Source organism: Pseudarthrobacter sp. HLT1-3, from assembly GCF_059383535.1.
On sequence record NZ_JBWZCJ010000008.1, the window covers coordinates 115,344 to 171,562 of the forward strand.

Below are 56,219 nucleotides of genomic sequence, written 5' to 3' on the forward strand. Positions count from 1 at the left end.
TCTTCGGCAGTCAGGGCACCCAGCCGGTGTCCTGACTGCGAGGCGATCACGACGCCGGCGCCGCCGCGGGCGATCACGTTGCCGAACTCCTCGAGCAGCACGGCCGTCCCGTACAGGCCCACCGCCAGGATGGTCGACGGCGACGCCTGGCTCGGTGAGACGCCGGCGGCGTGGATGACGCCGGTGACGTTGCCGAAGGCCGTGGCGGCCTCGACCAGGGCGTGAACGGACGCCCGGGAGGACACGTCGACGGTCCGGGTGCTGACCTCGAACCCGGCGTCGCCCAGCACCTGGGCCGCGGCGGCGGCGTTTCCCTGGTCCAGGTCCGCCACCACAAGCTGCGCGCCCGCGCTGACGCGCCGGGCGATGGCCTGGCCGATCGACCCGGCTCCGATAAGAACGATGATCTCGCCCATGATGATCTCCTGTTCGGTGGCACTGGACTGCCCGCGGTCCACTGCGCGGTGAAGGTCTGTTCCTCCACTGCCAGCCTAGGAGCCGTCAACCGTGGGCGGGAGGAACTGGCAGTACCTGTATCAGCAGTCCCTTCCACCCGGGGATTGACTCCTGTTGGATGGAGCTCAACCGAAGGTCCCTGTCCTCCCACAGCGCGGAGCACCCGCGAAAGGAAGCTTCTTATGGCCACCTGGCTCATCACAGGATGCTCGACCGGATTGGGCCGCGCCCTCGCCCGGGCCGTGCTCGCCGACGGCCACCACGCCGTCGTCACCGCCCGGAACGTCACCACGGTGCAGGACCTCGCGGCCGGGTACCCCGACACGGCCCTGGCCCTGCCCCTCGACGTCACCGACAAGGAACAGATCAGCTCAGTGGTGCAGCAGGCCCGGTCCCGCTTCGGCGGCATCGACGTGCTGGTCAACAGCACCGGCTACGGCTACCGCGCCGCGGTCGAGGAAGCGGACGACACCGACGTCCGGTCGCTGTTCGACACCAACTTTTTCGGCGCCGTCGACATGATCAAAGCAGTCCTGCCGGAGATGCGCGAGAAAAGGGCCGGCTCCATCCTGAACGTCTCCTCCATCGGAGCGCGCATGTCACCGGCCGGATCCGGCTACTACTCGGCCAGCAAAGCGGCTCTGGAGGGCCTGTCCGGATCCCTTGCCAAGGAACTGCGGCCGCTCGGCATCAACGTCACCGTCATCGAGCCCGGCGCGTTCCGCACCGACTTCGCCGGCCGCTCCCTCACCCAGTCCGCGACGGCGATGCCCGCCTACGCCGAGACAGCCGGAAAGCGGCGCAAGGAGAACGACACGGTCCACGGCACCCAGCCCGGCGACCCGGCCAAGGCCGCTGCCGCCATCCTGGCGGTCGCCGAAAGTGCGGAGCCGCCGGCGCTGCTGGTGCTCGGCCGGGACGCTGCTGACGCCTTTGCCGCCGTCGCCCAGGCTGAGCGCGCGGATCTGGACCGCTGGCGGGACCTCAGCCTGGGCACGGGCATGGACGGTTCCGCTTAGGCCGTCCGGCACCCTTGGCGGCGCGTTGCCCTTAGACCGTCCGCAGGGACTCGAGCGTCCGTTGGGCGGCGTCCCGCAGCCCCTGGAGCCCCGGTCCGGCGCCGAGGATGTCCCTGCTGGAGGTGCCCAGCACCTGGCCGTAGGCGCTGCCAAAGGTGCGGCGCAGGTCTGCTGCCGTGGCGCCCTGCGCCCCGAGGCCCGGGGCGAGGATGGGGCCGCGCACCGCGGCTAGGTCCAGGCCAAGGTCCGTGAGCGCCGAGCCGACGGTGGCGCCGACGACGAGTCCGGCGGACCCCAGCTCCCCGGCGTACCGCCGGTTCTCCGCGGCTGCCGCCTGGACTATCCGCCGGGCGACGGAGTCCGCCCCGCCGACGTGCTGGACAGAGGCGCCCTCCGGGTTCGAGGTGAGCGCCAGGACGAAGACGCCGCGGCCGGTCTCGGCCGCGAGGTCCAGGGCCGGCCGGAGCGACTCGAAGCCCAGGTACGGGCTCAGGGTGACCGAATCGGCAGCCAGGGCAGACCCGTCCCGCAGCCAGGCGTCGGCGTAGGCGGCCATGGTGGAGCCAATGTCACCGCGCTTCGCGTCGGCAATGCTCAGCACCGAGGCCTCCGCCGCCGCAGCGAGGGTGCGTTCCAGCACGGCCAGGCCGGCCGAGCCGTGCCGCTCATACAGTGCCACCTGCGGTTTGACCGCGGCAGCGAGCGAAGCCACCGCCTCCAGGACGGTGAGCGAGAAGCGCTCCAGCCCGGCGACGTCGTCGTTCAGGCCCCAGCTGTGCAGCAGCGCCGGGTGCGGATCAATCCCTACGCACAGCGGACCCAGGTCCGCCATGGCCCGGCCCAGCCGGGAGCCGAAGGACTCCCGGCCGGCGGGCGGCGTGACAGCCTCAGGCATGTGAGGCTGTTTTCTGCGCGGCTGTGTTCTGCGCCTCCGCTGCCTGGGAGACGCGTTCCTGCGAGGCAAACAGTGCAGCGGCGTGCTCCTGCAGGCTGGTGACCGACCACTCGTAAGTGCGCTGCGCCTCGATCGCCTGGACTGCGGCGTTGAACTCGGCCACGGTCGTGATGCAGGGGATGCCGATCGACGTCGCCGCGGCGCGCAGTGCGTAGCCGTCGCTGCGGGCTTCGCCGCCCGAGGGGGTGTTGAAGACCATGTCAATTTCACCGGCAACGATCAGGTCCGCGATAGTGCCCTCGCCCTCGGCGCTGGAGCCCTCGGCGACCTTCCGGACCGGCGTGGCCTGGATGCCGTTGCGGCGCAGCACATCGGCGGTGCCGCCGGTGGAGACGATCTCGAAGCCGAGGTCGACGAGCCGCTTGACGCCCATGATGACCGAGCGCTTGTCCCGGTTGGCCACGGACACGAAGATCTTGCCCTCGGTGGGCAGCGCGTTGTTCGCGGCGGCCTGGCTCTTGGCGAAGGCGGTGTCGAAGTGCTTGTCGATGCCCATGACCTCGCCGGTGGAGCGCATTTCCGGCCCGAGCAGCGAGTCCACCACCTTGCCTTCGGGGGTGCGGAAGCGGCTGAACGGCAGCACCGCTTCCTTGACCGAGACCGGGGCGTCCAGCGGCAGCGTGGAGCCGTCACCGGTCTCCGGCAGCATCTTGTAGGCGGTGCGGAGCTGGTGGATCGTGACGCCGGTGCCGATCAGGGCTGCCGCCTTCGCCATCTGAACGCCGGTGGCCTTGGAGACGAATGGGACGGTGCGTGAGGCCCGCGGGTTGGCTTCCAGGACGTAGAGCACGTCGGAGGCGAGGGCGAACTGGATGTTGATCAGCCCGCGGACCCCCACCCCCTCGGCGATCGCCAGCGTGCCGGCCCGGACCCGGTCCAGCACGTCGTTTCCCAGCGTGATCGGCGGCAGCACACACGCCGAGTCGCCGGAGTGGATACCGGCCTCCTCGATGTGCTCCATGATGCCGCCGAGGTACATCTCGGTGCCGTCGTACAGGGCGTCGACGTCGATTTCGACGGCGTCCTCGAGGAACCGGTCGATCAGCACCGGGTGGTCCGGCGTGATTTCGGTGGCGTTGGCGATGTAGCGGGAGAGGTTGGGCTCGTCGTAGACGATCTCCATGCCGCGGCCGCCGAGCACGTAGGACGGGCGGACCAGGACCGGGTAGCCGATCTCGTCGGCGATCTTCTTGGCGTCCTCGAAGGACACCGCGGTGCCGTTCTTCGGCGAGATCAGGCCGGCCCGGTCGAGCACCTGGGAGAAGGCGCCGCGGTGCTCGGCGAGGTCGATCGCTTCCGGGGAGGTGCCAAGGATCGGCACGCCGGCGTCGGCGAGCTGCTGGGCAAGCTTAAGCGGGGTCTGGCCGCCGAGCTGGACGAAGACGCCCATCACGCCGCCGGTGCGTTCCTCGGCCGCGATGACCTCGAGGACATCCTCCAGGGTGAGCGGCTCGAAGTACAGCCGGGTGGAGACGTCGTAGTCCGTGGAGACAGTCTCGGGGTTGCAGTTGACCATCACGGTCTCGTAGCCGGCCTTGCGCAGCGCCATCGAGGCGTGGACGCAGGAGTAGTCGAACTCGATGCCCTGGCCGATCCGGTTGGGCCCGGAGCCGAGGATGATGATGGACGGCTTCGCGTGCAGCGCCACTTCATCCTCCTCGTCGTAGGAGGAGTAGTGGTAGGGCGTGTATGCGGCGAACTCGGCGGCGCAGGTGTCCACGGTCTTGTAGACCGGGCGGATGCCGAGGGCCTGCCGGACGCCGCGGACGACGGCCTCGGAGTTGTGCGTCAGGGCGCCGATCTGTTCGTCGGAGAAGCCGTGGCGTTTGGCGCGGGTCAGCATCTCCGGGGTCAGGGCCGCGGCCTTGCGGATCTCGACGGAGATCTCGTTGAGCAGCTGGAGCTGGTCCAGGTACCAGGGGTCGATCTTCGTCGCTTCGAAGAGCTGCTCCACGGTGGCGCCGCCAAGCAGGGCGCGCTGGACCTGGTGCAGCCGGTCCGTGGTGGGCCGCTTGGACTTCTCGATCAGCTGCGGGACTTCCCATTCCGGGACGTGGCTGAAGTCCAGCTGGGAGCCCTTCTGTTCGAGGGAACGCAGCGCCTTCTGCAGTGCCTCGGTGAAGTTCCGGCCCATGGCCATGGCCTCACCCACCGACTTCATGGTGGTGGTCAGCGTGGGGTCGGCGGCCGGGAACTTCTCGAAGGCGAAGCGCGGGACCTTCACCACAACGTAGTCCAGGGTCGGTTCGAAGGAGGCCGGGGTCTTCTGCGTGATGTCGTTCGGGATCTCGTCCAGGGTGTAGCCGAGCGAGAGTTTGGTGGCGATCTTGGCGATCGCGAAGCCGGTGGCCTTGGAGGCCAGGGCGGAGGAGCGGGAGACGCGCGGGTTCATCTCGATCACGATGACGCGGCCCGTGTCGGGCTCGACGGCGAACTGGATGTTGCAGCCGCCGGTGTCGACGCCGACTTCGCGGATGACGGCGATGGAGATGTCGCGCAGGCGCTGGTATTCGCGGTCGGTCAGGGTCAGGGCGGGGGCGACGGTGATGGAGTCGCCGGTGTGCACGCCGACCGGGTCGAAGTTCTCGATGGAGCAGACGACGACGACATTGTCGTTCTTGTCGCGCATCATCTCGAGCTCGTATTCCTTCCAGCCCAGGATGCTTTCTTCGAGCAGCACTTCGGACGTGGGGCTGTACTGCAGGCCCTGGCCGACGATCCGGCGGAGGTCGTTCTCGTCGTAGGCGAGTCCGGACCCGAGTCCGCCCATGGTGAAGGAGGGCCGGACCACCATCGGGTAGCCGAGGTCCCCGGCGGCGGTGATGGCCTCGTCGATGGTGTGGATGATGTGGCTGCGGGCCGATTCGGCGCCGCAGCGTTCCACGACGCCCTTGAACTTTTCGCGGTCCTCGCCCAGCTCGATGGCGGCGATGTTGGCGCCGATCAGTTCGACGTTGTACTTCTCCAGCACGCCGTTCTTGTCCAGGGCGATGGCCGTGTTCAGGGCGGTCTGCCCGCCCAGCGTGGGCAGGAGCGCGTCCGGGCGTTCCTTGGCGATGATCTTCTCGACCACCTCGGGCGTGATCGGTTCGATGTAGGTGGCGTCGGCGAACTCGGGGTCGGTCATGATGGTGGCCGGGTTGGAGTTGACGAGGATGACGCGGAGGCCTTCCTCCTTGAGGACGCGCAGTGCCTGGGTGCCGGAGTAGTCGAATTCGGCGGCCTGGCCGATCACGATCGGGCCGGAACCGATGACCAGGACGCTCTTAAGGTCAGTTCTCTTGGGCATTACTTCGTGTCCTCAGTCTTGGAGTCGGTGGCAGTCTTTGTCTTGGAGGCAGTGTCCGCCATCAGCTCGATGAAGCGGTCGAAGAGGTACGCGGCGTCGTGCGGGCCGGCGGCGGCCTCCGGGTGGTACTGGACCGAGAAGGCCGGGATGTCCAGGCAGGACAGGCCCTCGACGACGTCGTCGTTCAGGCTCACATGGCTGACCTCGACGCGGCCGAAGCGTTCCTCGGGGGCCTGCGTGGCGCCCTCGAGCGGGGCGTCGACGGCAAAGCCGTGGTTCTGCGAGGTGATCTCCACCTTGCCGGTGCGGCGGTCCATCACGGGCTGGTTGATGCCGCGGTGGCCGTAGCGCAGCTTGTAGGTCCCGAAGCCCAGGGCCCGGCCCAGGATCTGGTTGCCGAAGCAGATGCCGAAGTAGGGGATCTTCTCGTCCAGGACCGAGCGGAGCAGCTTGACCTGGTTGTCGGCGGTCGCCGGGTCGCCCGGGCCGTTGGACATAAAGAAGCCGTCGGGGTTGACGGCCTGGACATCGGCCAGGGTCGCGGTGGCCGGCAGCACGTGCACCCGGACGCCGCGCTCGGCAAACCGGATGGGGGTCATCCGCTTGATGCCCAGGTCGATCGCGGCGATGCTGAACCGCGGTTCGCCGTCCCAGCCCCAGTCCCCGGGTTCCACGGTGTAGGCCTCGTCGACACTGACTTCCTCGGCCAGGCGGGAGCCTTCCATCGGGGCACTCGCCAGGACGGTGTCCACGAGTTCCTGGTCGGTGGCGCGGACGGCGTCGCCGGAGAAGATGCCGGCGCGCATGGTCTTGTGCTCGCGCAGGTGGCGGGTGATCGCGCGGGTGTCCACGCCCTGGATGCCGACGATGCCCTGTTCGAGAAGCTCATCGTCCAGGGACCGTTCGGAGCGCCAGTTGGAGGGGCGGCGGGCCGCGTCGCGGACGATGTAGCCGGCCACCCAGATCCGCCGGGATTCGGCGTCGTGCTTGTTCACACCGGTGTTGCCGATGTGCGGGGCGGTCTGGACCACGAGCTGGCGGGCGTAGGAGGGGTCCGTGATGGTTTCCTGGTAGCCGGTCATGCCGGTCGCGAACACGGCCTCGCCGAGGGCGGTTCCGGTGGCGCCGTAGCTGGTGCCGCGGAAGATCCGGCCGTCCTCGAGCACGAGGGCTGCCGGCGTGGATGCTGCTGCTGTCACTTCTGTCTTCACTGCTGAAACTGCTGTTGCTGAAACTTCGTTGGTTTCCGTCACGTCGTTACTTTCCACTATCGGCATCGGCCTGGGGGGCCGCGGGGATCAAATTTTGCAGGGCGTTGAGGAGGAGGGTTTTGTCGTCGGCGTTCCGGGTGCGGAATCCGGAATCCAGTTCGCGGCTGCCGAGCATCCAGCTGAGCACCAGCAGTCCGTCCTTTTCGACGAACTTCCCGGCCATGCCGCTTTCCTGCCGGACGCCGGTGAGCCGGTCCGCGGGGATGAAGACCGGACCGGCGCCGGCGCGGTCGAAGAGCACACCCTCCGGGTGGACGCTCAGTTCGGCGTTGGTGCGGATGCCCAGATTGTGCACGGCGATCCGGTCCAGCCAGTCACCGGCGGTGGTGGACGCGACGTACTGCCCGTCGGCGACTGCCAGCGCCGCGCCCAGCTCGGCCGGGATTTCCGGCAGCGGGTCGACGTCGGCCTGGCGGCGCAGCCGGCTCCGCCAGCCCAGCCAGATCAGGGCCAGCGCGACACCGACCAGGACCAGGACCAGGAGCAACGACAGTTCCTTGACCATCAGTTGCTGCCTGCCGACGGCGTGCCGGGCAACGCTGTTGCCTCCGGGAGCCAGCGGTACGGGGTGTTGAGTTTGCCGTCCAGGACGGTGGGGTGGCCCTTGAAGAATGTCGCCACCACCTTGCCGGGAAGTTCCCGGCCGGCAAACGGAGAATTACGGCCCATGGTTGCCATCTTAGAAGGGTCCACGGTCCACCGCGCAGCCGGGTCCACCAGTGTGACGTTGGCGGGTTCGCCGGCGTCGAGCGGGCGGCCCTGGTCAGCGACCCGGCCGATCGCCGCGGGAGCGGTGGAGGTGACCCGGGCGAAATCGGCCCAGCCCATCAGCCCGGTTTCGATCATGGTGTGCTGCACGACCGACAGCGCGGTTTCCAGCCCGGTCATGCCCATGGCGGCCTGGGCCCACTCGCATTCCTTGTGCTCGCTCGGGTGCGGGGCGTGGTCGGTGCCCACGACGTCGATCGTGCCGTCGGCCAGGGCGGCGCGCAGGGCCTGGACATCGGCGTCGGTGCGCAGCGGCGGGTTGACCTTGTAGACCGGGTCGTAGCTGCGGGCGAGTTCGTCCGTGAGCCAGAGGTGGTGCGGGGTGACCTCGGCCGTGACGTTGACGCCGCGGGACTTGGCCCAGCGGATGATCTCGACGGACCCGGCTGTGGAGACGTGGCAGACGTGCAGCCGGGAGCCGACGTGCTGGGCGAGCAGGACGTCCCGGGCGATGATGCTTTCCTCGGCGACGGCGGGCCAGCCGGTGAGGCCGAGGACGGCCGAGACCTCGCCTTCGTTCATCTGCGCGCCGGCGGTGAGCCGGGGTTCCTGCGAGTGCTGGGCCACGACGCCGTCGAACGCCTTGACGTATTCCAGCGCGCGGCGCATTAGCACCGGATCGTGCACGCAGATGCCGTCGTCAGAGAAGACCCGGACCCGGGCGCGGGAGTCGGCCATCGCGCCGAGTTCGGCGAGCTGCTCCCCCGCGAGGCCGACGGTGACGGCGCCCACCGGGCGGACGTCCACCCAGCCGGCGGTGCGGCCCAGACTGAGGACCTGTTCGACGACGCCGGCGGTGTCCGCCACCGGGGTGCTGTTCGCCATCGCGTGCACGGCGGTGTAGCCGCCCAGGGCCGCGGCGCGGGTGCCGGTCTCGACCGTTTCGGCGTCTTCGCGGCCGGGTTCGCGCAGGTGGGTGTGGATGTCCACCATGCCGGGAAGGGCCACGAGTCCGGCGGCTTCGATGACGGTCGCGCCGTCGGCGGCGAGGTTCTGGCCGCGTTCGGCGATGATGCCGTCCCGGATCAGGAGGTCTTCAGGGGCTCCGCCGAGGATGGCGGCGCCACGGATCAGGTAGGCGCCGGCGCCGGCGTCCGATTGCTGTGATGCCATTAGTGGCTCTCCTTGGTGACGTGGGCGGAGGTGTTCTCTGCGGAGCTGGAATGGCCGGAGCCTGGGCGGCCGGAGTTCGCGCGGCCGGCCGGTTCGCGGGTGTCGCCGGAGAGCAGCAGGTAGAGCGCCGCCATCCGGATGGACACACCGTTGCGGACCTGCGCCAGGACCGTGGAGCGCGGGGAGTCGGCGGCGGCCGAGGAGATCTCCAGGCCGCGGTTCATCGGACCGGGGTGCATGATGATGGTGTCCTTGAAACCCAGGCTGTCCAGGGCGCGCAGCCGGTTGTCGTCGAAGCCCCAGCGGCGCGAGTATTCGCGGGTGGTGGGGAAGAACGAGGCGTTCATCCGTTCGCCCTGCACGCGGAGCATCATCACCGCGTCCACGCCCCGGGCAAGGGTCTCGTCGAGGTCGTAGCTGACGCTGCACGGCCACTTCTCAACGCCGATCGGCAGCAGCGTCGGCGGCGCGACCAGGGTGACTTCGGCGCCGAGGGTGCGCAGCAGCCAGACGTTGGAGCGGGCCACCCGGGAGTGCAGCACGTCCCCGGCGATCGCGACCCGCATGCCGGTGAGGTCTGCGCCCGCGGACGGCGTGCCGGCCAGCTTCGACCAGTGCCGGCGCATCGTGAAGGCATCCAGCAGCGCCTGGGTGGGGTGTTCGTGGGTGCCGTCGCCGGCGTTGATAACGGCGGCGTCGATCCAGTCCGTTGCGGCGAGCCGGTGCGGGGCGCCGGAGGCCCAGTGCCGGATGACGACGGCGTCCGCCCCCATCGCCGAGAGTGTCTGCGCGGTGTCCTTGAGTGATTCGCCCTTGGAGACAGAGGAGCCCTTCGCGGCGAAGTTGATCACGTCGGCGGAGAGCCGCTTGGCGGCCGCTTCGAAGGAGATGCGGGTGCGGGTGGAGTCCTCGAAGAACAGGTTCACCACGGTCCGGCCGCGCAGGGTGGGGAGCTTCTTGACCTCGCGCTCCCCGACGGCCGCCATTTCCTCGGCGGTGTCGAGGATGCGGATGGCGTTGGACAGGCTCAGGTCTTCGGTGGAGAGCAGGTGCTTCATGCGGTGGCCTCGATGACCACTTCGTTGACGGCGGCCCCGTCGACGGAGTCGGTTTCCTCGAGCCGGACCCGGACCTTCTCGGACGATGAGGTGGGGAGGTTCTTGCCGACGTGGTCCGCGCGGATGGGGAGCTCACGGTGGCCGCGGTCGATCAGCACCGCGAGGCGGACGATGCGGGGCCGGCCGAGGTCGATGATCGCGTCGAGCGCGGCGCGGATGGTCCGGCCGGAGTACAGGACGTCATCGATCAGTACCACCACTTTGTTGTCGATGCCGGTGCGCGGCAGCTGGGTGGGGTACGGCGGGCGCATGGCCTGGTGCGAGAGGTCGTCGCGGAACATGGTCACATCCAGTTGGCCCACGATCGCGGCGGGATCCACGGTGGGATCGGCGGCGGCAATCTTGGCGGCGAGCCGGACGGCGAGGGGGTAGCCCCGCCGCGGGATGCCCAGCAGGACCAGGTCCTGGGAGCCCTTGTTGGACTCGAGGATCTCATGGGCGATACGAGTGAGTGCACGGTCGATATCCGCCTGGTTGAGTACCACTCGGGTGAGTACAACCTTGGCCGGAACCGGTGCTTCTGGAACAGAAGTCAACGCTCGTCTCCCCTTTCCCCGCCTCACGGGACGGAATTAAAAAAGGATTGTTTGCGCTCCCAAATTACCACAGCGGCCCTTGCGCCCCCGCGCCGCGGACATGCGTTTAAGCTCACACGGACATAGGCTCGAGACCATGACGACGAACGAGCCGTGGCCGCAACAGGACCGCCCGGAGTCCTCCCCCGGCGGCTGGCGGCCGGTGCCCCAGCAGGCCAACCCGACCTGGCTGGGGCAGATCCAGCCGAAGAACTACCGGCCGGCGCCGTCCCACGACGGCGGCCTGTTCCGGCAGGCACCCCTGCCCGCCCTTCCGGCGGTCCCGACCGGCCGCAGCTCCGCCGGCTTTATGGGGCTGGCGGTGGCCGGCGGATTCCTCGTGTTCTTCAGCCTCTTCCTGGTGCTGCCCTTCCTGCTGGGCAGCACCGGGGTGTCCGGATTTGTTATCGGCTTCGTCGCCTCGCTGGTTCCGCTGGGAACCGTGCTGCTCACCGTGCGCTATATCGACCGCTGGGAGCCGGAGCCCAGGCCGCTGCTGCTCTTTGCGTTCGGCTGGGGCGCCGTCGTCTCGATTGCGGTGACGATGCTGCTCCAGCCCTATTTCTCGCTGCTGGCCGGGCCGGCCTCCGGGCTGGACTATACGACCTTCGCCGTCACGGTCCAGGCGCCGGTGGTGGAGGAATTCGCCAAGTCGCTGGGGCTGTTGCTGCTGTTGCTCTTCGCCCGGAAACATTTCGACGGGCCGGTCGACGGGGTGGTGTTCGCCTTTACGATCGCCGCCGGCTTCGCGTTTACCGAAAACATCCTGTACTTCGGCCGCGCCATCGCCACCTCGAGTGACCCGGGCACTGACCTCGCGGTGGTGTTCTTCCTCCGCGGGGTCATGTCGCCGTTCGCCCACGCCATTTTCACCGGCACAACCGGCCTGATTCTGGGCCTCGCCGCGCGCCGCTGGCACAACGGACTGTCCGTGCTGGCGTTCGGCGTCGGCCTCGTTCCCGCGATGCTGCTGCACAGCGGCTGGAACAGCATGGGACAGAACTTCCTGGCCCAGTACCTGCTGGTGCAGGTGCCGACCTTCCTGCTTGCGGTGCTGGTCATCGTGCTGCTGCGGGTCGCGGAGCGCCGGCTCACCCGTCAGCGGCTCAAGGAATACGCGGCGGCGGGCTGGTTCACCCCGGCCGAAGTGGACATGCTGACCACCGGCGCCGGACGGCGTGCGGCCCTCCGCTGGGCGGGATCCGTCGGCCGGCGGCCCCAGATGAGGGCGCTGCTGCACGCCGCCACCCGGCTTGCCTTCACCCGGCAGCGGATCCTCAGCGGCCGGGACGTGCCGGTCCACCAGCTCGACGAGCGGCACCAGCTCGGCGAAATCGCCGCGCTCCGGGGCGCCGTCCTTCATTAGGAACGTTTCAGCGCGGCCATTAGGAACGTTTCAGCGCGGCCAGTTCCTGCAGCAGCTCGAATCCCTGGCGGTCAACGGGTGCCGCCGTCGCCGAGAGCAGGACAACCGCGGCGTTTGCCTCCCGGTCCAGGCCAAGCCAGCTGCTGAACCCGCCCGTGCCGCCGTTGTGCCACGTGATCTGGCGCCCCTTGACGTCGAGCGTGAGCCACGCGGCGCCGATCCGCGCGGCCGGGCCAGCGAAGTCGGCCACCGGGTCGAGGGCGGACAGCCCGGGGGCGGAGCCGTCCAGAAGTGCCCGGGCCAGCCTGGCGAGGTCTTGGATGGACGCCCGGATGCCGCCGGCCGGTGCCAGGGCCTCCCCGGTCCAGGGTTGCCGGGGACGGCCCAGGCGGCTGTTTCCGATCAAGGCGGCCGGCCCCAAATCACCGGGAGCTTCGGGCATGTACACCGAGCCGAGGGCCAGCGGCCAGCAGAGGCGTGCCGTGACGAGGTCCCGGTAGCTCATCCGGGCCCCGGCCGCGATCGCGTGGCCCAGGAGTTCGAAGCCGAGGTTGGAATACCGCGGCCTGGGCGCCTGCAGCCGGACCGCCCGGGCCCGCTCCAGGAGTTCCGCCAGGCTCTCGCCGTAAGGGTTCTGCCCGTGCAGCAGGAGCGCCGCCGTTCGCCGCAGCGGGGACGGGCTTCCGGGTGTGCCCGGAGGAAGCCGCGGCAGCCCCGAGGCATGCCGGCTCAGGGAGCCAAGGCTGGCGCCCGCCGCCTCGCAGTTTCCCAGCGGAAGCAACTCCCCGAGCGTGGTGCCCGCGGATATTTCACCCCGCCGGCACGCATCCGCGTAGAGCAGGCCGGTGATCCCCTTGGAGATCGACCCGATCTCGAAGTCGGCGTCGTGGGCGACTCCGCTGACCGCCACGGTCATCTCTCCCCCCGCGATGGCGGCCGCGGCAAATCTCGGGTGCCTGGCTCCCAGTCGCGTCCGCAGCGTTGCCTCCAGCGCGGGTTCGGTGTCCATCCGGCCACGATATCCGGCGCGGCAGCCCTGTGTAAGAGCCGGCCGGAGACAGCAAAGAACCCCGCCCTGGTGACCTGGGCGGGGTTCTTTGTTGAGCGTCGGGACGCTAGGCGAGCAGCGAAGGCTTCAGCTGCTGCAGTCGGCCCAGCAGGCCGTTGATGAACGACGGCGACTCGTCCGTGGAGAGGGTCTTGGCCAGCGCCACAGCCTCGCTGACGGCAACGCCGTCGGGAACGTCCTCGTTGTAGAGCAGCTCCCAAGTGCCGATCCGCAGGATGATGCGGTCCACCGAGGGCATCCGTTCCAGGGTCCAGCCCTGCGAATAGGTTTCCAGGAATTCGTCGATCGCGGGCTGGTGCGAGACGACGCCCTCAACGATTTCGAGGGTGTACGGGTTGACGATCTGGTCCGTCTGCTCCCGGCGGGACTTCAGCACATCGAAGGCCGACACCGAGCGCTGTTCCGCCTCGAAGAGAACATCCAGGGCCCGGTTACGGGCCTTACCGCGTGCACTCACTAGTCGTTGACCCGCCCGAGGTAGCTGCCGTCGCGGGTGTCGACCTTGACCTTGGTATTGTTCTCGACGAACAGCGGAACCTGGATCTCATAGCCGGTTTCGAGCGTGGCGGGCTTGGTGCCGGCCGAGGAGCGGTCACCCTGCAGGCCCGGCTCCGTGTAGGTGATCTCGAGCACAACGCTCGGCGGCAGCTCGATGTAGAGCGGGTTGCCCTCGTGGATGGCAATGTTGACCATCTGGTTCTCGAGCATAAAGTTGGTGGCGTCGCCGACGGTGGCACCGGGCACGGTGAGCTGGTCGAAGTCGGTGGTGTCCATGAAGACGAAGTCCGCGCCGTCCTGGTACAGGTACTGGTAGTCGCGGCGGTCGACCGTGGCGGTCTCAATCTTGAGTCCGGCGTTGAAGGTCTTATCGACGACCTTGCCGGACATCACGTTGCGCATCTTGGTGCGCACGAACGCGCCACCCTTGCCGGGCTTGACGTGCTGGAACTCAATGATGTTCCAGAGCTGGCCCTCAAGCTTAAGGACGGTTCCGTTCTTGATGTCGTTAGTGGTTGCCACAGTATCCTCTGGTTTCGTTTTTGGCGGCTTCTCGCTGCCAGCCGGTTATGCCAGGCCAGCATGCCGAACGGCCCGCCAGCTCGTATTTATCAAAAAGCCAAGAACTATTCTACCGGCATTCCCGGTCTGTTGCCGGACGGGCCCGGGCGGGACCTCCGCAGGGGCCGCTGCGGCGCCTCTGCGGCGCGGCGGTGCTCTTTGCCCGGGAGCGCCTCAGCCGTTGTTGTCCAGCATGTGCCGGGCGCGCTGCAGCGCCACCGTGGACGCGTAGATTCGCGCCGCATCGGCGGAACCGGCCACGCGCAGGTCCAGTGCCGTGGCAAAGTTTTCGACGGCGGCGGCAATGTTGCCGCTGGTGAAGTAGGCCCGGCCGAGCAGCTGCCTGATGTCGGCCTCGTCCGGTGTGCCGCGGGTCTCCGCCAGCAGCTGGCGGAACAGTTCGACCGCCCGGTCCACCCGGTGCGAGACCCGCAGGACGTCGGCTTCGAAAATCCGCAGGCGCAGCGAGGAGGGGTCGTTATACCGGGCTTCGGCTAGGAGTTCGGCGGCTTCGGCCGGGTGCCCTTCGACGAGGCGCACGAAGATCAGGTCACCGGGGTCGGTTGAGGCTGCCAGTGCCGCGGCGACGGCGTCCTCGTTGACGATTTGCGGGACCAGCGTGTCCGGGTTGATCTTGATCCCGCTGAGCCCTGCATCCGGCCAGTCGCTGGTGCCGCCTGTGATGAAGGGCATCAGGAGGCAATCTCCTGGTACGCGGCAAAGAGCAGCGAGGTGTCCGGGACATCGAGGATGCCGGGGCGTCCGACGCCGTCGAGCACCACAAACCGCAACAGGTCGCCACGGGACTTCTTGTCCCGCCGCATGCCGTCGAGCAGGGCCTGCCAGCGGTCGCGCCGGTAGGTGATGGGAAGCCCGAGGCTTTCCAGGATGCTCCGGTGCCGGTCGGCGTCGGCGTCACTGAGCCGGCCCACGCTGCGCGCCAGCTCGGCGGCGAACATCATCCCAACGGAGACGGCGGCGCCGTGGCGCCAGGAGTAGCGCTCGGCCAGCTCGATCGCGTGGCCCAGGGTGTGGCCGTAGTTCAGGATTTCGCGCTGGCCGGTTTCCTTCAGGTCGTCGGAGACGACCCTGGCCTTGACCGTGATGGCGCGTTCGATGAGTTCCCGGACAGCGTCCGAGCGGGGATCGGAGACCGCGGCAGGATCCTTTTCGATCAGCTCCAGGATGGCGGGGTCGGCGATGAACCCGCACTTGATCACCTCGGCCATGCCGGAGATCATCTCGTTCTTGGGCAGGGTGTCCAGGGTGTCGAGGTCGGCGAGGACACCGGCGGGCGGGTGGAACGCCCCCACGAGGTTCTTGCCTTCGGCGGTGTTGATCCCGGTCTTGCCCCCGACGGCGGCGTCGACCATGCCGAGCAGGGAAGTGGGCATGTGGATGACTTTGACCCCGCGGAGCCAGGTTGCGGCCACGAAGCCGGCCAGGTCGGTCACGGCACCGCCTCCGACGGCGACGACGGCGTCCGAGCGGGTGAAGTCGTTCTGGCCCAGCACCTGCCAGCAGAACGAGGCAACCTCGATGTGCTTGCCCTCCTCGGCGTCGGGAATCTCGGCTGTGAGGGCCGTAAACCCGGCGCTGGCGAGTTCTTCCCGGACGGTGTCGCCGGTGAGGCGCAGCGCACGCGGGTGGATGACCAGGACGCGTTTGACCCGCTCCCCCAGCAGCCCGGGCAGGCTGGCCAGCAGCCCGCGGCCCACAACGACATCGTAGTTCTCGCCCGGCGTCTGCCCGGTGACCTTGATGACTGTTGATTCAGTGATCACTTTTCAACTTCCTTTGTCGCCGCTGGCGTGGTTACGGCCGCGGTTTCCCCGGCGGCGTGACCGCGCAGGGCATTTTCAATCCGGCGTGCAAGGTCGGGAACAGATCCGTGCCGCACGTCGATGACCAGGTCGGCCAGCCGCTCATAGACCGGCCGGCGGGTGGCGAAAAGCGTCTTCCACCGGTCCATGGCATCCCCGGCAGCCAGCAAGGGCCGGCCCGAATTCCTGGCGATGCGTCCCGCCACGGTGTCCGCGTCGCACTCAAGATAGACGACGGTACATTGTTCGAGCAGCTGCTGCGTGCCGGAGTCCAGCACCGCGCCGCCACCCAGCGAGATGACCGTCATGCTGCCCTGCGCGTCTTCGATGGCACGCGCCACGGCCCTGGCTTCCAGCTCCCGGAAGGCGCTCTCCCCGCGGCTGGCGAAGATCTCCGCGATGGATCCGTGGTTCGCCACCACCACAACGTCGGTGTCCACGAACGGGGCTCCCAGCAGCTGGGAAAGCTGGTGGCCGATCGCCGATTTGCCGACGGCCATCGGCCCGATCAACGCAATGGGCCGGGCCAGCGCAAGGGGCCCGGTCAACGGCCCTTGCCGGGCAGTCTTAGCGGCCGGCACTGCCGGCATTTCAGCCGACACTACTGGCCGATCGAGTCCAGGGACGCCGGAATGTTGTCCAGATAACCCTTGATGTTGCGGGCGGTTTCCTGCACGGAATCGCCGCCGAACTTTTCCGTGACGGCCTCGGCCAGGACGAGTGCCACCATCGCCTCGGCGACGACGCCCGCCGCCGGGACCGCACAGACGTCGGAGCGCTGGTGGTGGGCCTTGGCGGCTTCGCCCGTGCTGACGTCGACCGTCTTCAGGGCGCGGGGCACGGTGGCGATCGGCTTCATCGCGGCGCGGACCCGGAGCACGTCGCCGATGCTCATGCCACCTTCGATCCCGCCGGCACGGTTGGATGTGCGGATGATCTTGCCGGCGTCTTTCACAATCTCGTCATGCGCCGCCGAGCCGCGCCGGGATGCGGTGAGGAAGCCGTCGCCGACTTCGACGCCCTTGATGGCCTGGATGCCCATCAGGGCGGCAGCGAGCCGTGAATCGAGGCGGCGGTCCCAGTGGACGTAGCTGCCCAGTCCCGGCGGGAGCCCGTAGGCGAGGACCTCGACGACTCCGCCGAGGGTTTCGCCTTCCTTGTGTGCGATGTCGACCTCGGCGACCATGGCGTCGGAGGTCTCGCGGTCGAAGCAGCGCAGCGGGTCGGCGTCGAGGGCGAGTACGTCGGACGGGACCGGCAGCGGCCGGCCTTCCGGGACGGCCGTGCTGGCGATGGACACCGTATGGGAGACCAGCTCGATGCCGAGCTGTCGGAGGAACGCGGAGGCGACCGTGCCGAGGGCCACGCGGGTTGCCGTTTCGCGGGCGCTGGCGCGCTCCAGCACGGGACGTGCCTCGTCGAAACCGTATTTCTGCATCCCGGTGAAGTCCGCGTGTCCTGGCCGGGGCCGGGTCAGCGGGGCGTTGCGGGCCTGGTCGGCCAGGACTTCAGGGTCGACGGGATCGGCGGACATGATCTGTTCCCATTTGGGCCACTCAGTGTTGCCGACCTGGATGGCGATGGGGCCGCCCTGGCTGATGCCGTGGCGGACGCCGCCGAGGATCGTGACCACGTCCTGCTCAAACTTCATCCGGGCGCCGCGGCCGTAGCCGAGCCGGCGGCGGGCCAGCGAATCGGCGATCTGGGCGCTGGTGAGTTCCACACCGGCGGGCACGCCTTCAATAATTCCGACCAGTGCCGGGCCATGGGATTCTCCGGCAGTCAACCAACGCAACATAAATTCCATCCTGCCATGTACGGCGGCTAGAACACCCGTCGGGGTGCCCCTACTGCGTCACACATCACATCTATGACTTCGGCAGGCACGGCCTCAGCCAGGCCGGTGAAGTGGCGGACCTGTTCCACTGCCTGGTAGATGAGCATCTCAAGACCGGGGACCACGGTGCCGCCGGCCTGCTGCCAGGCGGCGGCGATCCTGCTGGGCCACGGATCGTAGGCGGCGTCCAGCAGGACCCCGGACAGACCCGGCACGCCCGCCGGTAACGGCTGCCCCCCGCGGCGCGCGAACAACTCCGCCAATTCGCCGGCCAGCAGGTCTGCGGCGCGCGGCGGCAGGGTGGAGATGACGACGTCGGCAGCGGCGACGGCGGGGGCGGCTCCGCTGAGCGGGAGGACCCGGACCGGCAGGGCCAGAGCCACGGCGGCGGCCCGTGCTTCCGCTGCCCGGCTGACATCGCGGACAAAGATGGTGGCCTCCGGGGCGCCCAGCTCCTTCAGTGCTGCGAGGGCGGCGGCCGAGGTCCCGCCTCCGCCGAGGACAACACCGGTGGGTGCGGACACGGCGCCCGCATGGCGGAGCGCGTTGACGATTCCGGCGACGTCCGTGTTGTACCCGACCAGCCGGACGGCGCCGGCGCTGTCCCCGGGCGCCGGGGGCTCAAACGCGACCGTGTTCACGACCCCGAGCTCGCGGGCCACGCCGCGGACCTCGTCCACTTCGCGGGCCATGCCGGCCTTCAGCGGCATGGTGACCGACAGCCCGCGCCAGTCGTTCCTCTGCCGGACATCCTCCCGGAGCCGGTCCATAAAGGCCGGCAGCGCTTCCTCGGTCACATCGATCGCCGTGTAGTCCAGCTCCACACCGAGATACGCGTAGGCGGCCCGGTGCAGCGCCGGCGACTTCGAATGGCTGATCGGGTGCCCCAGTACGGCGGCGCGGAGCGTCATACGCAGCGTCCGGGGTTGGCCTCACACCAGGCGTTGTACCGCGCCACGTAGGTGTTGTGCTCGGCCAGGGTCTTGGAGAACAACGTCTCCTTGGTGTCCAGGTTGATTGTCACCCAGTAGAGGTACTCGTTCGTCTTGGGCTTGGCGGCAGCGTCGATCGCCGTCTTGCCCGGCGAGCCGATCGGGCCCACCGGCAGCCCCTGGTTCGCGTAGGTGTTGTACGGGTTGGACTTGTCGGCCTTCTGGTCCTCGTCGATGTGGAAGCTCTTGATGCCGAGCCCGTAGGTGACGGTGGCGTCGGACTGGATCAGCCCGTTCGTCTCGATGTTGTCCGGCTTGAGCCGGTTGTAGATGGCGCCTGCGACATCGCCGTATTCCGCCTGGCCGCCTTCGGCCTGGACGATGCTGGCGACCGTGACGACGTCGTACTGTTTCTCTTTATCCGTGACGCCCTGGGCCGTGAGCTCGTCCAGGGTGCTGGACACCAGCGTCTGCAGCACCTCCTTGGCCGGTGTGCCGAGCGGGAACCGGTGCTCGCCGGGGGCCAGGAAGCCTTCAAGGTTCTGGGCCCGGTCCGACACGCCGAACTGACCGGGCGAGTCGCTGAGCGCCTTGAGTTGGGCGACCGGAACACCGGTGCCCTCGGAGATCGCCTGGAGCGATTCCCCGATCCTGAGCCCGGCACTCAGTGCGAAGTACATGACCCTGTCCTGGTCCCGGTTCAGCAGCACGGCCACGGCATCGGAATTCTTCATCTCATTTCGCATGCTGAACTCACCGGGAGCCAGCGCCCCACCGGACGCCAGGAAGTCCCGCAGGAAAGTGTCGGCGTTCGCGACCACCTTCTTGTCCTGCAGCTCGGTCGCCACGGACTTCGGCCCCGCACCTGGCGGCACGGTGATGACGACCTCGCCGGTTCCGGGGCCCGGATAGTCGGCCAGCGTGTCGCCGCCGAGGAGGGGCTTCAGGAACTGCGCGCCGACAACGAGTGCCAAAATAAAGACCGACAGGGTGAGCAGCAGCGCAAGGAAGCGGCGCCGGCGGCGGACCTTCTTGGACGGGCCCTTCGAAGTGGGGATGGCTGAACCTCCGGCCAGGACAACCCGGCCGTCTTCCTCGTGCTGGTACTCCGCCGGGCTGGCGTCCGGGTCGTGGTAAACGTAGTGGGCTTCGTCGGCGGGGTCGACGGCGTCGCCGTGCATCCCAGCGTGCTGGCCGGGTTCGTAGCCCGGCCCGTCCGCTTCATAGTGGACAGCGTCAGGGTGGACAGCGTCTTGGTGGGAAGCGTCAGGGTGGGCAGCGTCTCCGCGGAATATCCCGCCGGCGTACTCGTGCTCGGGCACTTCGTGGGCCGGCTCGTACTGGCCGGGCGCTGCGTGAAACTGCTCCGCGGGCGCGGGCTCATCGTGGACAGGCGTGTCGTGGAACTGCTCCGCGGGCGCGGGCTCATCGTGGACAGGCGTGTCGTGGAACTGCTCCGCGGGCGCGGGCTCATCGTGGACAGGCGCATCGTGGAACGGATCTTCGTGCGGGGGCACTTCGTGCGCGCGCGCATCGTGGATCTGCTCTTCGTGCGCGGGCTCTTCGTGGACTTGATCCTCGTGCACGGTCGGGGCTGATGTCGGCAGCGCGGGCGCGCCGGCGGTCGTGGCCGGCGGGGCCGGGAGATCCTCGCCGGTCTCGAAAGCCTGCGGCGGGATAACGTCGTGACCCGGGGTTCCCTGGTGCTTCTCCTGGGCCCTGATTTCTTTACGCGTCAGCGGTCGGCGGTCGGCGCCGAAAGCCTCACCGGCGGGGTCGTCACTGTTGACCGGGCTCACTGTAGCCTTCCAGTTTGGGCAAAATGCTTTGTGCGGAATGTAGGTCTAATGCAGGCGTGGCCGAAACGATATCCCCGGGCGGCCCCGGTGCGGACTCCGCGTACACGCGGCTTCCGACCTCCGTTCCCCTGGCCTTTTGCATATCAATGGCATGTTGCAGGATACCTGCGGCCGCAACCTGATCAACCACCTTACGGTGATTTCGGGAGCTCATGCCAGCTTCATGCAGGTTCCGGTGGGCCGTGACAGTGCTCAACCGTTCATCGACCAGCCGTACCGGGACCTCGGAACCACACTCCCCCAGTTTACCTGCCAGTAGCTTTGCGTAGTCCGTGGCCATCCTGGCCGAGGCGTGTTCCTCGCCCTTCATCGTCCGCGGCAGGCCGACAAAGACCTCGACCACACCAAGTTCCACGGCCAGGGCGGCGAGGATCCGCACGTCGGTGTCCTTCTTCGCGTTCCGCGCCAGGGTGCGCAGGGGTGTGGCCAGGATGCCGTCACGGTCACAGACCGCCACGCCGACCCTGACCGTGCCGACGTCCACCCCGAGTTTCACGCCCTGGGGGTAGTCGCCGGGCACGGCAGTTTCGTTCATGGCTCGTCCGTTATCGCCGGGTAATGGCGTCCACGACGGCGGTGAGGGCCGCGCCGACCTTGCCGGCGTCCGTGCCGCCGCCCTGGGCGACATCGTCCTTGCCGCCGCCGCCGCCGCCGAGGATGCCGGCCGCGAGCCGCACCAGAGCGCCCGCCTTGACGCCGGCAGTACGGGCGGCGTCGTTGGTGGCGATCAGGATGACCGGGCGGTCATTGCTGACACCGGCGACCGCGACGGCGGCGGGCTCGGAGCCAAGGCGCGTCCGCAGGTCCAGGGCCAGTCCGCGCAGGTCGTCCGCGCCGCTGACCTGGCCGGCGTCGTGCGCGATCACCTTGACGCCGGCGGCGTCCCTGGCCGTGCCCACGAGCTGCGCGGCTGCCGCAGTCAGCTGTTCCCGGCGCAGGCGGTCGAGTTCCTTCTCCGCTGTTTTGAGCTTGGTCAGGGTGGTGGCGATCCGGTCCGCGAGCAGACCGGACGGAACCTTGAGCAGTTCGGTGAGTTCGGTGACAAGGGCGCGTTCGGCGGCGAGGTGCCGGAAGGCCTCCATGCCGACGAAGGCCTCGACGCGGCGGTTTCCCGATCCAACGGACTGTTCCCCGAGCAGGGACAGACTGCCGATCAACGAGGTGTTCTCCACGTGCGTGCCGCCGCAGAGCTCGCGGGACCAGGCGCCGTCGATCTCCACGACGCGGACTTCGTTGCCGTAGTTCTCGCCGAAGAGTGCCATGGCGCCGAGGGCCTTGGCCTCGGCCAGTCCCATGATCTTGGTCTCCACCCGGTAGTTGTTGCGGATGGCGATGTTCGAGACTTCCTCGATCTCGGATCGGGTGGCCGGGCTCAGCCCTTCACCCCAGGCGAAGTCGAACCGCAGGTAGCCGGCCTTGTTGTAGGAGCCGCGCTGCAGCGCTTCCGGGCCGAGGATCTGGTGCAGGGCCGCGTGCACGATGTGCGTGCCGGTGTGGGCCTGCTCGGCGGCGTGCCGGCGTTCCCGGTCGACGGCCGCCTGGACGAGCGAGTCGGCGCCGATTTCGCCCTCGCGGACGATTGCCTTGTGCACGCTCAGGCCCTTGACCGGGCGCTGGACGTCCAGGACTTCGACGACGAAGCCGTCGCCGGTGATCAGCCCGGTATCCGCGGCCTGGCCGCCGGCCTCAGCGTAGAACGGGGTCTCGGCCAGGACGAGTTCGATTTCGTCTCCCGTCGAGGCCTGGGAGACTTTGCGGCCACCGGCGAGGATGCCGCGGACCTTGGACTCGCCGGTCAGTTCGGTGTAGCCAGTGAACACGGTTTCGCCGGCGGAGAGCAGCTCCTGGAAGGCGCTGAGGTCTGCGTGCGACCCCTTTTTGCCCTTGGCGTCGGCCTGGGCGCGCTGGCGCTGTTCGAGCATCAGCTTGCGGAATTCGGGCTCGTCGACCTTCAGCCCGGCCTCTTCGGCCATTTCCAGCGTGAGGTCGATCGGGAAGCCGTAGGTGTCGTGCAGGGCGAAGGCGTCGGCGCCGGAGAGCGGCCTCCCGGCGGACTGGGATTCCTTGACGGCGTCCTCGAGCCGGGCCGTGCCGGAGGCGATCGTGCGCAGGAACGCCTTTTCCTCGGCGTAGGCGATCCGGCTGATCCGGTCGAAGTCCGTTTCCACGATCGGGTAGACGCCCTTCATGGCGTCCCGTGAGGCGGGCAGCAGTTCGGGCAGGCAGGCCTTTTCGACGCCGAGCAGCCGCATGGAGCGCACGGCACGGCGGATCAGGCGGCGCAGCACGTAGCCGCGGCCCTCGTTGGAGGGCGTGACGCCGTCGGCGATCAGCATGAGGGAGGACCGGATGTGGTCGGCGACCACGCGCATCCGGACGTCGTCGGTGTGGTGCGGGTCCTCGGCGGATTCGGCGGAGGTGTACTCCCGGCCGGAGATGGCCGCCGCCTTGTCGATGACGGGGCGGACCTGGTCCGTCTCGTACATGTTTTCGACACCCTGCAGGATCATCGCGAGACGTTCCATGCCGAGGCCGGTGTCGATGTTCTTCTGCGGCAGTTCGCCGGTGATGTCGAAGTCCACCTTGGAGCGCACATTGTCGATCTGGTACTGCATGAACACGAGGTTCCAGATTTCCACGTACCGGTTCTCGTCGGCGATCGGACCGCCCTCGACGCCGTAGGCCGGGCCGCGGTCGTAGTAGATCTCGGAGCAGGGCCCGGCGGGGCCGGGCTGGCCGGTGGACCAGTAGTTGTCTGCCTTGCCCATCCGCTGGATCCGCTCGGCGGGCATCCCCGTGTTCTTCAGCCAGAGCTGCTCGGCCTCGTCGTCCTCTTCGTAGACGGTGACCCACAGCTGCTCGGGCGGCAGGCCGTAGCCGCCGTCGTCAACGCTGGTGGTGAGCAGTTCCCAGGCGAACTTGATGGCGTCTTCCTTGAAGTAGTCGCCGAAGGAAAAGTTGCCGCACATCTGGAAGAAGGTGCCGTGGCGGGCCGTCTTGCCGACCTCCTCGATGTCGCCGGTGCGGATGCACTTCTGCACGCTGGTGGCGCGCTTGTAAGGCGCCTGCTCGCGGGCCGTCAGGTAAGGAATAAACGGGACCATGCCGGCAACCGTGAACAGCAGGGACGGGTCGCTGGAGACCAGCGAGGCGGAGGGCACCGCCGTGTGGCCCTTGCTGACAAAAAAGTCGATCCAGCGCTTGGTGATCTCCTGCGACTTCATGAGCTGATTACTTACCCTTCAATATTCACTGCGTTCGTGGTTCACGCGTGTGGTCCGCGGAACGGTCTGGTCCCGGCCGACGGCCGTGCCGGCGGCCCCTGACCGGGTGCCGCCCAATTCTCATTCTCTCGCGGCTAGCGCCGGACTGCACCCCGGCCGGCGGAGCCGTGGACGATGGCCTTCTCCAGGCCGGCGTCAATGCCCAACGCGCTGCGGAGCTCTGTCTCCCGCTCGTTCATGCCTTCACGGACCGCGTCGGCGAAGTCGTAGAGGCCGTCGGCGAGCCGGCCGACCGCGCGGTTCAGGCCCTCGGGGCCCAGGTTGGACTGTGCTTCGGTGATCTTGCGGAAGGCGATGACGCCGATGGCGACGCCGATTCCCATCCAGATGATTCTGTTCATGTCAGGTTCTCCAGCTGGGGGTTAGCGGCTGCGGCGGCCGGTGGCGGGCTTTTTGCGGGCGGTGAAGGCCGAGCGCACGCCGTAGCTGAAGGAGGCGACCTTGATCAGCGGCGACCCGACAGTGGCAGCCAACAGGGAGGACAGGGCGGAGATGTTCGCGGACGCGTCCGAGACGTTGTTCGCGATCCCGTCGACCTTCTTCAGCTGCTGATTGGTGCTGGACACGGTGGCCGTGACCTCGTCCATCAGCGGGGTGGCGCCGTCGCTGATGGAACGGATGGAGGTCCGCACTTCGTCGAGCACTCCCCCGAGCTTCAGAATCGGCACGGCCAGCAGCAGGACCAGCAGTGCAAACACTCCGGCCGCGATCAGGCCGGCAATATCGCCACCAGTCATAGTCTTCATCTCCTTGTTGCGTCGTGTCCCTGCGGACGTTCCGGGCTGACACAGCCGGCTGCCGCAGAACTCCCCCAAGTACCTTACATACAAAGAAGCCCGCGGCGCTTGCCACGGGCTTCTTTGTAAGGTGTCGCGTTGGATCTAGCGTGCGTAGAATTCCACGACGAGCTGCTCTTCGCAGGTCACGGGGACCTCGGAGCGCTTCGGGCGGCGAACCAGGCGTGCCTGCAGGGCGTCAAGCTTGACGTCCAGGTAGGCCGGAACCATCGGCAGGACGTCGCGGTGCGCGCCGGCTGCTGCAACCTGGAACGGAGGCATGGACTCGCTGCGGCTGTGGACGTGGACCAGCTGGCCCTCAGCGACGCGGAACGACGGGCGGTCAACACGGATGCCGTCAACCAGGATGTGGCGGTGGACAACCAGCTGGCGGGCCTGGGCGATGGTGCGGGCGAAGCCTGCACGCAGCACGAGGGCGTCGAGACGCATTTCGAGCAGTTCGATCAGGTTTTCACCGGTCAGGCCCTTGGTGCGGCGTGCTTCTTCGAAGGCACGGGTCATCTGGGCTTCGCGGATGCCGTACTGGGCGCGCAGACGCTGCTTTTCGCGCAGACGTACGGCGTAGTCGGAGTCCTGCTTCTTGCGGGCACGGCCATGCTCACCGGGGCCGTACGGGCGGCGCTCCATGTACTTGGCGGCCTTGGGGGTCAGAGCAATGCCGAGTGCACGCGAAAGGCGTGCGGTACGGCGAGCACGAGTGTTGTTAGCCACTTGTGTCCTTCCAATATCTGCGGTGTGTCAGTGTTACTGGCCTCCACGATGGAGAGCATCGGCCAACCGCTGCCTTTTGCTACTGGGCACAGGGCAAACCCATCTGAAAACAACGCAACAGCGTGCAATGCTGAATTCGAGTGGATTGTGCGTCTGCGCCTTGCCAGACAACGAACAAGCCTACCACCTCGGGGCCGGCGGGCCGTCAGATCAGGGCGTGCACGCCCCGGCTGCTGCGGCGCCCGTAGGATGCCGCCCCTAAAAACTCCACGGCAACGAACGCGGCGGAACCGACGACCCATTCATCATGGCCGGGCGGAATCGCGTAGGTATCGTTGGCGTGGATTGTGGTGCGCAGCCCTTCTGCGGATTCCACTGCCATCTCCCCCGAGATGCAGAACCCGAGGTGGTGGTGCTGGCACAGCTCGGTCTGTTCGAACCTTCTGCTGGACACCGACCAGCGCCAGCCCGGGCCGAGGATCAGCCGCGCCACCGCGTAGTCGTTCACGGTGACGAGGTCGAATTCGGCGTTGTCGGGGCACCTTTTCTTGTCCGGTACATCGAAGGACTTGACGGACACGGCTGTGACGAAGTTCACGGACATGGACTTACTACCTAGCGAATCGGGCGGGAAAGCCCGGCGTGAAGCCAGGCTACTGGTTTGCCGGCCGCCGACCTGAGGTGCTGGCAGCGAAGAGCCGGCGGGAAGTGCCGGTGTCCCCATCCAAACAGACACGCAAGCAGACACGCGCAGCAGGTCCTTGCTGACTTAATCCCACGTTAGACCTCAGGGACCGGAAGTCAACGGCGAGTTTCCGGGGTCCGGTCACGTGCCCCGGATGATCCGGCGCAGCCGCTCCAGCCGGGTGGAGATGTCCCGCTCGGCACCGTTGCCGGTCGGCTCGTAGTAGTTGCGGCCCACCAGGTCATCCGGCGGGTACTGCTGGGTGGCCACCGAGTGCGGCGCGTCATGGGCGTATTTGTAGCCCTGCCCGTGGCCGAGCTGTTTGGACCCCGGGTAGTGGGCATCGCGCAGGTGGGCGGGGATGCCATTTCCGAGGCCGGCGCGGACGTCCGCGATCGCCTGGTTGATGCCCAGATAGGCGGCATTGGATTTGGGCGCGGTGGCGAGGTGGACCACCGCCTCCGCCAGGATGATGCGGCCTTCCGGCATACCGATCAGCTGCACCGCCTGGGCGGCGGCCACGGCGGTGAGCAGCGCCGTCGGGTCCGCCATGCCGACGTCCTCCGCCGCGGAAATGACGATCCGCCGGGCCACGAACCGCGGGTCCTCCCCCGCCTCAAGCATCCGGGCGAGGTAGTGCAGGGCGGCGTCGACGTCGGAGCCGCGGATAGATTTGATGAAGGCGCTGGCAACGTCGTAATGCTGGTCGCCGGCGCGGTCGTAGCGCACCGAGGCGACGTCGAGGGCCCGTTCCGTGTGCTTGAGCTCGATCTTTACCGGAGCGTCGCCGGCCGCCCCGGCGGCGTCGCCGGCTATGACTGCGCTGGTTTCGACTGCGCTGGTTTCGACTGCGTCGGTTTCGACTGCGTCGGCGGTGTCCGCATCGCCGAACGCGACGCCGGCGGCCGCCTCCAGCGCGGTCAGCGCCCGGCGGGCGTCCCCGCCGGAAAGCCGGACAAGGTGCGCCAGGGCTTCGGCGCTGAGTGCCACCTTGCCGGCGAGCCCGCGGTGATCGGCCGCTGCCCGCAACAGCAGTCCCTCGACGTCGGCGTCGGTGAGCGGCTTGAGTGTCAGCAGCAGGGACCGCGAAAGCAGCGGGGAGACGACCGAGAAAGAGGGATTTTCGGTGGTTGCCGCGACCAGGACCACCCAGCGGTTCTCGACGCCGGGCAGCAGGGCGTCCTGCTGGGCCTTGTTGAAGCGATGGATCTCGTCCAGGAACAGCACCGTGGTGGTCTTGAAGAGGTCCCGGGCGGTGAGCGCCTCCTCCATCACGCGTCGGACGTCCTTGACGCCGGCGGTGATGGCTGAGAGCTCGACAAACTTCCGGCCCGGGCCTTTGGCGATAACGTGCGCGAGGGTGGTCTTGCCGGTTCCGGGCGGCCCCCAGAGGATCAGTGAACTGGGGCCGGCGGGGCCGGTGGCGTCGGTTCCGGCGGCGAGCTGGCGCAGCGGCGAGCCCTGCCCGAGGAGGTGCTGCTGCCCGACCACGTCATCGAGCGTCCGGGGCCGCATCCGGACCGCGAGCGGGCTTCGCGGTGAGGCGGAGCGGCGGGCGGAGCCTCCGTCGACTGTGTCGTCGGTGTCGACGTCGTCCTCGATAGCGCCGCCGCCGTCCCGTCCTGCGCCAAAGAGATCTTCCACATAGATAGGCTACTTCTAGTTCCTGCCCGCCCCGACACACACCTCACAACGGAGACCTGCGCCATGGCACCCACCGACACCCGTGTGGCGTTCGTCTCCGGCGCCCGGCTGCCGGGCTGGGTGGAGCGCTTCGCGGCGAGCCACGGCGGGCTGGTGGCGGAGGAGCTCGACGGCGGTCTGCAGCTGCGGGCCGAGGACGGGGCCGTGGCCCTGCTGCAAGCACCCTGGCCCGCCGACGGGCGTCCCGGGCGCGGGGCCGACGCCGTGGCGCGGCTGGCGTCGCTCGCATCGCAGCCGCGTTGTATCGGTGCCGTACTGGTCCGCCGGGGCGGCTATTCCGTGGCTGTGGTCAGCGGCGGCGCCGTGCTGGCGTCCAAGACCGGCACCCGGCATGTCCAGTCCCGGACGGCGGCGGGCGGCTGGTCCCAGCAGCGCTTCGCGCGGCGGCGCGCGAACCAGGCCGATGCGCTGGTGGAGGCTGTCGCCGGGCATGCGGCCCGGATTTTCGCGGACCACCGGATCGAATACCTGACGCCCGGCGGCGACCGCACGCTGGCGGAGCAGGTCCTCGCCGAACCGGTGCTGAAGCAGTACGCCGCCCGTCCCCGGCTGGCGTTCCTGGACGTCCCGGATCCGCGCGCTGCGGTCCTGAAGAAGGCCGCGTCGGACCTGTGTGCGGTGCGGATCCTGGTGACGGATCCGCCGGCCTAGAAATGGCCGGCATGGTTCACCAGACGAGTTTCATCAGCCTGCTTAGCATTTTGCCGAATGTGAACTAAAATTTTGGCATTAGCCCGCCGCATGCCGGCGGTCCGACTGTAGGGAGAACGCTATGGGTTTGGATGACAAGATCGGCAACGCTGCCGAGAAGCTAGCAGGCAAGGGCAAGGAAGCCGCCGGTGAGGCCACGGGTGATGAGAGCCTGAAGGCCGAAGGCAAGGGCGACCAGGCCGCAGCCGACATCAAGCAGGCCGGCGAAAAGGTGAAGGACGCCTTCAAGCATTAGCCGACCAGTAGTGGAAGGGCGCGGGTCCCGGACGGGATCTGCGCCCTTCCTGCGTCCGCGCCTATGCGCCGCGTCCACGCCTATGCGCCGCGTCCACGCTCACTCGCCTGCCGGACCGGAGCGAGGCAAGTGGGAGCCTTCCTGGCCGGCGTCCCGGCCCGGCGCCGGTGACGCGTCGCGCAGGACCGCCCGAGCCGACCTGGGACGCCGTGGCGCCCCGAGCGCGTGGACGAACCTTTCCAGCTGCTCCTGAAAGGTGCGCCAGTCTTCCACATCCAGACTTGTAGGGTAGGCGTCAATTTCCGCCTGGCGGGCGGTGACCAGCGCCGCCCTGCCCGCCGACGTCAGCTGCACGTGGAGTTGGCGTCGGTCGACGGGATTCCGCGTCCTTGTGATGTAGCCGCCCGCTTCCAACCGGGACAGTACCCTGCCCAGGGTTTGGCTTTGGACGTGCACTTTGGCCGCGAGCTGCTCCTGGTTCAGCGGACGGGGAGCGATTGCTTCCAGGGCGATCAGTGCGGCCCGGGTCATGTTCAGCGGCGCAAGCGCCTCGTTTTGTCGATACCGGATCAGGCGGGCCGCTGTCATAACCAATCGAAAGGTGCCCTGACGGTACGGTTCAATTTCGCGTGTCATGGGTGCCGCGTTCCCGCGTCAGAGGTTCCCTCGTCACGGGTTCCCGCACCAGGGGCAAGAACGAAGGATTGACGACGAAGCCGAAGGACAGAGTATGGTGCGCCGCGTCGCTCCGGGCGCTGGTCAGGACCTGATGTACTTCGGTGGACTCGATATTGCACGCTCCTACCATAAGCATGCTTACTAAGCATTTGGCAAGCATGCTTAGTAGTCTCCTAGCCGGCGTCGCGGTTCAATACCGCGGTGGTAACCTCCCCGGACTCACCGGTCCCGTTCGTCCAGATCGTTTGGGAGTACGAGGTGGCGCGGATTCTCACTCGTTCCGCGCACATACACGCGGGGCCAACCCAAGACAGGAGCCTGTATCCACATCGGCACCCGTGCAATCCAGCCGATGATCCAGAACCCGGCGCTGGCCAGGACCATCAGCGCGATGCCACCCCAGAAGGCCCACGAAGACCACACCGGACCGAGCATATCCTGTCCCAGTTCAGTGCTTCCGGCGACGGCGGCGAAGAGACCCAGGATGAGGAAGAAGCCGATAATGCCGCCGCCGGCCCGGATGGCTTCGCCGCCGAGAACGCCTGACAGCAGCAGCGGGAGCACGATGCCGGCGCCGATCAGCAACATGGCCACAACACCGAGAGCCTCTCCTGCGTCCCCCTCAACATTGTCGCTGAGTGGTCCGATGATAAACCCGGCGCCGATCGATACGAACATAAAAATGATGAGGATAGTGCTGGTTGTACTAATAAAGCGCTCGCTGAAGCGGAACGTTCCGGCGGGGCGGCGGGTCTGTGCGGGTAGTTGCCGCGTCGGCGCCCACGGCGTCGGCTGGATTGCTGGATTCCTTTTCCTGGTTTTTCGCCTGCCGGCCTTCATCTGGCGAACCATCGGCACTCCCAATTATCGATCAAATGGATAAATCGAGTCTACGGTGCCACAGGTGAGACAACCGCCATCCCGTCGGCCGCCTGATCCCCCAAGAAATCCTGGAAGGGCCGCCGTTCCATCCCCCAACATCTTCAGATGGAACCCCGGCCCGTCCGCTGACCGGCTGGCGATGCCCTGCGGCTACTCCTCTGGAGCCAGGGTGACGGTGACTCCGTTGAGTTCCGGGCTGAAGTCGAGTTGGCAGGAGAGCCGCGATCCGCACTCCTGGTAGCCCTCGGCCTCGACCAGGAGTTCGAGTTCGTCCTCGCTGCGTTCGCCCAGGGTGTCAAAGACGTCCTTCGCCAGGAAGACGTGGCAGGTCGCGCAGGAGGCGGTGCCGCCACAGGAAGCCAGGACGGGCAGGTCGTTGTCGCGGAGGGCCTCCATCAGGGTCTGGTCCGGGTCCCACTCGAGGTCGTGGTTGGCGCCGTCGCGGTCGATGACGACGAGTTTGTTGCTGCTCATGAAGGTTCCTTTGCGTCAGGTGCTGCTGTCGTCAGGGCTTCAGCCAAATCGGCGTCGGCCACAACGCAGTCAACGAGGGCGGTAGTGGGGTCTGCGGCGAGCGAGGGGTTGATCCGCGCCCCCTGGGCGATCAGCTTCTTGGCGGGCCGGAAGTCGGCGAGGCCTGCGATGGTGTCGACGGCGGCGAGGCGTCCGTTCCGGAGGTACACCGCCGAGAACTTTCCCGCGGCGGGGTTGCCGCGCACGATCACCTCGTCGTCCGGGTGGCGGACGCCGGCAGTCTGCAGCCTGACACCGTGCTGGACGGTCCAGAACCAGGGAATCTCCGGGGCCGCGGCGGGCTGGCCGGTGAGGTGCGCTGCGACCCTGTCGGCCTGGGCCAGCGCGTTCTGGATGCATTCGAGGCGCTGGCTGGCACCGTCGAAGGTGCTGGTGAAGCGCGTGACGTCCCCCACCGCGTAGATGTCGGGGTCGGAGGTCCGTCCGTGCCCGTCAACAAGGATCCCGTCCCGGCACCGGAGCCCTGCGGCTTCCGCCAGTTCCTGGTTGGGCAGCACGCCGATTCCGGCGAGCACGACGTCGGCCGAGTGCGCGGCGCCGTCGGCGGTGGTGACCCGCTCCGCACGATCGGAGCCTTCGATGGCGGTGACCGCGGCGCCAAAGACGAAGCGGACACCGTTCTGCTCGTGCAGTTGCTCGAAGAAGCGGGACACCGGTTCGGACGTCACGCGGCTCATCGCTCGGTCCTGGAATTCGAGCACCGTGACCTCGCAGCCGGCCGCGGCGGCGGCAGCGGCGACTTCGAGGCCGATGTACCCGGCGCCGATGACGGCGAACCGGGCTCCGGGGACCAGGCTCCGCTTGAGCCCAAGGGCGTCGTCCCTGGTCCGCAGCGCCAGCACCCCGGGAAGGCTGGCGCCGGGCACCGGCAGGGCCCTTGCCCGCGAACCGGTGGCGATGACAAGCCGGGAGTAGCCGTGGCCGCTTCCGTCGGAGAGTTGGACGGTCCGGCGGGCAGGGTCGATGCTGTCGACGGTCAGTCCCGCCCGCCGGTCGATGCGCTTGTCGTCGTAGAACTTCTCTTTGCGCAGCACGGCGGACTCATCCGGTGCGCCGGTCTTCAGGAGTTCCTTGGACAGCGGAGGGCGTTCGTAGGGGGTCTCCTTTTCTGCCTCGAGCAGCAGGATGCCCCCGTCCCAGCCGCGGGTGCGCAGACCTGCCGCCACCGCGACGCCGGAGTGGCCGGCGCCGATGATGATAATCGGATCCTGGCGTGTGCCTGTGGGCTGCGGGCTAGGCATTGGACTCCCCCAGTTCCACGTAAAGGTGCTCGGGGCCCGAGTTGGTCAAGTTGTTCCCACGGACGTATTCGATGGGCTTGTCGGGGTGGAGGTTGAGGGAGTCCAGCTTTTCCGCGAGGAGTTGCACCGTGACCAGGACCTCCAGCCGCGCCAGCGGCGCGCCGAGGCAGCTGTGAACACCGTGCCCGAAGCCCAGGTGCCCGTCGGTGTTGCGGTCGATGTCGAAGGTCTCGCCGTCGGGGTATTTGTTGCTGTCGCGATTCGCGGCGGCGGGAAGCAGCCGGACGATGGCCCCGGCGGGGATGCACACGCCGGCAACTTCCACCTCTTCGGTGGTGATCCGACTGGCGCGCTGCACCGTCCCCCGGTACCGGGCGAGCTCCTCGACGAAGAGGTTTGCGTCGTCCGGGTTCCGCCGGATCCGCGCCAGCAGTTCGGGCTGGTCACTGAAGGCACGGAAAGCATTGGCGAGCAGGATCGTGGTGGTGTCGTGTCCGGCGACGAAGACGAAGGCACAGAGTTCCTTGGCTTCCTTCTCGCTGAGCAGGCCGTCCTTCCACATCCGGGCAATGTGGCCGCCCACGGAGTCGCTCTCCTCGCGGTAGAGGCGCTCCATGGTGTCCTTGAGGTAGGCGAATAACTCCATGGTGCTTTGCTCGTCGGTTCCGGTCCCCTGGGCGTTGCGTGCCAGCCGGCCGAAGTAACTGAAAGTCTCATCAGACCAGAACTTCATCTTCTCGAAGTCCTCGGCCGGGACGTCCAACAGGGCGCTGATGGTGGACATGCTCAGCGGGATTGCGTAGTCGTCGACGGCGTCGCCCCCTCCCGCCGCGAGCATCGGGGCCAGGTACTTGTTGGCGTTCTCCCGAACCCGTTCCTCGAAGCGGGCGATGGCCTTCGGAATGAACGCCTGGGCCACGACCTGGCGAAGCCGCGTATGGTTCGGTGCATCGAACAGGGTCAGGAAGGTCAGCGGGACCGGGTCAACGACCTGGGAGGAGAAGATCTTGGGGGCACGCATGGCTTTGCGGACGTCGTCGTACCGGGAGATGAACCAGACATCCGAAACCGGTGATGCGGCACGGAGGACCGGGGCGTTGTCGCGCATCCATTCGTAGTGCGCGTACGGGTCGCCCTGGGTGCCGTCGTCGACGACCTTGAACGGTGCCATGCCTTCCGGCCAAGCGAGTTCGTGGGAGTAAGGGGGCAGTCCGGCCGGCTCGGCGGGAGACGCGTCGGCGGGCAATAATTCAGTGGTGGCAGCAGACATCGTTGTCCTTCTGTCGGAGTGCGATGACGTGATGTACGTCTCAACCAAGAGTGCCCACTGAGGACCGCTCCACCTCGTAGGGATTCCGTTCATCGGTTGCGGAAGATGCCCGACGGCGGGCGGCGAAGCCGAATCCGGGGTTGGTCATCCGGATGTTGATCATCTAGGGCGGGCGGGGCGCAGCGCAGGCAGAACCTGTCGGCGCAGGGTAACGGGCCGCCCGCCCTAAACCACCTTGCGGGGGCAGCGGGGTACGCCGCGGATGGAGGCTTGCGTCGCGGTTCCCGCGCCGGAGATCGGGGCGCATCACGCTCCGGTTTGGACAGACGCCTCAACCTATTCGACGCGGCTTAGCCGGTCAGGCGTGGTGGGCAAGAAAGTGTTCCAGGATGGATTCGTCGAGGGGCTCATAGAAGATCAGATTGTCGGTGTCTGCGGCACGGAACGCGTGCCCGGCCGTGACGAGGTGCCAGTCCGGGAAGGGGTCCGCGGGCAGTTCCTGCTCCTGTTCAGGATCCGGGCCGGGATCCAGGGGCAGGGCCTGGTCCAGGTCTCTGTCTCGGTCCGGGGGCATGGCTGCGCCTATGTCGAGGTCCCTGTCCGGGTCCGGGTACATTTCCCCGGCTGCATCCATGTCCGCGTCAGCGTGCGGGTCCGCGTCCGTGTCCAGGAATCCGGGTGGCCAGTGGGGTGGTTCCCAGTCCTGTTGTTCGCTGGGGTAGTACCGTCCGGACGGGGAGGTCCAGCCGGGCGGGGCGTCCTTGCTGGCCCCGGCCGGTGTCCAGGCTGAACTGTGTTTCAGCCCGTGATGCTTGCGGCACGGTCCGCCGAGGTTGGTGATCCCGGTGGTCCCTCCGTCGGCCCAGGCCAGGAGATGGTCCGCGTCGTTGTCCAGGGAATGGTTGTGACAGCCCGGGAACGGGCACCGGCCATCGCGAAGCCGCAGCCACTGCCGCAGCGCGGGGGGCAGGCGGTAGCTGCTCCTCCCGATTTCCAGCGGCGCCCCGTCCCGCGGATCCACCAGCACCCGGTAAAACGAGCCGGCCCCGTCGGCGATCAGGCGCCGGGCCATCGAGGGCGGGATCGGCCCGTACCCGTCCAGCATCGCCGGTTCCTCAGTGGCGCCCAGCAGCGAGAACACGGGCACGGTGATCAGGACCTGCGCCCGCGGCGACGGCACACCCCCGCCCGCACCCGCCCCCTCAGCGCCCGCGGCACCATCAGCGCCGGCGGTGAGGAGCCAGGTCGCGGCGATGTCGGCGCGCAGCTGGGTCAGGGTGCGTGCCTCGGCCGGGCCCTGCAGGGCGCGGGCCGCGGCGGTGGTCCGGTCCCAGATCCCCGCGGCGGTATCGGCCGGAAGATACGCGGAGAACCACGCCATCCCGTCGGTGTCCGGGCGGAACTCGGTCCGCCGGTCCGCGACGCACTTGGTGTGGCGTTTTTCGATGCTCTCCCGGTGGTGGCGTTCACGCCAGGTCCGGGCCTTGGCCCGCAACCGGCCCGGGACGAGCTCCCCGGCCGGGCAGCCCCGGGCCGGGTCCGGCGCGTCGGGGTCCAGGAAGTGCCCCTCCAGCGCCGCCGCCCCCACCGGGTCCAGGTTCACCGTTTCCTCCACCACGACCCTCGCGTGCGCCCAGGAAATCGTCCCCGCCGTGAGCGCGGCGAGGGTCAGCGGCAACGTCGTCGTCAGCGCCAGGCAATCGCCCAGGAACCCGTCCGCGGCCGCTTCACTCACGGTCAGCAGGCACGCGATTTCCGCCCGCATCGCCATCTCCTCCAAGGTGTTGTCCCGCAGCGACGCCGCCGGCGGCGCCAGCGCCTGCGTGCCATTCACGATGTCCGCGGCGAGCTGCACCTTCAGCGCCGCAAGCGGGCCCTCGACCGCGACCAGCAGCGCGAGCCCGTCCAGGGAATCATCCACCCGGTCCCGCATCGGATCAGCGCGGTCAGCGCCGGCCCCCTGGAAGCCCGCCAGCGCCGCAAACGACGCCTCGGCAGCCGCCAGCGCCGCCCTGCTCTCCACACTCCAAGCCGTAGTGCTATCCATACACCCCAAACTAGCAAGCACCCCTGACACTTTAACTAGACCGTTTCCGATCCCGGTCCTTCTTCTTCTGAACTCGATGTACCTGTTCTCGGAAGCCTGAGGATCGTCAGTCTTACTGATCCAACAGCCAATACGCTCTGCCGCTGATATGTAGGTCGGGTTGTCAAGAGGCAGAGGTGAGCGGCTCCTGGGTTTGTGGTTCCGGGGGCCGCTCATCGTGTGCCGGGCCGGTTGTGGTGTGAGTGGTGGCGAGTCGTTTTCGACTGGGCAGTGTCAGGCTGATATTCGCGGGGTTGGTTACCGCATGACGATTTGTTCGGCGGGAGCATTATCGGTGTCTAGGTTCGGGCGTCGACGGTTGGTCCGTCTGCTCATAGCGAATTCTCGAGTTTGCTCCGGGTGCTGCCATCGCACTTGCATCACGTCCCGGGGGCACGATCTGGGTCAGGCCGCGTTCATGTGTTCTCCTTGCTGGAGTGGGGCGGCCAGGGACCAGCACCAGCCGGCGAGCTCGCGGGCGATCGCGGTGTTTGCCTTGACGGACATTTTGCGGCGCTCATCGAAGTGTTCCCACTTGTGGTGGAGCCGGTGGTTTCCTTCCAGGGCGCGGATCCGGGTTGCCGGGGCCACGAGGTCGAGCTGGCGCAGCAGCCGGTCCCCCGGGCCGGGCGTAGGGGCGCCGGTGCTGCCAGGCGGCTTCGATGAAGAGTTTGCGCGCGTAGGTGTTCCCGGCCTTGGTGATCGGGCCCTGGTGCCGGGATTGGCCGGAGGAGTTCTCACTGGGGACCAGCGAGAGGTAGGAGCCGATGGACGAACCGGTGAAGCGGGTCCAGTCCCCAACCTCCACGGCGAGGCCGAACGCGGTCGTGACCTGGATCCCGCGGAGGCACATCAACGCGTCTATCACGGGGGTGTAGCGGCAGGCCGCAGCCGTGTCGGCGACCTGCTTGTCGATCCTTTTGAGGTGCCCGGCGAGCAGCTCGGCCTGCTCGACGTCGGCCTCGTAGGTGAACTGCAGCGCCGGTTCGGCAAGCGCTGGCGGTGCAGCCACCGGCTGTGTTCCTGCGTCCATCGGGTTTCTTTAGGGTAGCGGATGCCGTGGCGCAGCAGGATGGCGTTAACGTGCTGGCGGCGTGCGCGAGATTCTTGGCCGTGCCCGAGCGAAGCCGGGACAGGTCCCGGAGGGCTTCTTCCTCAGGGTCCGGGATCCGCACTTCGGTGACGGAGCCGACCGCGAGCATCTCTGCCAGGACCCGGGCGTCGCGCCGGTCGGTTTTAATCCGGTCCCCGGGTGCGCGCAGCAGTTTCGAGGACGCCGCGACGACGCAGTTGATGCCGACAGCCCGCAGGTAGCGGGCCAGGACGAACCCGGTCGGGCCCGATTCGTAGACGACCTTGACCGGCGGGGCGAACCGGCGGACCCACTCCAGCACCATCGCCGGGTCAGAGGCCATCGTGTGGGTGCTGATTTCACCGGTGTCCGGGTTCAACGCATGTCCCACAACGTTGACCGCGTGAACATCCAGACCAATGAAAGTATGCTCGAACATAGCCGGGACCTCCCAAACTTCACATGTGGCACTACCATTGCACCCCCGACGAGCCGGCCAGGCCAAGGGAGCGGTCAATGGCAACCCACGGACCCTGTGAAACAGAAGGCCCCGGCCTCTTGCCGTTACCTGGCCCCGTCCGGGATGGAGGACATCACCGCCGGGATCAGGCCCCCGCAGCGCCACCGACCACGCAGACGGCACGGACTACACCAAAGCCGGCGCTGCCGGGCCGACCCGGCGATAATGGCCGGTCTCGGACGGGGCTGGGGGCCCCGCACCCCTCACTTCATATCGTCCAGGCACCTTTTGCCACACCGGCATGCAGTTCATTCCTTTGCAGTGGCCTGAGTCAGTTCAGGCTCTCTCGGAGCCGTCGGGGAATGTTGTCCAGCTCCGCATCGGTGAGAGCGCGATGGGGAGGGCGGAGGCGCCGGCGAGCTGGGCCCAGATCCAGAGCAAGGGTTGGACGACTATCCATGTGGCCGCGGCGCCCCCAGCAAGGCTGGCGACAGGCATGTTTCCGAGGACAAAGAGTCTGTTGCTGGTCATGACTGTCCCAAGCGCACCGGTGGGCGCGATCCGCGGGATGATCCCGGCCCCCGCTACTGATATGACCACGACAGGAGGCCCACCCGAACGCGGAGACCCCGAGCCAGAGAGCAGGGAACCACGGGAGGACGGGGCAAGGGACGTCAGCGCGACAGCCGGGACGCAGGCGATGCCGCCGAGTATCCTGGTCTTGCCGATGCGACCGGGGCCGTTGTGGCCCTATTTGTGCAGGCCTGGAATGTGCCCTTCCCGTCCATTCGGAACCAGGCCCGGGCCGCGGCGTGGGGTGCTGGTACAGCATCGGCCTTACTGGCTGGTGGTGCATTGCTCCTGGACGGTGGGAATCCGGTGGTGATCCCCGCCGCGGGTGCAGTTTTTGTTCTTGTTTCGTTTCTCATCGCCCTGGCAGTTACGGCACGGCTGCTGCGGTACCTTGCGTCCGGTGAATCAACTGACCGAGCGTAGCTGCAGGGCTGGAAGCATCACCGCGGCCGACAGTCACCGGCGTCGGGGAGCCTGGCCCGACGCCTTGAGGGCACGGGCGATCCCGTGTGCTGCAGTCAGCAGCGCCGGGACGGTGTAGGGAACGGTGGCTTCGCCCCTGGGAACAATGGCATTGAGCGCGGCCGCGACCGTGCCGTCCGGGCCGAAGACCGGCACCGCAATACCGGTCCATTCAGACACTCCGATCCCCGGGATGGCGACGTAACCGCGCTGCCGGATCTCGGCCAGATGCTTCCGGATCAGGGCCGGGTCCGTGATGGTTTCCGGGGTCACCTGCTCCAGCCGCCCGGAGAGCACCTCTTCCTGCACGGCGGGTCCTGAGTGCGCGAGCAGGACGAGCCCGGAGGATGCGGCGTGGACCGGCATGCGCTGCGCAATGTGCGCCGCCCGCAGGGCGGAATCCGGCGAGGAAAGACGCTCTACGTAGAGCACGGTGCCATGGTCCAGCACGGCGAGGGTGGTGTGCTGGTGCACGGCCGCCTGGACATCCTCCATGTACGGCAGGGCCACTTCACGCAGATTGAGCGCCCTCGATCCCCGGGCGGCGAGCTCCCACATCCGCATCCCGGAACACAGATTCCCGTCCGGCAGCCGTTCGATCAGGCCATGCAGCACCAGATCGTCAACCAGGCGGTGCACGGTGGTCAAAGGCAGTCGCGCCCGGCTGGCGAGGCCGGAGAGCGTCATGGTCGGGAGATCCCGGTCGAAGGCGCTCATCAGCCGCACGACGCGGCTGATTACCGATTCACCCGAGGGGGAATTTGCCATGGCGCGCCCCGGCCCCTGCGTCGTGGCAAGTCATTTGCTCAGCCCGCCGCCGTCGGCTGATCAGACGCCGGCCACACGGGTGATGCCCCGGTCGGCGGCGAGCTTCGCGATGTCCCGGCCCGCCCGGTAACCGAAGACCAGTGCCGGGCCGATGTGCGAGCCGTAGCCCGGGTAGCCGCCGCCGAAAACGCTGACCGCCGCCGCGCCGACGGCGATCAGGCCGGGAACCGTGGTTCCCTCTTCGGTGGTGACTTCGGAGCGTTCGTTGACGCCGATGCCGGCGAAGGTTCCCAGGTCGCCCATCTGGATCTTGGCTGCGTAGAACGGTCCCTTGCCAATCGGGGCCAGGTTCGGGTTCGGCTTGTGCTCCATGTCGCCGCGGAAGTGGTTGTACAGGGTGGAGCCTCGGCCGAATGCCGGATCCTCGCCGCGTTCCGCTGCCGGATTGAACCCGGCCACGGTTGCCGCCAGGTCCGCGGCGTCAATGCCTAGTTTGCCGGCCAGCTCCGCCAGGGTCTCCCCTCTGACGAGGTACCCGGTCTTGTAGAAGTAGCCGCGCGGCATCGGCCAGGGCTTGGCGTAGCCGATGCCGTACTTGTGCATCGTCTTCGCATCGCCGATCACGTACCCGAATGTTTTGTCCTCGTCCTTGTTGTGCGCGATCATGGTTCCGCCGAAGTCGTGGTAGCTCAGGGCCTCGTTCCCGAAACGCCTGCCGTGGCGGTCGACGGCGATCAGGCCCGGCAGGCCGATGGCCCGCAGGTGCGGGAAGAGCCGCTCTTTGCCGTTGAGGTATCTGAAAACCGTGACCGGCGCCCAGGACCCTACGCTGAACACCGAGTTGTCGATATGCCCGCCGGCACTGATGGCCAGGGTGGCGGCGTCACCGCCGTGGCCAACGGTCGGGGTGAAGTGGTCCACGCCGTCGGGATCGTGCGGGAAGTACTGCTTCCGCAGTTCCTTGTTCCCGGAGAAGCCGCCGGCGGCCAGGATGACCCCCAGGCGCGCCTCCACGGTGGCCGCGTGGTCTCCCCCAAGGACGGCGCCGGTGATGTTGCCGGCGTCGTCCCGCGTCAGCGAGAGTGCCGGTGAGGAGTTCCAGAGGCGCACGCCGAGGTCATCGGCGCTTTTCACCATCCGGGTCATCAGCGCGTTGCCGTTGGACCGCAGTACCGGGCGCTGGTAGCGTGCAGCGTCCGCCCACGTGCGCAGCAGTTTTTTGGCAACGTAAATAAACGACTTGACCGACTGGTTCACATGGAAGAACTCGTTGATGTCCGGGCCCACCTGCGGCATGTAGCCAAAAACCGTGTAGGAGCTCATGTAGGGCTGCATCAGGAGCCGCTTGTCCCCCAGCACGCGCGCGTCAACATCCTGCGGCAGGATTGCGCGGCCGGAGAGTTTCGCGCCGGGCAGGTCCATTTTGTAGTCCGGGGACTTCTCGGGATAGGAGAACTTCACCTCGGTCTCGTTCTCAAAGAAGGAGATGGCTTCGGGCACGGTGTCCAGGAAGTCACGCACCCCGGCCTCGTTGAACGTCTCCGGCGCCAGGCTTCGCAGGTAAGTCTCCGCTTCCTCGCGGGTATCGCCCTGCTCCAGCCCCTGCTTGTTGCCGGGCACCCAGGCCCAGCCCGCGGAGATCGCCGTCGTGCCGCCGAAGTACTGCTCCTTCTCCGCGACAATCACGTTCAGCCCCTGCGAAGCGGCTTTCACCGCTGCAGCCATACCGGCCACACCGGACCCGATGACGAGGACATCACAAAGGACGGGGTTACTCATGTTTTTACTCCGTTCAGTCGGCCGCGCGTCGTTGCGGCAGCCGGGTGGAATGCTTGACCCCCCAGTAGAGCCGGTGACACGGATCACTGCGAGGTGGATTACCATTGAGCGGGAATCCTGAGGAGGACCAATGGCCAACTCAGCGTCGGGCGAGTCGATCATCGGCCGCTTCGTGAAGATCGTCAGCGCCTTTGACGACCGCCACCCCTCCATGAGCGTCGCGGAACTGGGCCGCCGCACCGGCCTGCCCGTAACCACCGCCTACCGCCTGGTTAACGACCTGCTGCTGGAGCGGCTGCTCGACCGGGAGCCGGGCGGGAATGTGCACATCGGGACCCGGATGTGGGAGCTGGTGTCGCGCGGATCCAAGATGGTGGGGCTGCGGGAAGCCGCCCTGCCGTTCATGGAGGACGTCCAGGCCGTGGTCCAGCATTCCACCACCCTGGGTATCCTCGATTCCGATGAGGTCCTGTACATCGAGCGGATCGGCTCGCATTCCACCATTGTGGACATCACAAAAATCGCCGGCCGCCTCCCGCTGCACGCCACGTCCTCAGGACTGGTGCTGCTGGCCAATGCGCCGGCCGAGTACCAGGAGACCGCCCTGGCCCGGCCCCTGGCGAAGTTCACCGAAACCACCCTCACCGACCCTCCCCAGCTGCGCCGGCACCTGGCCGAAATCCGGCAGCGGGGCTACGCCGTGATGCCCGGGGTGATCGTGACGGAATCCAGCGGCATTGCCGTCCCCGTCTTCGGCCCGGACAATACGGTCGTCGCCGCCCTCAGTGTCGTGGTGCCCCGGAACGAGGAGAACGTACCCGCCCGGGTTCCGGTTCTGATGGCCTCCGCACGCGGCATCTCCCGCGCCCTGGGCTGGCGCGGCGAGCTCAAGGGCGCGCTCCGCCAGAGCTACTAGGCGTTACTTTTCCGTTCATCGGCAATCCTGTGGTCCCCATCACAACCCCGCTGTCACTCTGGCTAAGACGCAGCAAAGCGGCTGCAGGAGTTACGAGGAGCAGAACACATGAACACCACAGCGAACCGCGTGGCCGGTAAGACCGCAATCGTCACCGGCGGCCGCGGCGATCTGGGCAGTGCCACCGCCGCCCTGCTGGCCCAACACGGCGCCAAGGTGGCCAGTCTCGACGTCGCCGACGTCCCGGCCGCCGCCACCCACGCGAGCATCAGCCAGTACGACGTCGACGTGACGAGCGAGGACAGCGTCGCCGAGGCGATCCGCCGCGTCACCGAGGACCTCGGCGCGCCGGACATCCTGGTGAACGCCGCCGGCATCATCGGCCCCGCCGGCGCATCCCACACCGCCTCCGTCACCGACTTTGACACGATCTTCAATGTCAACGTCAAGGGCGTCTGGCTGATGACCAAGTACGTGGTTCCGGGCATGATCGAAAAGGGTGCCGGCAGCATCGTGAATTTCTCCTCGATCCACGGCCTCACCGGCGGCAAGAACGTTCCGCTGTACCACGCCACGAAGGGCGCCGTGCGGCTGCTGAGCAAGTCCGATGCGGCCGCCTACGGCAGCCGCGGCATCCGGGTGAACTCCATCCACCCCGGATCCATGAACACCCGGATGAGCCGCCGCTCCGCCGAACAGTCCGACATCGGCGCGGAGCAGTACTACAAGCAGCTGGTCGGCTCCAACCCGCTTCCCCGCCAGGGCGAGCCGGACGAAATCGCCTACGGCGTCCTGTACCTGGCCTCCGATGAATCCCGTTTCACCACCGGCTCGGAGCTTGTGATCGACGGCGGCTACACCGCCGTCTGAGGTCCCGCCCGACCTCCGCCCGTCCCCCTCCCGGAGGCTGCCCCGCAGCCGCGCCGGAACATCTTCTTCCCCGAAAGGTAACACCCATGAAATTCGTCAATGGACCCGCATCCGACCGCTACGACGTCGTCGTCGTCGGCTCCGGCGCCGGCGCCCTCACCGCGGCGGCCACCGCAGCCCGAGCCGGCAAATCCGTCGTCGTTCTGGAGAAGAGCGCCCTGCTTGGTGGGACCTCGGCCGTCTCCGGCGGCATGCTCTGGGTCGTTGACAACCACCACGCCCGCAAAGCCGGCATCACCGATTCGAAGGAAGCGGCCGCAGAGTACGTCCGGGCCGTCGCCCGCGGACGCGGCCGGGAGGAGCTCCTGGACGCCGCCCTGGACTACGGGGACCAGATGCTGCGCTTCGTCGAAGCCGAATGCGGCGTCCGCTTCATCTTCCTGGACAACTTCCCCGACTACCGCCAGGACCTGCCCGGCGCCATGGAGGGCGGCCGCACGGTCGAGCCCGAACTGTTCAACAGCAGGGAGGCCCTCGGCGCCCTCACCGCACACGTCCGCACCGACGGCCGCGCCCCGTTCACCATGCAGGAATACGAAAGCTGGGGCGCCTTCACCCAATTCCCCTGGGACGACCTCAACCAGCGCCAGGCCGACGGGCTCGTCGCCAAAGGCCAGGCCCTCGTGTCCATGCTCCTGTCCAGCCTCGTCCGCGACGGCGCAGCCCTCGTCACCAACGCCCGCGGACACCGGCTGCTCACCGACGGCAGCCGGGTAAGCGGCGTCGAACTCGAATCCGGCGAAGTCTTCCAGGCGAACGACGGCGTAGTGCTGGCCACCGGAGGCTTCGAATGGGACAAGGCGCTGGCCGACTCGATGCTCGCCTCGCGGCTCCACACGATGTGCTCGCCGCCCTCGAACACCGGCGACGGCCTGCGGATGTCCCAGCGGATCGGCGGCCAGACCCGTGGCACCCGTGAAGCCTGGTGGGCCCCGATGTCCGTCACCGGCGACACCCGCGACGGGCAGCCGATCGGCACCCTGCTCCGCTTCGAGCGCCAGGGCCCCGGATCCCTCATGGTCAACCGCCACGGCCGCCGTTTCGCCAACGAATCCCAGAACTACAACGACCTGGCCCGGAGCCTGCAGTCCTGGGATTCCGCCCGGAACCAGACGCTCAACACCCCCGCGCACGTGATCGTCGACTCCGCCTACCTGGAGCGCTACGGCATCCTGGCCCACCGCGCCGGCCAGCCCACCCCTGCCTATCTGACCGAGGCGGCATCCCTGGCAGAACTCGCGGCAAAGATCAACGTTCCCGCCGAAAACCTCAGCGCAACGGTGGCGCGGTTCAACGAATACGCGGTCAAGGGCGAAGACCCCGACTTCGGCCGCGGCGAAAGCGCGTACGACAAGTACTGGGGCGACGACACCAACCCGCACCCGAACCCATCCCTGGGTCCGCTGCAGACCGGACCGTTCTACGCCATGGAAGTGGTCAACGGCGCGTTCGGCACCAACGGCGGCGTCGCCACCGACGGCCGGGCCCGCGTCCTGGACGTCGACAACCGCCCCATCGAGGGCCTCTACGCCGCCGGCAACACCACCGAAAACGCCTACGCCGCCGGCTACCCCGGCGCTGGTGCAACCCTCGGCCCGATCATGACCATGGGCTACCTCGCCGGCCGCACCATCACCGGCCAGGCACCCGCTTTCGACCCCGGTTCCCCGGCCCCCGCCGAAGCCGCCGCTCCGAAAGCCGCCGAAGCCCGCACTGAACTCGTAGGAGCCTGAGATGATCCGCCACACAGTACTTTTCAAGTTCAAACCGGATTTCCCGCCCGCCGACAAGCAGGCCTGGATCGCCGGACTCAACAGGATGACCGGGAACATCCCCGGCATGCTCAGCCTGACCCACGGCCCGGACCTGCTCAACACCGAGCGGTCCTTCGATTACGCCATCGTGGCGGACTTCGCGAAGGTCGAGGACATCGCGGTGTACAACACCCATCCGTTGCACGAGCCGCTCAAGGCCTACTCATTCCCCAACAGCCAGCAGATTCTCTCGGTGGACTTCCACCTCGGGGATACCCAGCCGGCTGCCGCTAAGACATCGTTGTCTTAAGGAGATCCCCATGCACACTGCAACCGCTCCCGGCCTGGCCGCGCGCAAGACCCCGCGGAAGGCGGCCCTGGCATCGTTCCTGGGCAGCACGCTGGAGTACTACGACTTCTTCATCTACGGGACGGCCGCCGCGCTGGTGTTCCCGCACCTGTTTTTCCCGTCGGCCGACCCTGCCCTCGGACTGGTGGCGGCCTTTGCCACCTTCGGTGTCGCCTACGTGGCCCGGCCCGTGGGCGGACTGGTCATGGGCCACTTCGGCGACAAGCTGGGGCGCAAGAAGATCCTGCTGCTCACCCTGGGCATCATGGGCCTGGCGTCGCTGGGCATCGGTTTCCTGCCGAGCTATGAACAAGTCGGCATCTGGGCGCCGATCCTGCTGGTGGCCGGCCGCCTGGCCCAGGGATTCTCCGCCGGAGCCGAGTCCGCCGGGGCCTCCACGCTCACGCTGGAACACTCCCCGGAAGGCAAGCGGGGCTTCTACACCAGCTTCGTGATGACCGGCTACGCCTCCGGCATGGTGCTGGCGACCCTGGTCTTCATCCCGGTGACCGCTCTCCCGCAGGAAGCCATGATGAGCTGGGGCTGGCGCATCCCGTTCTGGCTCTCCATCGTGGTGCTGGGCATCGCCTACTGGGTCCGGACGCACCTTGACGAGACCCCGGTGTTCGAGGAGGCGCAGGAAAAGCACCAGGTCGCCCCGATGCCGGTCAAGGAAGTGCTCAAGTTCCAGGGCCCCGACGTGCTGCGGGTGGTGGGGATGTCCATCATGTCCGTTATGCAGACCATCTTTACGGTTTTCGGACTCGCGTACGCCACCTCCACCGCGGGTTTTGACCGGGCCTCCATCCTGACCGTCAACGCAGTGGCCATCGGGCTGTCCATGTTCGCCATGCCGCTGGCCGCCAGGCTGTCCGACCGGATCGGCCGGCGCCCCCTGCTCCTGACCGCCGCGATCGGCTGCTCGGTCACGATCTTCCTGTACTTCCTGGCGCTCTCCTCCGGCAACATCGTGCTGGTTTTCCTGGCCGCTTTCCTGAACATGACGGTGCTGTACTCGGGGTTCAACGGCATCTGGCCCTCGTTCTTCGCCGAGCAGTTCGCCGCCCCCGTGCGCTACACCGGCATGGCGATGGGAAACCAGCTGGGACTCGTCCTGGCCGGCTTCGGCCCGATGATCGCCGGCATGCTGCTGGCCCCGGGCATCACCGGCTGGATTCCGGTGGCCGTCTTCGCCACGGTCTGCATGCTGATCGCGGCCGCCTCGGCGTACTTCTCCCGCGAGACCTACAGGACCCCCATCGAGGAACTGGGCGCACCGTACCTGGCCGGAACCGCACGGCGCCGGGAGCTGCAGGCCCAGGAGTTGCTGGCCCAGGAGACACTCGCCGCCCAGCAGCCGCCGGCCCGGCCGGCAGTGCAGCTACCCTGACGCCCCGACGCAGAGGAGACCGGATGTCCAGAACCAGACGCCACAACCCCTTCCCGCACCACTGGCCGGCTCAGGTGGCCGGGATGCAGGCCCTCGGATGGCACGGATCCGGGGTGCAGGGCTCCGGGAGGTGCCCGGCCCCCGCCGCACCCTCCGGAGTGCCGCCGGCCGCGGCTCAGCGCCCGGACGGGGAACTGACCGCAGCGCCCTGGCTCGGCCTGCACTATGAGACCGAAGGCAGTTAGCGCATCCGCCCGAAATGCCCGACCGCGCCTGCCGCACCCTTTGCTTCGGGGGCGGCAGGCGCCGTTTTCAGCAGCCGGTCAGGTGCCGCTTGGGCCGTTCCTGCCGGTAAAGGTACCGGCCGGCTTCCCTGAATCCGGCGCCGGTGTAGAGGTCCCGGGCCCCGGCATTGGAAGCCATCACCAGCAGCCAGAAGCTGCTGAGGCCCCGGGCGTCCCCTTCGCGCAGCAGGCCCCGCAGAATCCGGCTGGCATGGCCGCGCCGCCGGGCCTCAGGGCTGGTTGCCATGCAGTACAGCCCGCCCGTCCCGCTGGCCCCCCCGGGAGGAAGAGCGAGGCGCCCGACGGCGGCGGGCCGGCCTGCGTCGTCGCGCACCAGGGCGTACAGCGAGGGGCAGTGTTCAAGGATGCCGCGGGCGACGGCGACGGCAGTGTCGTCGCCGCGGCCGTCGACGCCCCACCACAGCCGCAGCCACTCCGCGGAGGGCCCGGCGGAGATCTCGACGCCGGTGTCGGGGCCGGTATCGGTGTCCAAGGATCTGCTGCCGCCGTCGCGGACCAGCACCAACGTTTCGGACTGCCGGGTGAAGCCTTCCTCGTCCAGTACGGCGTTAAGCGCAGCGTACCGCGGGTCCTCGAAGACCTGGAGGATCAGCGGCAACCGGCGGTTCCGGTACCATAGGCGTGCCCCCCGGAGGGCGGCGAGGAGCGCATGCGGGTCGGTCCCGGGTTCGCGGGGCCAGACGGAGTTGGCCCGTTGCGTCACGCCCGAGGCGGCGCGGAGCACCCAGCCGCCGGCCTCCTGCCGCTCGGCGGCCGGCCACGCGGCATCCATCAGCGCCTCCAGCCCGGGCATTAGTTCCGGTCCCATCAGGGTCCCCTTCCGTCCGGCACGTCTTCCAGCGTTACCCCCGGAGCATCCAGCACAATACTGCGACAGCAACGGCCCCCCGGTTTCCCGGAGAGCCGTTGCCGCAGAGCCGTCAGGCTATTTGGTGCCGTTCTGGGTCGTCTTGCCATCCTCTGGCTTCGGCGGTGCCGCTTTTTTGGCTTCCGGCTTGAAGTCGACGCCGGCCTCCTTGCGCTGCTGCGCCGTGATCGGGGCGGGGGCTTGGGTCAGCGGGTCAAAGCCGTTGCCGGTCTTCGGGAACGCGATGACGTCGCGGATGGACTCGACGCCGGCCAGCAATGCGACCACGCGGTCCCAGCCGAAGGCGATGCCGCCGTGCGGAGGCGCGCCGAACTTGAAGCCCTCGAGCAGGAAGCCGAACTTGGTCTGGGCATCCGCCTTGTCCAGTCCCATCAGTTCGAAGACCCGTTCCTGGATATCGCTCTGGTGGATACGGATCGAGCCGCCGCCGATTTCGTTGCCGTTGCAGACGATGTCGTAGGCGTAGGACAGCGCGGATTCGGGATCCTTGTCGAAGCTGTCCATGAATTCGGGCTTGGGCGAGGTGAACGCGTGGTGCACGGCAGTCCACTGCCCGGCGCCAACGGCGACGTCGCCGGACGCGACGGCCACTGCGGCCGGTTCGAACATCGGGGCGTCCACTACCCAGCAGAAGGCCCAGTCACTCGGGTTGATGAGGCCGGTGCGGTGGCCGATCTCCACCCGGGCAGCACCCAGCAGGGCGCGGGACGGTGACTTCTCACCCGCGGCGAAGAAGATGCAGTCGCCCGGTTTGGCGCCGACGGCCCCGGCCAGGCCGGCGCGCTCGGTGTCGGTGAGGTTCTTGGCCACCGGGCCGGTGAGTTCGCCGTGTTCCTTGTACAGGACATACGCCAGGCCCTTGGCGCCGCGCTGCTTGGCCCATTCCTGCCAGGCGTCGAGCGCGCGGCGGGCCTGGGAGGCGCCGCCGGGCATCACGACGGCGCCGACGTAGGGTGCCTTGAAGACGCCGAAGTTGGTGTCCTTGAAGAACTCGGTCAGCTCGGTGAGCTCCAGCCCGAAGCGCAGGTCGGGCTTGTCCGAGCCGTAGCGGGCCATCGCGTCGTGGTAGGTGATGCGCTGGATCGGCGTCGGGATTTCGACGTCGATCAGCTTCCACAGGGCCTTGACGATGCTTTCGCCGAGGCGGATGATGTCGTCCTGCTCGACGAAGCTGGCTTCGATGTCGAGCTGGGTGAACTCCGGCTGGCGGTCCGCGCGGAAGTCCTCATCGCGGTAGCAGCGGGCGATCTGGTAGTACTTTTCGAAGCCGCCGACCTGCAGGAGCTGCTTGAACAGCTGCGGGGACTGCGGCAGCGCGTACCAGGAACCCGGCGCCAGGCGGGCGGGGACCACAAAGTCGCGGGCGCCTTCCGGCGTCGAGCGCGTCAGGGTTGGGGTTTCGATCTCGACGTAACCGTCCTGGTGGAGCAGTTCGCGGGCCACGCGGTTGGCCTCCGAGCGCAGACGCAGGTTGCGGGCGGGGCCGGGGCGGCGAAGGTCCAGGTAACGGTGCTTGAGGCGGGCTTCCTCGCCGACCTCGACGTGCTCGTCGATCTGGAACGGCAGCGGCTCGGAGGTGTTCAGGATGGTGACCTTCTCGGCCATCACCTCGATCTCTCCGGTGGCCAGCGCAGGGTTCTCGTTGCCCTCGGGGCGCCGGGAGACTGTGCCCACAATCTGCAGCACGTATTCGTTGCGCAGGCCGTGGAAGACTTCCTCTTCACGGACAACCACCTGGGACACGCCCGACGCGTCACGCAGGTCAACGAACGCGACACCACCGTGGTCACGACGCCGGCCGACCCAGCCTGCGAGGGTTACGGTTTGTCCAATGTGCTCGGAGCGAAGGGATCCGAGGTCATGTGTGCGCAGCACAGCACGCCTTTCTGAAGAAGACTGAGGGAAAGCAATATTCAAGTTCACTAGGATCGCTACTGGAACGATCCCGTTCGAGTTTACCCGTTGGAAAGGCACCTCCCGCCATGGCAAGCCGGCATCAGAGCAAGGCGTCACCCGACCGGCACACCCCCCGGCAGCTGCAGCGCCGGCTGGGCGTCCTCGATTCCACCGCGATCGGGCTCGGCTCCATGCTGGGCGCTGGCGTTTTTGTGGTCTTCGCACCGGCGGCTGCCCTGTCCGGTCCCCTGCTGCCCGTCGCGGTGGCCCTGGCGGGCATCATCGCGTACTGCAACGCGGTCGCCTCCGCCCAGCTGGCCGCCATCTACCCCTCCAGTGGCGGAACCTACGTCTACGGGCGGAACCGGCTGGGCGAATGGCCGGGCTTTCTTGCCGGCTGGGGCTTCGTGACCGGCAAGACGGCGTCCTGCGCGGCGATGGCCCTGACCTTCGGCCACTACCTGGCGCCGGACGTCGCGACACCGCTGGCGGTGTCCGCCGTCGTGGCCCTGACCGGCGTGAACCTGTTCGGCATCACCCGGACTGCGCTGCTGACCCGGATCCTGCTGGGCGTGGTGCTCGCCACCCTCGCCTTCGTGACGGCCGCCGCGATCCTGGGGCCGCATCCTTCATCAGACAGTGCCGCCGGTGCCGCCGGCAGCGCCGGCAGCGCCGCGGCGGGCGGCTGGGGTGTGCTGCCCGCGGCCGGGCTGATGTTCTTTGCCTTCGCCGGCTATGCCCGGATCGCGACGCTGGGCGAGGAGGTCAAGGACCCCACCCGCACCATTCCGCGGGCGATTCTCGCGGCGCTGGCAGGCGCCTTCGTGATCTACTTCGGCCTGGCGCTGCTGCTGCAGTGGCACCTGCCGGCGGAGCAGCTGGCCGGGTCGCCGGCGCCGCTGCTCGATGCCGTCGCCAGTTCACGGCTCAGCGCCGGCGTCCCCTTCGTCCAGGCGGGCGCGGCCGCCGCCTGCCTCGGCGCGCTGCTGGCACTGATCACGGGCGTGGGCCGGACCGCTATGGCGATGGCGCGGGAACGCGACCTGCCGTCCCCGCTTGCCCGGGTGGGCGGCGCGCACGCGGTTCCGTTCCTGGCCGAGCTGGCCGTCGCCGCCGCCGTCATCGTGCTGCTGCTGACCAGTAACGTCCTGACCGTCGTGGGCTTCTCCAGTTTCGGCGTGCTGGTTTACTACGCGGTGACGAACGCCGCCGCGTTCACCTTGTCCGCGCGTGCCTGGCATGCACCCCGCTGGCTCAATGCGCTGGGCTTCGCCGGTTGCCTGCTTTTGGCCGTGATGCTGCCGCCGGCTTCGGTGCTGGGCATGGCGGCGGTGCTGGCCGTGGGCGTGGCGGGGCGCTTCCTTGTGCTGCGGCGGCGGCTGCGGAAGGCCGCCGCTTAGGGCCCGGAGGACTTAGGCCCTCAGGACTTAGGCCTTCGGGACTTAGGCCTTCGGGACTTAGGCCTTCAGGACCCGGACGTGCAGGTCGTCCGCCGCCGGCGCCCAGCTGGCCGGATCGGCGTCGACCTGTTCGCCGGAGCGGATGTCCTTGACTTGGTGTTTGCCGTCGTCGTCGGTGAACCAGACAAAGGGGATGCCGCGGCGGTCGGCGAATTTGATCTGCTTGCCGAACTTCTCGGCCTTGGCGGCCACCTCGGTCGCGATCCCGCGGCTGCGCAGCTCCGCGGCGACGTCCTGCGCCGCACCCCAGCTGTCATCGCTGTTCAGCGCCACCAGCACGGCGGTCGGCACGGATCGTGTCGCTTTGGCCAGGTCCTGGCTGAGGATCCGGGAGACCAGCCGGGTCACGCCGATGGAGAGCCCGACGCCGGGAAACTTGCGGTTGCCCTTGCTGGCCAGGGCGTCGTAGCGTCCGCCGGAGCAGATCGAGCCCAGCTGTTCGTGGCCCACCAGGACGGTTTCCACCACGGTTCCCGTGTAGTAATCCAGGCCGCGGGCGATGCTGAGGTCCGCGACGACCTTGCCCGGCGCGCGCTGGACCGCGGCCGCGATGACCTGCTCCAGTTCGGCCAGGCCCTCCTCGAGCAGTTCGTTGCTGACGCCCAGGGCGCGGACCTGCGCCACGAAGGAGGTGTCCGCGGTCCGGATTGAAGCCAGCTTGAGGGCGGACTGGGCCTGAGCGTCGGTGGCCCCGAGCTCGGACTTAAGCAGTTCGGCAACCTTGGCGGCACCGATCTTCTCGAGCTTGTCGATGCTGCGCAGCACCCCGGCGGTGTCGGTGAGCCCAATGCCGTTGTAGAAGCCCTCGGCCAGCTTGCGGTTGTTGATCCGGAGCAGGAAGTCCGGGATCGGCAGGGCGCTGAGGGCCTCCGCGATGACCAGCGCGATCTCGACGTCGTAACGGAAGGGCAGTTCGCCGTCACCGACGATGTCGATGTCCGCCTGGGTGAACTCGCGGGCCCGGCCTTCCTGCGGACGCTCGCCGCGCCAGACTTTCTGGATCTGGTAGCGGCGGAACGGGAAGGCAAGGTAGCCGGCGTTTTCGACGACGTACCGGGCGAACGGCACGGTGAGGTCGAAGTGCAGGGCCAGGGCGTGCGGATCGGCCTTGTGCGATTTGGTCGCGCCTGTAGCCGCGCCTGCTGCAGTGTCTGTAGCCGTCTCGTCATCGTCCTGCAGCCGGCTCAGCCCGTACACCTCTTTGTCGATCTCCCCCTTGCGCAGCAGCTGCCCGACCGTCTCCACCGCGCGGGTTTCAATCGAGGAAAAGCCATGGAGCTCAAAGACCCGGCGCAGCGTGTCCAGCACATGCAGCTCCACCAGCCGCTCCTCGGGAAGCCACTCGGGGAATCCGGACAGGGATGCGGTGCGTGCCATGGTGGAATTTCTCCTCAGGTAACGGGCCGGAGACTTCTGCGCCGCGCCGCGGCCGAAACGGGGCGTCCGAAACGGGATCAGTTGGGCGGCAGACAGCCCGGTCATGCATAAACTGTGTGCGGCAGTCAGTTTATGCTTTCCGCGCCCGCATCCTCTAATGCGGCCGGGCGCGGCCGGATCAGGCTGGACTGCCGACAGCGTTACCGCTGGACCTGTGACGGTGAACTGCACTGTCCCGGTTCCGGCCCTACCCCAGGAGGACTTTTGGCGGCCAGTTCACGGAGTGCCCGCGATGCCAAGCGGCGCGTCCAGCAAATGGAGGCAAAGCGCGAGCTGCGCAAGGAGCAGGACAAGCGGCGGAAGCGCGACAATGTCCTCGCCATTGGCGCCGGAACGGCTGCGGTCGTCCTGGCGCTGGTCTTGCAGCTGACGGTGTTCTCCGCCAATCCCACCGAGGACGAATACGCTGCCGCCCAGGCCGGGCTGGCCATCCCCTCCGCCACGCCGTCGGCCTCCCCCAGCAACGCCGACAACATCCCCAAACCGGCAACGGCGGCCGGCCAGACCTTCACCGGCGAACTGAAGCTCAACAGCGGCACGCTCGGCGTCGAACTGGACGGTACCAATGCGCCCCAGGCCGCCGCCGTCTTCAAGTCCCTCGCGGACCAGAACTTCTTCGCCGGGCTCAACTGCCACCGGCTCACCACGGGCGAGATGTTCGGTGTGCTGCAGTGCGGTTCCAAGGCCGGCGATGGAAGCAGCGATCCGAGCTACACCTGGGGTCCGCTGGAAAACACCCCGGCGGACAACAACTACCCGGCCGGGACCATCGCCGTAGCCCGGAGCGGCGGAAACGCCTACGGCAACGGCACCCAGTTCTTCATTGTGTACAAGGACACCGTTATTCCGGCCGACGCCGCCGGCGGCTACTCCGTGGTGGGCAAGGTGACCTCGGGCCTGGATGTCGTGGCGAATATTGCGGCCGCCGGACTAAAACCGGACGATAACGCCACAGACGGCGCCCCCGCGGAACCAGTCACGATAGACTCGTTCTCTCTGAAGTAACCAGCCGTTGCCCTTGTGGCCATGGCCCCGGTATTTCCCTCCAAGCGAAAGACTTCTAGCGGTGACAGACAGTCAGAAATCCGACGAAACAGTGTCAGCAGCAGCTGCCAACGAGACCGAAGCCGAGGCTTCGGTGACAGCTCAGGCGACAGACACTCCCACAGACGCGACGCCGGAAACGGCAACGGAGCCGGACGCGGAGGCCGTAATGGCCGCCGCCGAGGCCGGCACCGGGACGCCCGAGGCGCCTGCCAGCGCTCCCGCCGAAGACGCAACGCCCGAGGCTCCGGCCACCGCCGACGCACCGGAGACTCCTGCCGACGTCGAGACCTCCGAGAAGGCAGCTCCGGTGACGCCGGCCGCCACCGAGACCACTCCCGCCGATGTCGCTCCCGCCGGTGACCCTGCACCCGCGGCACCCGCCGCGGCGCGTCCCGCGCCATCACCGGCAGCGTTCGCAGCCCGGCCGAAGGCCAAGCCCTCAGCGGCCGCTCCGGCCGCCGCACCGGCATCGTTGTCCTCCGCCGCCTCGCTGGCCGAAGCCGCACGCTGGGGCCGCGTGGAAGGCGACGGCCACGTGTTCCTGACCGTCGACGGCGAGGAACATCCCGTCGGCCAGTACCCGGGTGTCAGTGATGACGAAGCCCTGGGCTACTTCGCCCGGAAATACGACGACATCGTTGCGCAGATTCTCCTGCTGGAACAGCGCGTCAGCTCCAAGGCACCGACCACGGACATGCAGAAGACGGTCACGCACCTGCGTGAGCAGCTTGCCGAGCGCAACATGGTGGGCGATCTCCGCTCCGCCGAGGCCCGCCTGGACGCCCTGTCCACGCAGATCTCCGATCTCGAAAAGGCCGAGAAGGCCGAACACGACGCCGTCCGCGCCGCCGAGTTGTCCGCCCGCGAGGCCATCGTCGCCGAGGCCGAAGAGATCGCCGGCCACGACCCGGCCCAGATCCAGTGGAAGACCTCCAGCGCCCGGATGAACGAACTGTTCGAGAGCTGGAAGACCGCCCAGAAGAGCGGTGTCCGGCTCGGCCGCAGCAACGAGGACGCCCTCTGGAAGCGCTTCCGGGCCGCCCGAACGGTCTTTGACCGCCACCGCCGCGCCTACTTCTCCCAGCTGGACAGCACCAACTCGGCCGCCAAAGCCGTCAAGGAGAAGCTGATCGCCGAGGCGGAAGCATTGTCCTCCTCGACCGATTGGGGCTTTGCCGCCGGCGAATACCGCCGCCTGATGGATGAGTGGAAGGCGTCCCCGCGCGCCAGCCGCAAGGACGACGACGCCCTCTGGGCACGTTTCCGTGCCGCCCAGGACGTCTTCTTCACGCACCGCCAGGCAGCCAATGACGAGATTGACCAGGAATACGGGGCCAACCTGACCGTCAAGGAAGCCCTGCTGGCGGAAGCCAGCGAGCTGCTTCCGATCAAGGACCTCACTGCCACCAAGAAGGCCCTGCAGTCCATCCGTGACCGCTGGGAAGAGGCCGGCAAGGTTCCCCGCGCCGACATGGGACGAGTCGAAGCCGGTCTGCGGAAGGTCGAAGACGCCGTCCGGCATGCCGAGGACGAGAACTGGAAGCGGTCCAACCCGGAGACGAAGGCACGCACCAACAGCGCGCTGACCCAGCTGGAGTCCGCGATTGCCGGACTCCGGGATGACCTCGCCAAGGCGGAGAAGGCCGGCGACGAGCGCAAGATCAAGTCCGCCAAGGAGGCCCTCGAGGCCCGTGAGGCATGGCTGGAACAGCTCGAGAAGTCAGCGAGCGAGCTCTCCTAACCGCCAGGCAACGAAGCAGCAGGCTGTATAGCGCAGGCCCCGCACCGGTTTTATCCACATGACCGGTGCGGGGCCTGTCGGCTTTTCCACGCACCGGTCACGATGGGCCTATGGTCATTGTTCAAGGCCCTGACGCGCCGGATACGCCGCCGCCGGAGCTGTACTCCCCGGGAGCGCTGTTCTCCTGGCCCGAGCTGCAGGCGATGGCATCCGACGGCGTGCTGACCCAGCTCTACCAGCGCGGCTACCTGCCTCCCGGGACCCGCCCTACTCCGCAGCTTCGGGCCCGCGCGGCGTCCATCCTCATTCGTCCGGCCATCCGTCAGCGCGTCGTGGCAGGCAGGATGACGGCAGCGTGGATCTACGGGTGCGCCGAGGAACCGGACCGGCTCGCGCTGCTCGTGGATTCCAGCCGGCGGATTTCCAGCCTGCGGTCCACCCGCGGCTGCACCCTCCACGAAGTGCGGCTGGGTCCCTCCGACGTCGTGAGCCTGGGCGGGCTGATGGTTTCCAGCCCGCTGCGGACCTCCGTCGACATCGCCCTGCACGTGGAGCCCGAACGGGCCGTGCCGGCGCTGCGGGCGCTGCTGGGCAAGCCCGAACTGGGTCTGCGCCTGCGGCTTCTCATGGTGGCCGTGGAGGCCTCACCGAGGGTGCCGCATAAGAAGGCCGCCCTGACGAAGCTCGAATTCCTGCAGGCCGGTCCGGCGCCCTAGGGCAGGAACCCGGCTGCCGCTGCCGTTGCAGGGGACGTCAGCTGCGCCGCCGGTTGCCGGTGGTGCGGTAAACGTCAAAGACACCGTCGATGCGGCGGACAGCACTCAGGACATGGCTCAGGTACTTGGGGTCGCCCATCTCGAACGCGAACTTCGAGATGGCCACCCGGTCCGTGGAGGTGTGCACACTGGCCGCCAGGATATTGACGTGGTTCTCCGAGAGGATCCGGGTGACGTCCGAGAGCAGGGACTTGCGGTCGAGCGCTTCGACCTGGATCTCGACCAGGAAGACGCTGGACTGCGTCGGCGCCCATTCGACTTCGACGATCCGGTCCGGCTGCTCCAGCAGTCCGCTGACGTTGGTGCAGTCTGTCCGGTGTACGGAGACGCCGGAGCCGCGGGTCACGAAGCCCAGGATCGGGTCAGGCGGCACCGGGGTGCAGCAGCGGGCGAGCTTGACCCAGACATCGTCCACGCCGCGCACCACAACACCGGAATCGGAGTACCGGGTCTTGGTGACCTGGGTCGGGATGGACACCTCGCTGAGGTCGTCCTCCGGGGTGTCATTGCCGCCGAGGCTTTCGACGAGGCGTTCCATGACGGACTGGGCGGAGGTGTGCCCGTCGCCCACGCCTGCGTAGAGACCGGAGATGTCGACGTACTTGAAGTCCTCGGCGATCGCCGCGAGGGCGTCATGCGTCATCAGGCGCTGCAGCGGCAGGTTCTGCTTGCGCATCGCCTTGGTCAGCAGTTCCTTGCCGCGGTCGATTGACTCCTCGCGGCGTTCCTTGCTGAACCATTGCCGGATTTTGTTGCGGGCCCGGGCACTCTTGACGAAGTGCTGCCAGTCCTGGCTGGGCCCGGCGCCCTCTGCCTTGGAGGTGAAGATCTCCACCCAGTCGCCGTGGTTGAGTTCGCTGTTGAGCGGGACGAGCTTGCCGTTGACCCGGGCACCGATGGTCCGGTGAC

The 56,219-nt window shown here is 67.9% G+C and carries 52 protein-coding genes and 1 pseudogene (2 of these 53 cut by a window edge); 14 read left to right on the forward strand and 39 right to left on the reverse strand.

From position 1 onward, the window contains the following. A protein-coding gene (locus AC50X9_RS09210) for an SDR family oxidoreductase (protein WP_494892697.1) crosses the window boundary here: on the reverse strand, positions 1–416 show its 5' portion. The gene continues 412 nt to the left of window position 1, outside the view; 416 of the gene's 828 nt are visible here — the first part of the coding sequence; it begins with the start codon at positions 414–416; its stop codon lies beyond the left edge, outside the window. A gap of 222 nt (positions 417–638) precedes the next feature. Here AC50X9_RS09210 and AC50X9_RS09215 point away from each other — a divergent pair, with 222 nt between their 5' ends. Beyond that, on the forward strand, positions 639–1,475 hold the full coding sequence (locus tag AC50X9_RS09215; RefSeq protein ID WP_494892699.1) for an oxidoreductase: 837 nt from the start codon (positions 639–641) through the stop codon (positions 1,473–1,475). 31 nt (positions 1,476–1,506) lie between these two features. Here AC50X9_RS09215 and pyrF read toward each other — a convergent pair whose 3' ends face one another. Genes pyrF through pyrR form a run of 7 tightly spaced genes read right to left on the reverse strand, consistent with a single transcriptional unit; the run spans position 1,507 to position 10,525 of the window. Continuing rightward, complete coding sequence (gene pyrF / locus AC50X9_RS09220; RefSeq protein ID WP_494892701.1) at positions 1,507–2,370, reverse strand: orotidine-5'-phosphate decarboxylase; 864 nt, start codon at positions 2,368–2,370, stop codon at positions 1,507–1,509. After that, the gene (carB, locus tag AC50X9_RS09225) at positions 2,363–5,719 is read right to left on the reverse strand and encodes a carbamoyl-phosphate synthase large subunit (RefSeq protein WP_494892703.1); all 3,357 of its coding nucleotides are present in this window, start codon (positions 5,717–5,719) and stop codon (positions 2,363–2,365) included. The genes pyrF and carB overlap by 8 nt, the downstream gene beginning before the upstream one ends. Continuing rightward, on the reverse strand, positions 5,719–6,996 hold the full coding sequence (gene carA / locus AC50X9_RS09230; protein WP_494892705.1) for a glutamine-hydrolyzing carbamoyl-phosphate synthase small subunit: 1,278 nt from the start codon (positions 6,994–6,996) through the stop codon (positions 5,719–5,721). The genes carB and carA overlap by 1 nt, the downstream gene beginning before the upstream one ends. Continuing rightward, a complete protein-coding gene (locus tag AC50X9_RS09235; RefSeq protein WP_494892707.1) occupies positions 6,977–7,495 on the reverse strand; it encodes a PH-like domain-containing protein in 519 nt (172 codons plus the stop codon). The genes carA and AC50X9_RS09235 overlap by 20 nt, the downstream gene beginning before the upstream one ends. Further along, a complete protein-coding gene (locus tag AC50X9_RS09240) occupies positions 7,495–8,871 on the reverse strand; it encodes a dihydroorotase (RefSeq protein ID WP_494892709.1) in 1,377 nt (458 codons plus the stop codon). Before AC50X9_RS09240 ends, AC50X9_RS09235 begins: the two co-directional genes overlap by 1 nt. Further along, positions 8,871–9,929 carry an aspartate carbamoyltransferase catalytic subunit gene (locus AC50X9_RS09245; protein ID WP_494892711.1) on the reverse strand — a complete coding sequence of 353 codons (1,059 nt, stop codon included), beginning with the start codon at positions 9,927–9,929 and terminating at the stop codon, positions 8,871–8,873. The genes AC50X9_RS09240 and AC50X9_RS09245 overlap by 1 nt, the downstream gene beginning before the upstream one ends. Next, a complete protein-coding gene (pyrR, locus tag AC50X9_RS09250) occupies positions 9,926–10,525 on the reverse strand; it encodes a bifunctional pyr operon transcriptional regulator/uracil phosphoribosyltransferase PyrR (protein WP_494892716.1) in 600 nt (199 codons plus the stop codon). The genes AC50X9_RS09245 and pyrR overlap by 4 nt, the downstream gene beginning before the upstream one ends. Before the next feature lie 136 nt (positions 10,526–10,661). Between pyrR and AC50X9_RS09255 the strand changes: the two genes are divergently transcribed. Next, the gene (locus AC50X9_RS09255; RefSeq protein WP_494892721.1) at positions 10,662–11,930 is read left to right on the forward strand and encodes a PrsW family intramembrane metalloprotease; all 1,269 of its coding nucleotides are present in this window, start codon (positions 10,662–10,664) and stop codon (positions 11,928–11,930) included. A gap of 19 nt (positions 11,931–11,949) precedes the next feature. On the opposite strand, the gene AC50X9_RS09260 is transcribed toward AC50X9_RS09255, so the two are convergent. The 16 genes from AC50X9_RS09260 to AC50X9_RS09335 form a co-directional block, all read right to left on the reverse strand. Further along, positions 11,950–12,939: a serine hydrolase domain-containing protein gene (locus AC50X9_RS09260; protein ID WP_494892723.1), complete on the reverse strand. Its 990-nt coding sequence runs from the start codon at positions 12,937–12,939 to the stop codon at positions 11,950–11,952. Between the two features lie 106 nt (positions 12,940–13,045). Continuing rightward, complete coding sequence (nusB, locus tag AC50X9_RS09265) at positions 13,046–13,456, reverse strand: transcription antitermination factor NusB (protein WP_494892725.1); 411 nt, start codon at positions 13,454–13,456, stop codon at positions 13,046–13,048. After that, on the reverse strand, positions 13,456–14,019 hold the full coding sequence (gene efp / locus AC50X9_RS09270; RefSeq protein ID WP_056429593.1) for an elongation factor P: 564 nt from the start codon (positions 14,017–14,019) through the stop codon (positions 13,456–13,458). Before efp ends, nusB begins: the two co-directional genes overlap by 1 nt. Before the next feature lie 213 nt (positions 14,020–14,232). Continuing rightward, a complete protein-coding gene (locus AC50X9_RS09275; protein WP_494892728.1) occupies positions 14,233–14,751 on the reverse strand; it encodes a tetratricopeptide repeat protein in 519 nt (172 codons plus the stop codon). Continuing rightward, positions 14,751–15,842: a 3-dehydroquinate synthase gene (gene aroB / locus AC50X9_RS09280; protein ID WP_494892730.1), complete on the reverse strand. Its 1,092-nt coding sequence runs from the start codon at positions 15,840–15,842 to the stop codon at positions 14,751–14,753. Before aroB ends, AC50X9_RS09275 begins: the two co-directional genes overlap by 1 nt. Continuing rightward, the gene (locus AC50X9_RS09285) at positions 15,839–16,381 is read right to left on the reverse strand and encodes a shikimate kinase (protein WP_494892849.1); all 543 of its coding nucleotides are present in this window, start codon (positions 16,379–16,381) and stop codon (positions 15,839–15,841) included. Before AC50X9_RS09285 ends, aroB begins: the two co-directional genes overlap by 4 nt. Positions 16,382–16,482: 101 nt before the next feature. Continuing rightward, positions 16,483–17,679 (reverse strand): chorismate synthase, encoded by a 1,197-nt coding sequence (gene aroC / locus AC50X9_RS09290; RefSeq protein ID WP_494892732.1) that lies wholly within the window; start codon positions 17,677–17,679, stop codon positions 16,483–16,485. Positions 17,680–17,705: 26 nt separating this feature from the next. Continuing rightward, complete coding sequence (locus tag AC50X9_RS09295) at positions 17,706–18,629, reverse strand: shikimate dehydrogenase family protein (RefSeq protein WP_494892734.1); 924 nt, start codon at positions 18,627–18,629, stop codon at positions 17,706–17,708. Next, positions 18,626–20,449, reverse strand: coding sequence for an endolytic transglycosylase MltG (mltG, locus tag AC50X9_RS09300; RefSeq protein ID WP_494892736.1), 1,824 nt, complete (start codon positions 20,447–20,449; stop codon positions 18,626–18,628). The genes AC50X9_RS09295 and mltG overlap by 4 nt, the downstream gene beginning before the upstream one ends. Continuing rightward, the gene (gene ruvX / locus AC50X9_RS09305) at positions 20,430–21,044 is read right to left on the reverse strand and encodes a Holliday junction resolvase RuvX (protein ID WP_494892738.1); all 615 of its coding nucleotides are present in this window, start codon (positions 21,042–21,044) and stop codon (positions 20,430–20,432) included. Before ruvX ends, mltG begins: the two co-directional genes overlap by 20 nt. A gap of 10 nt (positions 21,045–21,054) precedes the next feature. Beyond that, positions 21,055–23,733 (reverse strand): alanine--tRNA ligase, encoded by a 2,679-nt coding sequence (gene alaS, locus AC50X9_RS09310; RefSeq protein WP_494892740.1) that lies wholly within the window; start codon positions 23,731–23,733, stop codon positions 21,055–21,057. Between the two features lie 134 nt (positions 23,734–23,867). Beyond that, positions 23,868–24,134: a DUF6167 family protein gene (locus AC50X9_RS09315; protein ID WP_494892745.1), complete on the reverse strand. Its 267-nt coding sequence runs from the start codon at positions 24,132–24,134 to the stop codon at positions 23,868–23,870. A gap of 21 nt (positions 24,135–24,155) precedes the next feature. After that, a complete protein-coding gene (locus AC50X9_RS09320; protein ID WP_494892751.1) occupies positions 24,156–24,530 on the reverse strand; it encodes a DUF948 domain-containing protein in 375 nt (124 codons plus the stop codon). Positions 24,531–24,674: 144 nt separating this feature from the next. Then, positions 24,675–25,301 (reverse strand): 30S ribosomal protein S4, encoded by a 627-nt coding sequence (rpsD, locus tag AC50X9_RS09325; protein WP_069951912.1) that lies wholly within the window; start codon positions 25,299–25,301, stop codon positions 24,675–24,677. Positions 25,302–25,506: 205 nt separating this feature from the next. Continuing rightward, positions 25,507–25,905 (reverse strand): cupin domain-containing protein, encoded by a 399-nt coding sequence (locus tag AC50X9_RS09330; RefSeq protein ID WP_494892753.1) that lies wholly within the window; start codon positions 25,903–25,905, stop codon positions 25,507–25,509. A gap of 222 nt (positions 25,906–26,127) precedes the next feature. After that, positions 26,128–27,630, reverse strand: a complete 1,503-nt coding sequence (locus tag AC50X9_RS09335) for a replication-associated recombination protein A (protein WP_494892755.1) — start codon at positions 27,628–27,630, stop codon at positions 26,128–26,130. A gap of 63 nt (positions 27,631–27,693) precedes the next feature. On the opposite strand from AC50X9_RS09335, the gene AC50X9_RS09340 reads away from it, so the two are divergent. Beyond that, positions 27,694–28,341: an acVLRF1 family peptidyl-tRNA hydrolase gene (locus tag AC50X9_RS09340; RefSeq protein WP_494892757.1), complete on the forward strand. Its 648-nt coding sequence runs from the start codon at positions 27,694–27,696 to the stop codon at positions 28,339–28,341. A gap of 121 nt (positions 28,342–28,462) precedes the next feature. After that, positions 28,463–28,636 (forward strand): CsbD family protein, encoded by a 174-nt coding sequence (locus AC50X9_RS09345; protein ID WP_494892759.1) that lies wholly within the window; start codon positions 28,463–28,465, stop codon positions 28,634–28,636. A 99-nt stretch (positions 28,637–28,735) separates the two neighbouring features. Here AC50X9_RS09345 and AC50X9_RS09350 read toward each other — a convergent pair whose 3' ends face one another. The 11 genes and pseudogenes from AC50X9_RS09350 to chcC2 all read right to left on the reverse strand — a co-directional run bounded on the left by AC50X9_RS09350 (position 28,736) and on the right by chcC2 (position 40,441). Continuing rightward, complete coding sequence (locus tag AC50X9_RS09350; RefSeq protein ID WP_494892761.1) at positions 28,736–29,272, reverse strand: MarR family winged helix-turn-helix transcriptional regulator; 537 nt, start codon at positions 29,270–29,272, stop codon at positions 28,736–28,738. 261 nt (positions 29,273–29,533) lie between these two features. Further along, complete coding sequence (locus tag AC50X9_RS09355; protein ID WP_494892763.1) at positions 29,534–30,154, reverse strand: hypothetical protein; 621 nt, start codon at positions 30,152–30,154, stop codon at positions 29,534–29,536. Positions 30,155–30,346: 192 nt separating this feature from the next. Further along, positions 30,347–30,670 (reverse strand): 2Fe-2S iron-sulfur cluster-binding protein, encoded by a 324-nt coding sequence (locus tag AC50X9_RS09360; protein WP_494892765.1) that lies wholly within the window; start codon positions 30,668–30,670, stop codon positions 30,347–30,349. Next, entirely contained in the window at positions 30,667–31,971 is a 1,305-nt protein-coding gene (locus tag AC50X9_RS09365; protein WP_494892767.1) for an NAD(P)/FAD-dependent oxidoreductase, read from the reverse strand. Before AC50X9_RS09365 ends, AC50X9_RS09360 begins: the two co-directional genes overlap by 4 nt. Beyond that, positions 31,964–33,241, reverse strand: coding sequence for a cytochrome P450 (locus AC50X9_RS09370; protein WP_494892769.1), 1,278 nt, complete (start codon positions 33,239–33,241; stop codon positions 31,964–31,966). The genes AC50X9_RS09365 and AC50X9_RS09370 overlap by 8 nt, the downstream gene beginning before the upstream one ends. A gap of 358 nt (positions 33,242–33,599) precedes the next feature. Continuing rightward, complete coding sequence (locus AC50X9_RS09375; RefSeq protein WP_494892771.1) at positions 33,600–35,288, reverse strand: HNH endonuclease signature motif containing protein; 1,689 nt, start codon at positions 35,286–35,288, stop codon at positions 33,600–33,602. 556 nt (positions 35,289–35,844) lie between these two features. Continuing rightward, positions 35,845–36,360, reverse strand: a complete 516-nt coding sequence (locus AC50X9_RS09380; protein ID WP_494892773.1) for a transposase — start codon at positions 36,358–36,360, stop codon at positions 35,845–35,847. 118 nt (positions 36,361–36,478) lie between these two features. Beyond that, positions 36,479–36,838: pseudogene (locus AC50X9_RS09385) on the reverse strand (IS110 family transposase); the annotation flags it as partial. A 357-nt stretch (positions 36,839–37,195) separates the two neighbouring features. Continuing rightward, positions 37,196–37,390 (reverse strand): hypothetical protein, encoded by a 195-nt coding sequence (locus tag AC50X9_RS09390; RefSeq protein WP_494892775.1) that lies wholly within the window; start codon positions 37,388–37,390, stop codon positions 37,196–37,198. 498 nt (positions 37,391–37,888) lie between these two features. Then, a complete protein-coding gene (locus tag AC50X9_RS09395; protein ID WP_494892777.1) occupies positions 37,889–38,662 on the reverse strand; it encodes an IclR family transcriptional regulator in 774 nt (257 codons plus the stop codon). Between the two features lie 60 nt (positions 38,663–38,722). Then, a complete protein-coding gene (chcC2, locus tag AC50X9_RS09400) occupies positions 38,723–40,441 on the reverse strand; it encodes a 4-oxocyclohex-2-ene-1-carboxylate 5-dehydrogenase (protein WP_494892779.1) in 1,719 nt (572 codons plus the stop codon). Positions 40,442–40,571: 130 nt separating this feature from the next. Here chcC2 and AC50X9_RS09405 point away from each other — a divergent pair, with 130 nt between their 5' ends. The 6 genes from AC50X9_RS09405 (at position 40,572) to AC50X9_RS09430 (ending at position 46,025) form a co-directional block, all read left to right on the forward strand. After that, entirely contained in the window at positions 40,572–41,357 is a 786-nt protein-coding gene (locus AC50X9_RS09405) for an IclR family transcriptional regulator (protein WP_494892781.1), read from the forward strand. 108 nt (positions 41,358–41,465) lie between these two features. Further along, positions 41,466–42,227 (forward strand): SDR family NAD(P)-dependent oxidoreductase, encoded by a 762-nt coding sequence (locus tag AC50X9_RS09410; protein WP_494892783.1) that lies wholly within the window; start codon positions 41,466–41,468, stop codon positions 42,225–42,227. Positions 42,228–42,313: 86 nt separating this feature from the next. Then, positions 42,314–44,020, forward strand: coding sequence for a 4-oxocyclohexanecarboxylate 2-dehydrogenase (gene chcC1, locus AC50X9_RS09415; RefSeq protein ID WP_494892785.1), 1,707 nt, complete (start codon positions 42,314–42,316; stop codon positions 44,018–44,020). A gap of 1 nt (position 44,021) precedes the next feature. Beyond that, a complete protein-coding gene (locus tag AC50X9_RS09420) occupies positions 44,022–44,351 on the forward strand; it encodes a Dabb family protein (protein ID WP_494892787.1) in 330 nt (109 codons plus the stop codon). Positions 44,352–44,361: 10 nt separating this feature from the next. Continuing rightward, positions 44,362–45,780 carry an MFS transporter gene (locus AC50X9_RS09425; protein ID WP_494892789.1) on the forward strand — a complete coding sequence of 473 codons (1,419 nt, stop codon included), beginning with the start codon at positions 44,362–44,364 and terminating at the stop codon, positions 45,778–45,780. 23 nt (positions 45,781–45,803) lie between these two features. Further along, on the forward strand, positions 45,804–46,025 hold the full coding sequence (locus tag AC50X9_RS09430; protein WP_494892791.1) for a hypothetical protein: 222 nt from the start codon (positions 45,804–45,806) through the stop codon (positions 46,023–46,025). Between the two features lie 67 nt (positions 46,026–46,092). Here the strand turns inward: AC50X9_RS09430 and AC50X9_RS09435 are convergent, their stop codons facing one another. Further along, on the reverse strand, positions 46,093–46,893 hold the full coding sequence (locus AC50X9_RS09435) for a GNAT family N-acetyltransferase (protein WP_494892796.1): 801 nt from the start codon (positions 46,891–46,893) through the stop codon (positions 46,093–46,095). Positions 46,894–47,010: 117 nt separating this feature from the next. After that, positions 47,011–48,828: an aspartate--tRNA ligase gene (aspS, locus tag AC50X9_RS09440; protein ID WP_494892801.1), complete on the reverse strand. Its 1,818-nt coding sequence runs from the start codon at positions 48,826–48,828 to the stop codon at positions 47,011–47,013. A 107-nt stretch (positions 48,829–48,935) separates the two neighbouring features. Between aspS and AC50X9_RS09445 the strand changes: the two genes are divergently transcribed. Then, complete coding sequence (locus AC50X9_RS09445) at positions 48,936–50,249, forward strand: APC family permease (protein WP_494892803.1); 1,314 nt, start codon at positions 48,936–48,938, stop codon at positions 50,247–50,249. Positions 50,250–50,306: 57 nt separating this feature from the next. Here the strand turns inward: AC50X9_RS09445 and hisS are convergent, their stop codons facing one another. Next, positions 50,307–51,686 (reverse strand): histidine--tRNA ligase, encoded by a 1,380-nt coding sequence (hisS, locus tag AC50X9_RS09450; RefSeq protein ID WP_494892805.1) that lies wholly within the window; start codon positions 51,684–51,686, stop codon positions 50,307–50,309. A 264-nt stretch (positions 51,687–51,950) separates the two neighbouring features. Here hisS and AC50X9_RS09455 point away from each other — a divergent pair, with 264 nt between their 5' ends. The 3 genes from AC50X9_RS09455 (at position 51,951) to AC50X9_RS09465 (ending at position 55,250) form a co-directional block, all read left to right on the forward strand. Then, complete coding sequence (locus tag AC50X9_RS09455) at positions 51,951–52,751, forward strand: peptidylprolyl isomerase (RefSeq protein ID WP_494892807.1); 801 nt, start codon at positions 51,951–51,953, stop codon at positions 52,749–52,751. Positions 52,752–52,812: 61 nt separating this feature from the next. Beyond that, entirely contained in the window at positions 52,813–54,534 is a 1,722-nt protein-coding gene (locus AC50X9_RS09460) for a DUF349 domain-containing protein (RefSeq protein WP_494892809.1), read from the forward strand. A 110-nt stretch (positions 54,535–54,644) separates the two neighbouring features. Next, positions 54,645–55,250: a hypothetical protein gene (locus tag AC50X9_RS09465; protein ID WP_494892811.1), complete on the forward strand. Its 606-nt coding sequence runs from the start codon at positions 54,645–54,647 to the stop codon at positions 55,248–55,250. Positions 55,251–55,287: 37 nt separating this feature from the next. Here AC50X9_RS09465 and AC50X9_RS09470 read toward each other — a convergent pair whose 3' ends face one another. Further along, positions 55,288–56,219, reverse strand: the 3' portion of a protein-coding gene (locus AC50X9_RS09470; RefSeq protein ID WP_494892813.1) for a RelA/SpoT family protein. Its footprint extends 1,462 nt past the window's final position; only the last 932 of its 2,394 coding nucleotides appear in the window; its start codon lies beyond the right edge, outside the window — the gene reads right to left on this strand; the stop codon is at positions 55,288–55,290.

What these genes read in the sequence shown, in the direction of transcription:
- AC50X9_RS09215 (WP_494892699.1), top strand. Translation starts at nt 639, where the DNA reads ATGGCCACCTGGCTCATCACAGGATGCTCGACCGGATTGGGCCGCGCC.
- pyrF (WP_494892701.1), bottom strand. Translation starts at nt 2,370, where the DNA reads ATGCCTGAGGCTGTCACGCCGCCCGCCGGCCGGGAGTCCTTCGGCTCC.
- carB (WP_494892703.1), bottom strand. Translation starts at nt 5,719, where the DNA reads ATGCCCAAGAGAACTGACCTTAAGAGCGTCCTGGTCATCGGTTCCGGC.
- carA (WP_494892705.1), bottom strand. Translation starts at nt 6,996, where the DNA reads ATGCCGATAGTGGAAAGTAACGACGTGACGGAAACCAACGAAGTTTCA.
- AC50X9_RS09235 (WP_494892707.1), bottom strand. Translation starts at nt 7,495, where the DNA reads ATGGTCAAGGAACTGTCGTTGCTCCTGGTCCTGGTCCTGGTCGGTGTC.
- AC50X9_RS09240 (WP_494892709.1), bottom strand. Translation starts at nt 8,871, where the DNA reads ATGGCATCACAGCAATCGGACGCCGGCGCCGGCGCCTACCTGATCCGT.
- AC50X9_RS09245 (WP_494892711.1), bottom strand. Translation starts at nt 9,929, where the DNA reads ATGAAGCACCTGCTCTCCACCGAAGACCTGAGCCTGTCCAACGCCATC.
- AC50X9_RS09255 (WP_494892721.1), top strand. Translation starts at nt 10,662, where the DNA reads ATGACGACGAACGAGCCGTGGCCGCAACAGGACCGCCCGGAGTCCTCC.
- AC50X9_RS09260 (WP_494892723.1), bottom strand. Translation starts at nt 12,939, where the DNA reads ATGGACACCGAACCCGCGCTGGAGGCAACGCTGCGGACGCGACTGGGA.
- AC50X9_RS09275 (WP_494892728.1), bottom strand. Translation starts at nt 14,751, where the DNA reads ATGCCCTTCATCACAGGCGGCACCAGCGACTGGCCGGATGCAGGGCTC.
- AC50X9_RS09285 (WP_494892849.1), bottom strand. Translation starts at nt 16,381, where the DNA reads ATGGCCGTCGGCAAATCGGCGATCGGCCACCAGCTTTCCCAGCTGCTG.
- aroC (WP_494892732.1), bottom strand. Translation starts at nt 17,679, where the DNA reads ATGTTGCGTTGGTTGACTGCCGGAGAATCCCATGGCCCGGCACTGGTC.
- AC50X9_RS09295 (WP_494892734.1), bottom strand. Translation starts at nt 18,629, where the DNA reads ATGACGCTCCGCGCCGCCGTACTGGGGCACCCGATCAGCCATTCGAAG.
- ruvX (WP_494892738.1), bottom strand. Translation starts at nt 21,044, where the DNA reads ATGAACGAAACTGCCGTGCCCGGCGACTACCCCCAGGGCGTGAAACTC.
- alaS (WP_494892740.1), bottom strand. Translation starts at nt 23,733, where the DNA reads ATGAAGTCGCAGGAGATCACCAAGCGCTGGATCGACTTTTTTGTCAGC.
- AC50X9_RS09315 (WP_494892745.1), bottom strand. Translation starts at nt 24,134, where the DNA reads ATGAACAGAATCATCTGGATGGGAATCGGCGTCGCCATCGGCGTCATC.
- AC50X9_RS09320 (WP_494892751.1), bottom strand. Translation starts at nt 24,530, where the DNA reads ATGACTGGTGGCGATATTGCCGGCCTGATCGCGGCCGGAGTGTTTGCA.
- AC50X9_RS09330 (WP_494892753.1), bottom strand. Translation starts at nt 25,905, where the DNA reads ATGTCCGTGAACTTCGTCACAGCCGTGTCCGTCAAGTCCTTCGATGTA.
- AC50X9_RS09340 (WP_494892757.1), top strand. Translation starts at nt 27,694, where the DNA reads ATGGCACCCACCGACACCCGTGTGGCGTTCGTCTCCGGCGCCCGGCTG.
- AC50X9_RS09345 (WP_494892759.1), top strand. Translation starts at nt 28,463, where the DNA reads ATGGGTTTGGATGACAAGATCGGCAACGCTGCCGAGAAGCTAGCAGGC.
- AC50X9_RS09350 (WP_494892761.1), bottom strand. Translation starts at nt 29,272, where the DNA reads ATGACACGCGAAATTGAACCGTACCGTCAGGGCACCTTTCGATTGGTT.
- AC50X9_RS09355 (WP_494892763.1), bottom strand. Translation starts at nt 30,154, where the DNA reads ATGAAGGCCGGCAGGCGAAAAACCAGGAAAAGGAATCCAGCAATCCAG.
- AC50X9_RS09360 (WP_494892765.1), bottom strand. Translation starts at nt 30,670, where the DNA reads ATGAGCAGCAACAAACTCGTCGTCATCGACCGCGACGGCGCCAACCAC.
- AC50X9_RS09365 (WP_494892767.1), bottom strand. Translation starts at nt 31,971, where the DNA reads ATGCCTAGCCCGCAGCCCACAGGCACACGCCAGGATCCGATTATCATC.
- AC50X9_RS09370 (WP_494892769.1), bottom strand. Translation starts at nt 33,241, where the DNA reads ATGTCTGCTGCCACCACTGAATTATTGCCCGCCGACGCGTCTCCCGCC.
- AC50X9_RS09375 (WP_494892771.1), bottom strand. Translation starts at nt 35,288, where the DNA reads ATGGATAGCACTACGGCTTGGAGTGTGGAGAGCAGGGCGGCGCTGGCG.
- AC50X9_RS09380 (WP_494892773.1), bottom strand. Translation starts at nt 36,360, where the DNA reads ATGGACGCAGGAACACAGCCGGTGGCTGCACCGCCAGCGCTTGCCGAA.
- AC50X9_RS09390 (WP_494892775.1), bottom strand. Translation starts at nt 37,390, where the DNA reads ATGACCAGCAACAGACTCTTTGTCCTCGGAAACATGCCTGTCGCCAGC.
- AC50X9_RS09395 (WP_494892777.1), bottom strand. Translation starts at nt 38,662, where the DNA reads ATGGCAAATTCCCCCTCGGGTGAATCGGTAATCAGCCGCGTCGTGCGG.
- chcC2 (WP_494892779.1), bottom strand. Translation starts at nt 40,441, where the DNA reads ATGAGTAACCCCGTCCTTTGTGATGTCCTCGTCATCGGGTCCGGTGTG.
- AC50X9_RS09405 (WP_494892781.1), top strand. Translation starts at nt 40,572, where the DNA reads ATGGCCAACTCAGCGTCGGGCGAGTCGATCATCGGCCGCTTCGTGAAG.
- AC50X9_RS09410 (WP_494892783.1), top strand. Translation starts at nt 41,466, where the DNA reads ATGAACACCACAGCGAACCGCGTGGCCGGTAAGACCGCAATCGTCACC.
- chcC1 (WP_494892785.1), top strand. Translation starts at nt 42,314, where the DNA reads ATGAAATTCGTCAATGGACCCGCATCCGACCGCTACGACGTCGTCGTC.
- AC50X9_RS09420 (WP_494892787.1), top strand. Translation starts at nt 44,022, where the DNA reads ATGATCCGCCACACAGTACTTTTCAAGTTCAAACCGGATTTCCCGCCC.
- AC50X9_RS09425 (WP_494892789.1), top strand. Translation starts at nt 44,362, where the DNA reads ATGCACACTGCAACCGCTCCCGGCCTGGCCGCGCGCAAGACCCCGCGG.
- AC50X9_RS09430 (WP_494892791.1), top strand. Translation starts at nt 45,804, where the DNA reads ATGTCCAGAACCAGACGCCACAACCCCTTCCCGCACCACTGGCCGGCT.
- AC50X9_RS09435 (WP_494892796.1), bottom strand. Translation starts at nt 46,893, where the DNA reads ATGGGACCGGAACTAATGCCCGGGCTGGAGGCGCTGATGGATGCCGCG.
- AC50X9_RS09445 (WP_494892803.1), top strand. Translation starts at nt 48,936, where the DNA reads ATGGCAAGCCGGCATCAGAGCAAGGCGTCACCCGACCGGCACACCCCC.
- hisS (WP_494892805.1), bottom strand. Translation starts at nt 51,686, where the DNA reads ATGGCACGCACCGCATCCCTGTCCGGATTCCCCGAGTGGCTTCCCGAG.
- AC50X9_RS09465 (WP_494892811.1), top strand. Translation starts at nt 54,645, where the DNA reads ATGGTCATTGTTCAAGGCCCTGACGCGCCGGATACGCCGCCGCCGGAG.